Raw genomic sequence first — 46,552 nt, 5'->3', positions numbered from 1 at the left:
GGGCATTCCCCGCCTCTTACACCACATCTCTGCGCGCTACCAAATTAGATGATGTAATTCCTCATAGGTCCAATAAAATAAGCTCTCTATCGATAATAAATATCGTTAGAGAGCCTATTTGACCTAAAATATATGTGACTATCTTGGCAACAGTACTCATATTTGGCATTTTTTGTCCACGGGGTATAGAACTAACCCCTCAAACAGCCCAAAACGCCTATTTCGATGCGCGCTCGGCCGCTTCGATCACGTGTTTGGCGAGGATCGCCGTCGTCACAGCGCCCACGCCGCCCGGCACGGGCGTGATGGCGTTAACGACCGGCTCCGCAGCATCAGAATCGACGTCACCCACCAGCTTGCCAGCGGCCTCGTCCCAATTAATGCCAACATCGATGATCGTCTGGCCCTCGCGAACCGCATCCACGCCAATCGTACGTGCGCGTCCAACGGCGGCAACCACAATGTCGGCAGCACGGCACTCGGCAGCAAGGTCGTGCGTATGCGTATGGCACGTCGTCACGGTCGCATTGCTCGCCGTAAGCATGGCGGCAACGGGACGGCCAATCACCAGAGACCGACCGACCACAGCAACCTTAGCTCCATCCAGCTCAACGCCGTAATGATCCAGCAAAGCAAGCACGGCTTCGGCTGTGCAGGGGGCAAAACCCTCGCCGCGCCCCGAAAGCGTGGTGAGCAGCGAAGCCGGCGTCATGGAGTCAACGTCCTTGGCGGGATCGAGTGCCGAGGCAACCGCGTCCTCGTCAAGGCCGGCGGGCAGCGGGCGGAACATCAGGCAGCCATGAACAGCGGGGTCGGAATTGATGTCCTCGATGGCCGCCAACAGCTCGTCCTGCGAAACATCGGCGGGAAGCAAAACGCGGCGAGCTTCAATGCCAACCTTCTCGCAGCGCCTGAGCGCACCGCGCTCGTAGGATAGGTCGTCCTCGCGTTCACCCACACGCACGATAGCCAACGTCGGAACAACGCCCCGCTCGCGCAGGGCTGCGCAGCGAGCAGCAAGTTCCTCAGTCAAAGCGCGAGCGACGGGAGCACCCTTCAGCAGTTCAGCCATGGCTATCCTCTCTTCCTTGCAGCGTCGGCGGCGCGGCGCGCCAGCGCATCGGCGCGCGGCAACCATGTGTCGAGCAACTCATCACACGCCGTCTCGAGCTCCTCAGCACGAGCGCGATCCTTCATAGATGTGGTGTTCGCAAAGAGCGTCAGGCTCGCGCCCTGCATGGCGGCGCGGCAGAATACGGCACCGCACGCCACGTCGGACAGCAGCTGTCGGGAGCCCTTGTCCGCCATGACCTCGAGCAGCGCCAGCGCGCGCCCGCAGGCGTCCATGATCCGATACGGAGGCATGGCAGCCACGCGCAGCGCATCCTGAATCGCCGCAGGTCGAGCCGGATCATCACGAGGAATACCGTATGCCGCAGATACCTGGCCGTATGCACGAACATCCTCGGCAACCAGGCCCACAAGCTCCTGCACCAACTCGTCTGCCTGGGCAAATGCGCGCGTCAGATCGTCTGCGCGATCGGCAAGCGCGGGATTAGTTGCCCCATAACGAGCGACCATCCCGCAAAGCGAGGCGCCCAGCGCGCCCACAAAAGCGCTCGCGCTGCCACCACCGGGAACCGGCTCGCGCGCGGCCAGCGCCTCGGCAAAACCGCGACAGGTTTTATCCATCATCTCTTGGCTCATACGCACACGCACCTTCAAGTCATATATATCGGTCGGGCGGCCGACGCCGGCCGACCGCATCGATCACGTAATGGTGCTAAGTCTAGCCCATAAGTACGCGAGCGTCAGCGCATCTGGCCATCGCGGATTTCTATGGCACGCGATAGGCGTCGACAACGCAAGCATGGGACACATGGCCCACCTTTCGAGACTTCCGGACGTCACAAACTGGGGCATATCTATAAACAAGGAACCTGTTGGGGCAACGCCCGCGTACACGCGCCCCTTTTAAAACAACGGGCACCCAACCCCGGGGAGGGCCGACAGCATCGGCCCTCCCCTCTTTTGGACCCGCGTATATTGCCACTTGTCGGCGCAATTCCAGCCCCCAGAATGGGACACATGGCCCACCAGAACGAGCCGCTCGCGCGTACAGTAAAGGCAGGTAATCCATGGGCGGTTACAGATCGAGGAGGACACGACCATGAAAAAGAAGGCCTTTGCGATTCTCACCCTCTGCATAAGCCTCTTAGCCGCAGTCTCCCTAGTGGGCTGCGGTGGCAGCGGCGGCGCTACCGGAAGCGGCGGTGGCGGCGGAGCAGAAAAGCCAGCCGTGGATATGAGGACCGATTTCATTTGGTTTAAGGTCGAGGTCCCCGAGGGCGTCGAGATCACCGACGTCGCAGGCGACACGGCCGATAGGGCCCAGTTTAAGTTCACCGAGAGCGAGCACGCCAGCGACCGCTTCATCCCCGTCTTCGATCCTGACAAGAACGCCGACGAGCTGTTCGACTACGAGGCAAAGTGGAAGGCCAACTCCGGATGGACCGAGAGCGATCCCGTTAAGTACAACGGCAAGACCTGGCGCAGTGCCTACTTTACGCACTCGGGCGGCGTGACGACCGAGCACTTCACCGACGTTGACGGTGGCAGTGTGTATGTGCGCATCGACAACGTCGAGGAACACAAGGACGCCGTCGAGACCATGATGAAGTCTCTGGAGTTTGCCGACGACATCGCCGAGGCCAAGACCGAGGCCATGGACGTCAAGCTCGACGATATCGAGATCAAGCGTTAAGCGACTGGCGAGTGCAGCGGGAAACACAGGCGCAGTGCAAACAAGCGACGGTACCCCAGAGCTTCGTACCCAGGGAGGGCCGGTAAACCGACCCTCCCTTTCTTATGCCGGTAGCCAACGAACGCGAGGATGCCGGACGCCGGAACCGCTCCAAATGTAGCAACAGTACGAAAACGACAAGCACCCCAACACGTCCGCCCGCCGATTTATTGCGCCGCGCAGACAATTAAACCAGCATCTTTAAACATCTGAGCAGTATAGTGACCAAAACTATCGCATAACCGCACTCTACGAATGGAGAAGTTATGACCGAACACCGCGCCATCAGCCGCCGAGCATTTACGTTGGGCCTTGGACTCGCGGCGTTGTCGCCACTTGCAAGCCTGCCCGAAACCGCCATGCTGGGCATTAGCCCGCGGGCAGCCTTTGCGGACAGCACGGCCGGGCCAGCAGTCAGCCTCGACAATTTCGTCATTCGCCTTCGCCCCGCGGGCTATTTTCGTACCGCAAGCGTTAACGAAGACGGCAACGTCATCGGCAACGTCTGCCATCTGTTTAATGACGGCACGTCCAGCAAGCTCATCCTTGAGAACGTAACGACCAAGAATGACGATACAAACTGGTATGCTATCCGCACCTTGCTCAATTTCGAAGAGCATAAAAAGACGGGCTACAGCATTTGGTCGGTCGATGGCGACTCGGACAAAGACGGAAAGGTCATCCACGTATGGAGCGGCGAGTATGACAACAAGCCCAGCCGCGCTTTTGCGTTCGAGCGGCAATCAAACGGAACCTATATCATCCGAGACCGCACGGTCGAGAAAGAAACCGAGAAAAAAGACATTAAGTACCTGGCAATAGAATCGAACGGCGAAGACCAGGACAACAATAAGATCTGCCATAAGAGTAAGAGCATTCCGTGGGAGCTCGAACTTATCGGTTACGACATGAAAAAGAACGATGCCACGGTTAGCAGCCTCGACTGGATCACGTACAGCAGCTACGTCGATGGGCCATGTTGGATGAAATACGTCGACGACAACAAGTTCCTCGACGAGCTGAGCATCCCGGGTACGCACGATTCGGGCACCTGTAGCGTGGACAACGACACCGAGCCCCAATCCTCGCAAGTAAAATGCCAGCAGGATTACATTCCCACGCAGTTGCTCGAAGGCATTCGCTATTTTGATATCCGGCTCGGAAAGGGCGACAACCCTGGCATCTGCCACGGGGATTTCTACCTATTCAAAAAAGACGGGGACTATCTGCATCTCTCCGATGTCATCGGGTACTTTAAAACGTTTTTGAACGAAAACCCGACAGAAGCGCTCATCATGCTTGTATCACGAGGCAACGACGAGGCTACCGACGAAAGTGTTACGACGGCTTTCGCCAAGGTTTTGGACGACAACCCCAAACTGTTCTATACGTCGAGCCGAATCCCCACGCTACACGAGGTGCGCGGAAAGATCGTTCTGCTGCGTCGATTTAGGCTCGCCGGCAACAGTGTAAGCGGCCACACGTGGGGCCTCGACCTTACCGAATGGGATGACAAGATCAAGGCTCACTCCGACAGCGCCACTATGTGTCTCGTCCAAGACGCGCGGGGCTTTGAAGCCGCGGGGGAAACAGGCGATAAAGAGCCCTATTGCACCAAGGTATACGCCCAGGACAAGTACAAACTCACGGGAACCGACAAGCTCAGCTGGGTCGATAATGCGCTGAAGGAAACGTCCGGGCGCACGCGCAACGAGGTAGATGTCGAGGACGATAACGGGGCCAAGGAGAAAGTCCTGGAGCGTTGCTGGTCTATCAACTACACCAGCTGCACGGGCTTGTCGCACGGAGGCAATCCTTTTACCTCGGCACGAGTAGTCAACGAGCATCTGTATAAGAGCCCGTACATCAATCCCAGCGGCATCGAGGATACAAAGTCAGATTACCTCAAGCACATTGGCATCATCGCATCCGACTTTGTTGATGCGGCGCTGGCCCGGAGCATCTATCAGCGCAATTACGATACGGAGCACAAGCAGACGGCTTCGTACTATCTCCCGTACTATCTCCCGACCCGCATGCGCATGACGTACGGCGACTCGCTGAGCGATGCCTCATTCCAGGATGGCAAGACCGTTGGCGAGGGTCATTTCCGCCTTGCCGACAGCAGCAACGCGCTCAACGCGACAGCTTCGGGCCATGCGTTTGCCATTGAATACGTGGATGTCGACGCCCTGGGCAACGAGACCGTTACGGGGCTGCAGGGCTCTGTGCCCATCGATATCGATCCGCTCGCGCTGACGCCCCATTTTGAGGGACTCGAAGGCCTTAAGGCCGGCGAAGACGTGCGCGCCAAGATTGCGGCATCACTCGAGGGCAAGCTCGAAACCGACGCCTGCACCGCCCAGCTCGAGTTTGTGCACGACGCGGACGGCGCTCCGGGCACGGCAATGGCCGAGGGCGAGGCATTTGCCGCGGGGACGTATTGGGTGCGTGCGAAAGGTCTGTTGGGCGACGCGGCGCAAAACTACACGCTCGCCAGCGATGGAGCCGCAAGCTTTACCGTAGCGGCCTCGGGCAGTGCAGGCGGCACCGGTAGCGGCACGGGTTCCAACGCAGACGGCGCCGACAAGAACGGCGGCGGCAACAAGAGCAAGGGCTCGACCGGAAAACTCGCCGACACGGGCGACGGCTCTGGCGTTGCCGCCGGGCTCGCTGCCGCCGCCGTGGCGACAACGGTCGCCGGCGCGGCGATGCTTGCCAATGACCGCGAAAACGTTGGGGACGACAGCGAATAGGCAAGCCCGCCTTTTAGACACATCGACTCAATTGGGGGGGCGCAGAATACCGTTCTGCGCCCCGATTTTTACCTTAGCCCGAACACCGTTATCGGCTACATCACCATGTTCAGCGCATTCACGAACTCCTGAGCTTGGGAGCGGCTGCTCAGACTAAAGACACAGGCAGTCAACAGCCTGTTACGTAGGAAAACGTCGCGGCCCTTGATCCTGCTGACCCCCGTAATGTCCTTAAGATAAACAATCTCGGTGTGCTTGCCACCAAAAGTGCCCTTCTTGAGCACCTCGATGCGGTTAAGGTAGATCTTGACGTCTTTAAACCTACCCGAACCTTTGTCCTGGAACAGCAGCGTGTTGTTGTCCATACGCGTCACTCCCGCGGGGTTCGCTAAAACTGCCTCTATGGTCACATTTTAACCACCGCAAGGCCCCATGCGATGATGTCAGACAGCACAGCAATTCGTGTCCGCGCGAGGCTTTAAGATAGGTATGCTCAGCTGCATCGATGCGACCGGAATATTCTAGGAGCACGCCTCGTATTATTCGCCATTAGAGGAGGTCTTACCTGGTTTACGTATGGGAATTCGAGTTCTTTGATTCGGACGGCATTGAACTTCCCGTGCCAGACTTCGGACATGAGCCGCGACACGGCGGCAAGATTATCGCTGTAGCCGTCAACCGCGAACTCGGCGACATTCCCGCCGTCACCGCAGTGGATGCCGCGCGTATGCTCGGTGTTAGCTCAGCACGGGTGTCACAACTGCTAAATGCAGGACTGCTGGATTCATGGAAGGATGGCACCAAGCACATGATGTCCAAAGCCTCCATCGAGGCACGACTCGCCGATGCACCAAGGGTGGGACGCCCCAAAGAGGCCCCCGTTGCCGTGTAAGGCGATGCCGCTGTGGGCTTTCATCACCTGACATGCATGGCAGCCAGGAACGCTCGATTCGGGACTCACTGCGCCCCGAATCGAGCTGGGCCCATTGCTGCAGGCTGATTCGCATCCCCGATCCCAAAAAGACAGAAGCGCCACTTGCTTCGTTGAGCCCCAACATCCGACCCCGGCTCCCCCTCGTATCCCCAGCGGCATTTCAACTCCAGGACATGTCGCGATCATGCCCGGTCATCCATGCAAATGGACACCACTCTAACACTGGGGTCAGATATCCCCCGCTGCGGCGTATAGGGTAAAATCTTGTCTGCCGCGGAATCCGCCTGCGGGCAACGCTCCGATCTCCGATTGGGGTGAAGCCTATGAACTTGTTTCTTGAAATCCTGCGCCTCTCGATGTACGCGACCGGCATTGCCCGGAACCTCTACGCGATCTGGCGGGAATATAAGCAGTAACGGATAGCGAAGGGAGTCATAGAAAAGGGCCGGTTGCAGCCGGCCCTAGACGATAATACCTGCGTTGCCCGCGTCTCCGAAGTTTAAGCGCTGAGGAGCGGGTTCCGCGGCACAACCTGATTTTACCCAGTGAGGCAGCTCTTTTGCAGCCGCTCCACTGTTTATTTACATCTGGCACCCTCAAACAATCAGACAGCAGCCCGCACTCCTGAGAGCCGCCCCGCACCCCCGGCCATCACGTTACGGCAACAACCGGCGCTACTCCCCTACTTCCCAAAGATCGCAGCGAACAAGCCCTTGCGTTTGGGCTTTTCCTCTCGGTAAGAACCCTCGGCAACCGCTGCAACCTGGCGCGGTTGCTCGCCGCCTCCACGGCGCACGATCTGGTACAGGAAGGGCGATTTAACGTATTTGACCTCGACGGGCGTGGCGTGCACGGTGCTCTCACCGGACAGATGCAGGCTCGGGCTGAGCGACGCCACGATATGCGTTTCGCGCTTGTCGCTAAACACCACCGCGGCCGCGCGGCCCGTCTGGCCGTTTACGGCAATGCGCACCTGCTCGCCATCGCGGCCGTCTGTCGCCGGACGATCGACAAAGTAGACCGGCACCATCACCAGGCCGTCCTTATGTTTGCGGGCCTTGCGCGCCCACATGCGAATGCTCTTTTTATTGAGCCCCAGTACAGCCTCGGCGTCGTTGCCCGCAACGTCGAGCGCCAACTTATCAATGACCACCTGGTCCTTGGTAGACGCATCGACTGAGACAACGCGAAAGTCACCTTCCTGCATGGCGGGATCGAACGGACCGACCTTGGCAAAGTCCCACGGCTCCAAAATGCCCATGAGGCGAACGTCCAGGTAGTTTGCCCTGGGGTATGCCCAGTCGAGCACCTCGTAGTACACCAAGGCCTCCTTGCTCAGGCCCTTGCCCGGGAAGCTCGCCATCATGCGCAAGTCCGCCAGCGCCATGGGGAAATAGAAGAGCATCATGTCGTTTTGGATCGCGTCTTCCACGTCGTGCCCGGCAAAGGCATCCGGATACTGGCGCACCAGCTGCAGCGCGTTGGCACGTGCCTGCTGCGGCGAGATTTCGCAGGGAATACCCTGCTCGGGCACATACTCCGCACCAACGCCCATGGTCAGGCGCTTGCTAAACGTCCCCGGCTTGAGCAGGTCCGCAATGCCGATCTTATTGCCGCAGGACGGGCACTCAAACACACGCTGCGCTGACTCGCCCTCAAAGGACGCTCCGCAGAAGGGGCAAGGAATGCTCACATGCGTGGCCTCTTGGAACTCCTGCGCCGTGCCGCGATCCTCCCACAGCAGATGTTCCAGGACCGACTGATTGCGCCAGTGCGCATTGAAGAAATACCAGTCCGGGTCCTGTGGGCGCTCGAGTTGCGACACATGCGTGAGTTTGAGCAGTCCATCCACCACCGTCAACGGCGTATGGCGAATACCCAAAGCGCTCTTGGGCTCTCCGGCGTCCGCCTGCCACGGAACCACCGTGCCGCAATAGGCGCACTCAAAGCTGCGCTTAGCCTGGTGCGAGTACATAGGGCCGCCGCAGTTTTGACATTTAATGGCAAACATCTCGTCCATGGAAACGTCCTCCTTTGCACAGGGGCTGTCGACATTAAGTATGTCGAGCAAGCAGGCACATGCCCATACCCATGTGGCCCAAAATGGACCACCCAGGCAGACGAGAAGGCTCGCTCGTTAGCACCGGCAGACTATTGCTGCATTTTCTGAGCATCGGCGCACGGCGCCCCCGTGCGAGCTACACTATCCCCTTAAACATGATTGTGAGGACGACCGCTATGCTATTTGTAAATCGGCTGGTACATACGCTTGTTCCCGGCAGCGAGAGCGAGCCGGTCGATGCATCTTGCCGCACCAACGCGGGCTTTTCCGCAAGCCTCGTCTGCATTGGCCTCAACATCACCCTGTGCCTGGCCAAGGGCATCGCGGGCCTGCTCGCCGGCTCCGTCTCCCTCATCGCCGACGCTTTCAACAACCTCTCCGATGCCTCGAGCAACATCGTGAGTCTGCTCGGGTTCCGCCTTGCCAGCCGCCCGGCAGACGAAGGCCACCCCTATGGCCACGGTCGCTATGAGTACCTAGCCGGCCTGTTCGTCGCCGTCCTGGTTTGCGCCGTCGGCATCAATCTGATCCTCGAGTCGGTCACCAAGATCATCAAGCCTTCCCCCACCGCTTACACGTTCATTTCCCTTGCGGCACTGGCTACGTCCATGCTCGTAAAGCTCTGGATGGCCGCGTTCAACCGCACGCTGGGTAACCGCATCGATTCCGAAACGCTCATCGCCACGGCGCAGGACTCCAAGAATGACGTCATCACCTCGGGCTCGGTCTTGGCGGCGGCGCTTATTTCGCAAGCGACCGGCTTTGATCTCGACGGCTGGGCAGGCCTGGGCGTGGGCATCTTCATTTGCATCAGCGGCATGGGCCTGGTGCGCGACGCCATCAGCCCGCTGTTGGGGCAAGCGCCCGACCCCAAGCTCGTCCAGGAAATCCGCGACAGGATCATGTCATACCCCCAGGTTCTAGGCACGCACGACCTCATGGTGCATGACTACGGCCCCGGCCGTCAGTTTGCCAGCGCACACGTGGAAATGCCCGGCGAGGGCGATGCCTTTGAGCACCACGAGATTCTGGACACCATCGAACACGACATCAAACGCCAGATGGGCATTGGCATTACGCTGCACTGCGACCCCATTGCAACAACCGGTGACGACCTGCGCGGCTGGGTAAAGCGCGGCGTAGCGCAGATCGACCCTGCGCTTTCCATCCACGACCTGCACGAGCACGACGGCTTTGTTTCGTTTGACCTGGTGCGTCCCGACGGCTTTGACATATCCGACGAAGAGCTACTGGAGCTCGTCACGCGCATCGTGCACGAGCGCCGGCCCGATGCATCATGCGTCGTTACGTTTGACTCGGGCTTTAGCTCGCCCGACCGTCCGGCAGAGCAGCTGTAGCCCGCTTAACAGCTAGTTACCCTGTGCGCCCGAAATGCCGTTTTGCAGAGCGTCCCAGGCATTGGTAGCCATATCGCCCAGATTCTGAGCAGTATCACCCAGGTTTTGTGCCGTATCGCCCAGCTCTTGCGCCTTATCTCCCAACTCCTGCGCCTTGTTGCTCAAGTCCTCCAGCGTATTGGAGCTCGAGCTGTCGGTACCGCTTTGGCCGCCGGACGAGTTGCCATAGCTGTTCTTGTGCGTGAGCTGAATCTCCAGGTTGCCGTTGTCGTTATAGTAGGCATTCGTAACAACCCAGTTGGAATCGATGACGGGCGTTGAGCCATCGTCGGTCAGAATCACGGCGTTCGAAAGGTCGGCTCCGCGCGACTTGAGGAGCTTCTTGGCGTTGGACCAGTACTGTCCCGGGATATCGCTCAGGTCGACGGCAGCAGACTGGGTGGTCTCGGCCTGCTCGGTCGTGGCATCGGTCGTGGCGCCCCGCTTGTTGAGCATGCCCGACACGATGGCGAACACGATCGACAAGGCAAAGAAGATCGCCAGCACAATCAGGATTTTCTTGATCACGCTCGACGAACGCGACGGTGCCTTCTCCTCGTCCTCACCATACTGCGGAATCGATTTGGGATACTCGCGATACGGCTGGCACGCATGCGGATCGCGCGACTCATAACGAGACTGGACCTGCGCCGTACGCGGCATATACGTCGTCTGCTGAGGCTGCGGAATGGGATTATGCGGCAGGTTGTTATAAGCATCTGTCGCCGCATTGCCATACGGGTCCGGCGCCGCATTGCCATACGGGTCCGGCGCCGCATTGTCATACGGGTCCTGCGGTGCATAATCAAACGGATCCCGTGGTGTATCGCCGTAGCCTATAACCCGTGTGGGTTCGGCAGACGTCTGCGTCGCGGCGGGGTCGGTATAACCGGGGTTGGAAACAACGCGAGTCGCATCGGCGCTATCGCCAGCCTGCGCGGAACCGTAGCCGCCCATCACGGTCGTCTTGTCCTGGTCCATGCAACGTTTCCTTTCCGTCGCCTGCAAGCATCAAGTTATCCATGCATTCTACCCGCGCAAAAGCCTATGATGGGCAAAGCCCGCCGGTATCTACAAGACATGCGCGTGCCTAAGGATCAAAAAGCCCCGCCGAGCCTTGGTAGGCGCGACGGGGCGGGCTAGCAGCTATGGACAGCAGGCTTAGAACAGGCCGGTGATGTCGCCGTCGTTGTCGACGTCGATGTTTTCGGCCGCGGGCACCTTGGGCAGACCAGGCATGGTCAGAACACTGCCGGTCAGCGCGACCACAAAGTGGGCGCCGGCAGAAACCTTGAGCTCACGCACGGTGATGCGGAAGTTCTCGGGAGCGCCCAGGGCCTTGGCGTTGTCGCTAAAGCTGTACTGCGTCTTGGCGACGCACACCGGCAGGTTGCCAAAGCCATTCTCGCGCAGCTCGGCGAGCTGGCGCTTGGCGGCCGGCGTAAAGTCAACGCCGTCGGCGCGGTAGACCTTGGTGGCAACGGCCTCGAGGGCATCAGCGACATCAGCGCCGTCCTCATAGGCAAACTTGAGCTCGCTCGGCTGCTCAATCAGACGCATGACCTCATCGGCAAGCTCGAGCGCGCCCTCGCCGCCCTTGGCCCAGACCTCGGAAAGCTTAACGTTGACGCCGAGCTTCTGGCACTCGGACTCGATGAGAGCAAGCTCGGCCTCGGTGTCCGTCGGGAAGCGATTGATGGCGACCACGCAGGGCAGACCATATACGTTCTGGATGTTGTCGACGTGACGCAACAGGTTGGGCATGCCAGCCTTGAGTGCCTCGAGGTTCTCCTCGTTGAGATCGGCCTTGGCGACGCCACCGTTGTACTTAAGCGCACGAGCGGTAGCGACGATCACGACGGCGCTGGGGCGAACGCCCGTCATGCGGCACTTGATATCGAGGAACTTCTCGGCACCCAGGTCGGCGCCAAAGCCGGCCTCGGTAATGGCAACATCGCCAAAGCGCATCGCCATACGCGTGGCCATGATAGAGTTGCAGCCGTGAGCAATGTTGGCGAAGGGACCGCCGTGGACAAACGCGGGCGTGCCCTCGAGCGTTTGCACCAGATTGGGCTTGAGCGCGTCTTTAAGCAACGCGGCCATGGCACCCTGGGCCTTGAGGTCGCGGGCACGGACGGGCTCGCCGGCATAGCTGTAGCCGACAACGATCTCGCCCAAGCGCTCCTTAAGATCGTTGATGCTCGTGGACAGGCACAGGATTGCCATGACCTCGGAGGCGACGGTGATATCGAAGCCGTCCTCGCGCGGCACGCCCTGGGCCTTACCGCCAATGCCGTCGATGACGTGGCGCAGCTGACGGTCGTTCATATCGACGACGCGCTTCCAAGTGATGCGTTTAACGTCAATACCGAGCTGATTGCCCTGCTGGATGTGGTTATCAAGCATGGCGGCCAGCAGGTTATTGGCGGCACCGATAGCGTGGAAGTCGCCGGTAAAGTGCAGGTTGATATCCTCCATGGGGATGACCTGAGCCCAGCCGCCGCCGGCAGCACCGCCCTTAACGCCAAAGACGGGGCCGAGCGAAGGCTCGCGCAGGGCAACGGCACTCTTGACGCCGCGACGACGCAGGCCGTCGGCCAGACCGATGGTCGTGGTGGTCTTGCCCTCGCCCGCGGGCGTTGGGTTGATAGCGGTCACGAGGACGAGCTTGGCCTGGTGATCAGTCGGCTCGTTGAGCAGTGAATAGTCGACCTTAGCCTTGTCGAAGCCGTACGGAATAAGGTGCTTAACGTCGACGCCGGCGTTCTTGGCCACCTCGGTAATAGGCAGTGGCGTGACAGAACGTGCGATTTCGATGTCAGTAGGCATGGGCGGTCCTTTCGTTACCGAATGAGAAAAAGACCAATTCAGCATAGCACGGGCGCGCAATAGTAAAACGCCCATAACCGATGAACGGCGATATGTTTACCCGATGCCCAGCGATAGCCCAACAGCCCGCCAAAACAAAGCGCCCTAAACGGTAGGTTCAATCCCCAGGTGCTCAAAGGTGCGAAGGGTTGCCTGACGGCCCTGCGGCGTACGAATCATCAACCCGCACTGCAGCAAATAGGGCTCATAGACATCCTCGAGCGTGCCCGGGTCCTCGCCCACCGCACTGGCAAGGGTCGTCAGGCCTACAGCACGGCCGGAGAACGTCTTGGCAAGCGTCTCCAAGATACGAATATCCATCCAGTCCAGACCGAGCTCGTCGATCTCGAAGAACTCGAGCGCCTGGCGGCAGATATCGAGCTCGATAGGGCCGCTGCCACGCACCTGTGCGTAATCGCGCACGCGCTTGAGAAGGCGGTTGGCAAGACGTGGCGTGCCGCGCGAACGCGAGCCGATCTCGAGTGCACTGGGATGGTCGATCGTCACGCCCAGGATAGTCGCCGAGCGCGTCACAATCTGCGCGAGCTCCTCGACCGTGTAGTAATCCAGGCGATACGAAATGCCAAAGCGGTCGCGCAACGGGCCGGTCAACATGCCTGAGCGGGTCGTTGCCGCTACCAGCGTAAACTTGGGAATATCCAGGCGAATCGAGCGCGCCGCCGGACCCTTGCCAATCACGATATCGAGGGCAAAGTCCTCCATCGCGGGGTACAGGACCTCCTCGACCGAACGGTTGAGGCGGTGGATCTCGTCGATAAACAGCACATCACCCGGCTGCAAGTTAGTAAGGATGGCCGCCAGGTCGCCCGTGCGCGCGATGGCAGGGCCACTCGTGGTCTTGATCTGAGCGCCCAGCTCGTTGGCGATAACGGTGGCCAGCGTGGTCTTGCCCAGGCCCGGAGGACCCGAGAAGATCACGTGGTCGAGCGTCTCGCCACGGCTCTGCGCCGCTTCGATCAACACGCGCAGGCTCTGCTTGATGTGCTCCTGACCACAGTAATCGTCCAGGCGCTGGGGGCGCAAAGTGCGGTCGACATCGAGGTCCTCGGCCGTCAGCTCCGAGCCCACCATGCGCTCGCCGTGCGCCATGGATGCCGCCGGCGAGTTGCCGGGCGTCGCCCACAGGTCCTGAGAGTCATCGGCTTCCCACATCACGCATCCATTCCGAGTCGCTTAAGCGCCGCGCCGAGCAGATCCTCGACACGCATATTCTGCCCATCATACCCGCTCAGGGCAACATCGGTCTCCTGCAGGCTAAAGCCCATGGAAAGGAGCGCCGCACGGGCATCATCGATCGCCGAAGGAGCGGCGGCGGGAACCGGCATCGCAACCTGGCCGGGAATCACGTCGACCGGCACAAAGCCCTTATCCTTGGCAAAGGTGCTCTTGAGTTCCAGGATCAGGCGCTGAGCTGTCTTTTTGCCCACACCGGGTACCTTGGCCATGCCCTTGTCGTCCTCGGCCATCACCAGCGAATACAGCTGCCCCACGGTATAGGTGGAAAGCACGGCGAGCGCCAGGCGCGGGCCAACGCCCGAAACGGACACGAGCCGGTCGAACATCGTGCGCTCATCCTTTGAGGAAAAACCGAAAAGTGTCATGGCGTCCTCGCGCACCTGCATACGCGTGTAGAGGCGGACCTCGCCGCCGGGCGTCGGCAACGTGGCCGCAGTGCTGCCCGAGATGCCGAGCTCAAAGCCAACGCCCGACACATCGACGACAGCAGAGCTCATCGTGGCCTCGACAAGCGTTCCGTGGAGCTGGGAAATCATCAGTATCCGGTTCCTCTCTGTTGATAGAACTCGCCACCGGTGAGGGCGCGGGTGCGGCTGAGGTTTACGTGGCAGATGGCGCAGGCCAGGGCATCGGCGGCATGGTCGGGATGCGGGTCGTGATCGAGCTGTGTGAGTGTGCGTACCATGTAGGCGACCTGCCGCTTGTCCGCGGCGCCAGTGCCCACCACAGCCTGTTTGATCTGCATGGGCGTGTACTCGCCAATCTCGAGCGCGCATTCCGAAAGTGCGACGAGTGCAGCACCGCGGGCATGCGCCGTGGGGATGGCCGAACGAACGTTGGCGCCAAAGTAGATGCTCTCGACAGCAGCCGTGTCGGGTCGATAACGCTCAACGACATCCTTAAGGTCATGGGCGATATGCGACAGGCGCACCGCGAGCGGACTTCCGGCACTGGTCTCGATGCAGCCATAGGCACGGCAGCGAACCTCGCCACGCCGCTCCTCGATAATCCCCCAACCCGTATGAGCCAAACCGGGGTCAATGCCCAAGATAACCAAGCCGACCTCCCCTCGCCACAAGCACAGCGCAAGACAAGGCCCCGCGCATCATTCACGAACGTCTGTTCTAGAATAACACAACGCTAGCCCTATAAGTCAGCCGAGATCGAATTGTAGGTTGAGTATACGCAAGCGAGCGCCCGCCAGAGCGAGCAAGGTGCCTTGAAAGAGGAGGGCATTGACCTGGCGGTCATGTCCGACGATTGAAAGGCAGATTGCCGCTCTGGCGGGCGCGCAGCGACCTAGTTCTGAGAGAAGAACGGAAATTGTCGGGGATCAACCGGCGGATGCGGCATCGGGCCACCCTGGGGCCCACCCTGCGGGCCACCCTGGCCGCCCATCATCTTATCGATGGCGTCCTGAACCTCGCCCTCGAACTTTTTCATTCCCTCGTGTAAACGACGCTGACCGTCCTCAGAGCGCAGCTCCTCCATTTGCTCGGGCGAAATACCCAGTAGCTCGCCCAGCACGCCCATCATCTCGTTTCGCACGCGCTCGCTCGTATCCTCGTCAGCAAAACGGCGCACCTCGGCGCGCGCCAGCGAATCGACCGTCATACGCTCCTTGCCGTTAAGCCCCAGGTCGGACCACGCGAGCATATACGGCCAGGCACGCTCGGCAAACGAACGGGCCGAGACGATCGGCGCCATCGGCAACATGCGGCGGGCAGCCTCACCCTGTCGAACGAGCATCAGCAGCAGCGAGCAGGCCTCAGGCTTGCCAGCGGCCATCGGGATGTCGTCGAAAGATCGATTGCGGTCCACGTGCGCCTCGAGCGCGCCATCGACCTCACCCGGCTCAAGCCCGCCGAGCAGCTGTGCCGCACGGTCGAGCATATCGACCGGACCGTCGAGCGTCGAGAGCGCCTGCGCCAGCACGCGCTCCATACAATCTTCCACTGCGTTGAGCGTCACGAGCTCTTGGGGCACCACGGCAGACGTGCGGTTGCGCACACGCGCCACAAACTCAAGCGTCGACAGGTACACATCGCCAAAGGGCGCAAAGTCGCCCTGGTAGCCGCCGCAAAGCGCCGGCGCCGCCAGCGCGTACTCGGTTTTGGACAGCGGGCTCAGCGCCATCGCACCCAGCTCGAGCGCCGTATCCTCCAGCATCAGGCCCAGCGTGCGCGAGCGCAGGCGCTCGGCATCGCCCGCCGACACGTCGCGATCGAGCACGCGCGCCGCATCCGGTGCATCGCGCTCGACGGTGCGAATGTGCAGACGCTCGGCGATGGCGCGGACGGCGGCACAGCGGGCAGCCTCGGCTTCTTCCTGCGCCGGCGTAAAGATACGGTTGCGCCCCAGCACCAGGCCAATCACATTGCGCGGGCCCAGAGCGTCGACGGCCAGCGCCGCCAGCAGGGACGACGGCAAGTCACCCTCGAGTGCCACCACAGCACGCGACGCACCGTGGGCTCGGGCGTTGTCGCGCACGGCGAGCACCAGCGCCTGCCACAGCCACTCCTCGGAACGGAACTCGGGCAGTTCGTGATCCTCCAGGGCATCGAGCATCACGCCGCGCTGAATCTCCTGAACCAGCAGGCTCTCCTCAAAGCACGGCGCCTGGGCCACCACGCGACCGCAGTCGTCGAGCACAAACGAACCGCCGGTATACACCGACTCGTCATAGGCACCGACCGGCGCCATGCAGGCAAACCACACGCTGCGCTTGGAGGCGACCTTGCGGTAGGCGCCGCTGCGAACGGCGGCAATGGCAACAGTCTCGCGGTCGGTCATGTCAAACGCGTTGAATTGGAAATACGCAATGAGGTCAACACCGGTCGGCAACATCTCGAGTTCGCGGTCCAAGTCAAAAATTACGGCGATGCGCACGCCGTCCACGTCGAACACCGGCGGCGCCCAACGCGTGTCGTTGTTCTCGCCACGCTGCAAGGCAATGCTCGAACGCGCCGGCACCACATGACCGTCCTTGAGCATCATGTAGTCGAGCAGCGGTTGGCCCTCAAACGAAACCGCCGCGGGCACGATGCAGATCATGTCAAGCTCCTGGATACGCTCGGCGACACCAGTCAAGCCGGCAAGCATGTCGTGCTCAAAGTCGGCAGCGCCCACCAGGCCACCGGGCATGGCGCCCATAAAGAGCGGAGCCGGAACGCACAGCACGCGCGCCCCGCGCTCGTGGGCCAGACGAGCCTGGTCCTCAATGCGGCCGCAAATGCCCTCAATATCACCCAGGCGCATATCGATCTGTGCAAGCGCGAGCTTCATGGCCCAGCCCTTTCCGTCGTAAACCATCGAAATCGTAGTAAAAGCGCCGGCCGCATAATGCAGCCGGCGCTTGCATGTGCATATGCTAGCTATGATACCCCGAGCGGGGGCGCGCTCCTAGAATGTCGCGGACCACAGCCCGTGCAGGTTGCAGTAGGCATAGACGGTACCGGTCTTGGAGCCGCCCGCGAAAAACGTCGCGGGTTTCATGCCGGGCTCAAGGTAATGGACCTCTAAGCGGCCCTCGGCCTCAAGGGCGATCCACTCAATGTAGTGCTCGGGCAGGCTGGGGTGCTCGACCGAGCCAACTCGGGCGCGAATCACGTGACCGTCACGCTCGGTCTCGACAACAGGCACGTGCTTCTCATGCGCCGCGTCCTCAGTGTTTGCGGTCAGCTCCGTGCAACCGGCAGGGGTCGCAACGTCGTCGCCAAGGGCAGCGATGAGCTTGCCGTCGGGGTCCTTAAAGAATTTCGCCATGATGTTCTCCTTTGCTGATGTGCCAATGTTCTTGATGGTTCTTATGCCCAAAGGCAGACAAACCATCCACGGCATTGCAAATGAACACATAACGAGCGGGGACGATGGGACAGCGCGGGCTATCCGCCCTGGCGGCCTCACCCGAGCGGGTTAACGCCCGTCGCCGCCGAGCAGCGCCAGAACATCCTCGCGCGTGAACAGTGCCGACGAGATGCCGTCGCCGCCGAGTACGCTGTTGACCAGGTCGCGCTTAGACTCCTGCATCCGCATAATGCGTTCCTCGATCGTGTCCTTGGCGATGAGCTTGTACACGGTCACGGTATGTTGCTGGCCAATACGGTGTGCACGGTCAGTTGCTTGGTCCTGCGCCGCCACGTTCCACCACGGGTCGTAGTGGATGACCACGTCGGCAGCCGTCAGGTTAAGGCCCACGCCGCCCGCCTTGAGCGAAATCAAAAAGACCGGAACCTCGCCCTCCTGGAACTGCGCGACCATCTTGGCGCGGCTCTCCTTAGACGAAGCGCCCGTGAGCTTAAAGAAGTCGATGTCCTCCTTGGCCAAGCGCTTACCGATGATATCGAGCATACCCGTAAACTGGCTGAACAACAGGATGCGATGCCCGCCGTCGAGTGCGCCGTGCACGAGCTCCATGCACGTATCGAGTTTGGCGCTCCCCGCCTTGTAATCCTCGTAGTGCAGACGCGGGTCGCAGCAGATCTGGCGCAGCTTGGTGAGCTCGGCGAGCACCTTGAGCTTGTCTTTCTTAAACTCGGATGACTCGCGGTGCTGCACCTGTTGGGCGATGCGGTCCTGGTTGGCCAGGTAGAGCTTGCGCTGCTCGCCGGTAAGCTGCGCCATGACCGTATCCTCGATCTTCTCGGGCAGGTCGGCCACCACGTCTTCCTTGACACGGCGCAGCACAAACGGCGACACGAGCGCTTGCAGGCGGGCGGCACTGTCGCCCTCGGCATGCTCGACCGGGCTTTCGAAGCGCTTGGCAAACGACTCGCGCGTGCCAAGTAGGCCCGGCATCAAAAAGTCGAAGATGCTCCAGAGCTCGGATAGGCGGTTTTCGATGGGCGTGCCCGTCAGGGCAAAGCGCACGCCGGCCGGCAGGCGCTTGGTGGCACGCGCCACCTGGGTGAGCGGGTTTTTAATGTACTGGGCCTCATCGAGTACCACGCGGGCAAAGTCCTGCTCGACGTACTCGTCGATATCGCGCCGCATAAGGTCATACGACGTCACGACCACGTTATGCTCGGCCACGCCGGCGATTTGCACGCGACGCTGGGCCTTGGCGCCCACGATGGCGCACACATCGAGCGACGGGGCGAAGCGCTCCAGCTCGGCAGTCCAGTTGTACACGAGCGACGCAGGGCACACCACAAGCGTGGGCTTAATGTCCCCCGCTTCCACGCGCGCCAGGATATGCGCGATCATCTGCAGCGTTTTGCCCAGGCCCATGTCGTCGGCCAAGATGCCGCCAAGGCCCAGGTGTTCGAGCGAGCCGAGCCACTGGTATCCGTCGACCTGGTAGCCGCGCATCGTTGCCTTGAGCGATGCCGGCACCGTAAAGTCCATCTTGCCGAGCGTATCCAAGCGCTCGACGGTGCGGCGGAACGCAGCGTCGCGATCGGCCTCGAGCGCGGGCGTGCGCGCGAGCATGCTATCGACGAACAGGGTGCTCGACGCGGGAAGCGACACGCCGTCGAGCAGGTCAACAGCATCGACCCCCAGATCCTCGGCAAGGCCAAACGCGGCTCGGGCACCCTCGTCCAAACGAATGATGTCGCCGGACGTAAGGCGCGCAAACGTCTGGTGACGCTTGTAGGAGTCGAGGTAGATGGCAAGGTCTGACGCCGAAAGGCCGCTCGCGCCCAGTTCGACGTCGAGCAGATTGCTCTTGACGGTCGCACGAACCGAGAGCTTGGGCGCGGGTCGCACCGAAATCTGGCGCAGACGGTCGCTGAGCATGACCTCACCCAGCTCGGACAGGGCGGACAGGCCCTCGGTCAGCAGGCAGAACAAGCTCTCGTCATCGCGCTCCTCAAACGCCAGACCGCCCTCGTAGAAATCGAAGTACAGGGCCGCCGTGTCCATAACACGAAACTCTGCCACCTCGTCGCGGGGCGGCACGCCGGGGCGTTGCTCTTCGAAGGGGCTGCCCGGAGCGCCCAGGCTAAAGAGATCTGCCGACCAGTCGCCGTAGGCAACCGTAATTTTGCAGGTCACAAGCCCATCGTCGACGCCGATCGCCATAGCAAAGCTCGGCTCGGGCGCCACGGTATCGAGCGCGGCGGGCGCGGTAAGGTCGGTATAGTCGCGCAAAATGGGCAGCGCCATACGACAGAACTCCCCCACCTGGTCGACAGCGATATGGATCGGCGTGCGACAGGGCAGTAAGCGCGATAGGAACGGCGCCGCATGCTGGGCAAACGCTACATCGGCGCGGCGCGCACGGCGGGTGTCGACCAGATAGGCAACGTCGCCCGAAGCAAAGCAGTATGCATCGGCCGGCAGGCGTAGATCGTAGCTGCCACCAGCCGCCGGCGCGATTTTGGCGGCAAGGAGCGGTGGGCGCTCAGACAGCGCCTCGTCCTCCCCTTCCGGAGGCATCTCAACCGCCACGTCATAGGTGCGATGCGTCGTCGTCCCCCGCGACCAGGCGGGCTCAAAAGAGATGGTCTGGCCGCGCAACAGGTCCAGCACATATACGATGCTATGCTCGGACAGCGGCAACTGACGCTCGGCGACAAAACCGCTGCGGGCAAAGTCGTACGACGCCGAACGCGAGCTTGTGATGTCATCGAGATAGGCAACTGTCGTCACGACAAGGTTGAGCAGCTTTGTCGACACGTCTTCGAAGGCTTCGGGCGTATGGACAAACGTGAGCTTCTTGCCGTACGAGAAGGTGCCGCCGCGCACGTAGGCATCGGCCATGCCGTCGATGTCCTTGACCACGTAGGAGACCGATCCACAGCGAATGCGAAGCTCGAGCGCCCAGCTAAAGCGCTCGGCAAACAGTGGATTGTAATACGGCACCAGCGAGGGCTCCAACACCGCCTTGGGGGCATCGGGATCCACACTGCCGGCGAGCTTGCGGCGCATGCTCGCCAGCTCATCCATGCGCGCGTCCGAAAGATCGGAGAGCGCCGCCATGAGGCTGGGACTCGTGGGGACGGGCGCCGGAAAGGGAAAGTTGGGATTGACGGCCGGCGCTTTGGGCGCGTTGCGCGCGGGCTGTTTCGGCTGCGCCGCAAACGTGCGGACCGGCGTGCGCAAACCTTCGACGGGCTCGGCGCCGCTGGCATCCAAATACGCCAGAGCCGTGGCAATAGCGTGCTTGCACATGCCGGGGTAGCGATAGGCAGCGGGGCAATCGCAGTCGTAGTCGATCACCTCGTGCTCGTCCATGTCGAGCGCCACGCGCGTCTTGTACAGGTCGCCACGCGAACCGCGCACCGAGCCCTCAACCGTCACGTTTTTGGAGAAGCGCGAGCCGCTGTCCTCGATCGACAGCACGGCGCCGTTGAGCATGAGCGAACGCCCCTTCATAAAGGTGCCACTCAGCGCCGCCTCTTTCCGGAGCGCCTGCACAAACGTCCCCTGCGCCATCACTTCCTCCAATCTCACCCGGGGTAGCTTAGATAACCGTCACGCGGCCTTGGTTGCCGACGATGGCCTTTGCCTCTGCCAGCAGCGGAATCGAGCGTGCATTGACCTTGGCCGGCACCTCGGCACGCAGCACGCGCCCGTCGACTTGCTCAATAAAGATCTCCACGCGGTCGCCGCCCGGGTTGGTGGTGAGCACCGTGGCCAGGCGCGCCATATTGCCCTGGCTAAATCGGCTGTTGGGCACCATGACCTCAAAGACCTTGGGCTTGTTTTTCTCCTCGCTAAGCTCCAGCGGCACAATCTCCTGCGCAATGATCTGGTCGCCGCGGTCCGAGCGCTCGAGCTTGCCCTTAATGCGCACAAACGCGTCGGACAGCTGCGCGCCGGTCTCGGGATCGACCTCGCCATACAGATACCCCTCGGCCTCCTTGTAGGTCTTGGGGAACACCACGACCGTGGCCTCGCCTTCCATGTCTTCGAGCTGCACGATGCCCATGGGGTCGCCGTTTTTGGTCACGCGCTTGGACACGCTCGAGACCATGCCGGCCCACCACAGCGCCTTGCCCTCGGGAATCTCCTGGTTGATGGTACCGCCCGTAGGATTCTGAACTTCGTAGCCAGTGTCGATCTGCGAGAACGAGAAGTCGCGTGCCTTGGCCAGCGCATACTCAAACGGGCGCAGCGGGTGGTCCGAGACATAGATGCCCAGAACCTCCTTCTCCTGGCTCAACTTAAGGTGGCGGTCCCACTCCTGGCCATCCGGATCGGGCACGCTCACCTCAAAGCCCGAGCCCTCAACATCACCAAACATGTCGAAGAACGACGTCTGGCCGCTCGCACGATCCTTCTGGCGCTTCACCGCGGCATCGATGATGTTCTCAGGGTTGTTCTTATCCACAAAGTGCATCATCTGGCGACGCGGATACCCCGTGGAGTCGAAGGCGCCTGCCTTGATGAGCGATTCGATCACACGGCGGTTGGCCTGGCTCGAGTCCACGCGCTCGACAAAGTCGTGCAGCGTCTTAAACGGACCGCCCGCCTCGCGCTCGGCGATAATCGCCTGCGCCACGCCGGTGCCCACGCCGCGGATGCCGGCCAGACCAAAGCGCACGCCCTCCTTGGTAGCCGTGAACTCAGTACCGGACTCGTTGACATCTGGCGACAGCACGGGGATGCCGTCGTGACGGCACGCCGAGACGTAGTGAACGATCTTGTCGGTCTTGCCCGTATAGGACGTCAGAACGGCCGCCATGTACTCGTGCGGATAGTGCGCCTTGAGCCACGCCGTCTGCATAACCAGGATGGCGTAGCCGGCGGAGTGCGACTTGTTAAAGGCGTAGGACGCGAACTCAAGAACATCGTCCCAAATCTTCTGGGCGACCTCGCGCGTGTAGTTGTTCTTGATAGCGCCGTTCATCCAGTGGTCGTAGGTGGTCTCGTCCGAGCCATCCTCCCAGTGGAGCACCGTCGACGTGAGCAGCTTGATCTTTTTCTTAGCCACGGGCTTACGGATACGCGAGTCCGATTCGCCCTTGGAGAAGCCGCACATCTCGACGGAGATGAGCATAACCTGCTCCTGATAGACCATGGTGCCGTAGGTTTCGCCCAGGATGTCGTCCAGACGGTCGTCGTAGGAGACAGCCGGTTCCTTGCCGTTCATACGGTTGATATAGGACGAAACCATGCCGGCGCCCAGCGGTCCCGGGCGGTACAGAGCGATCAATGCCACGACGTGCTTGTACTCGGTGGGCTTCATGTTCTTGATCGTGGCCGTCATGCCGGCGGACTCGACCTGGAAGACGCCGGCGGTGTGGCCGGAGCCCATGAGCTTAAAGATCTCGGGGTCGTCAAAGGGAATCTCTTCCTCTTTGATGTCGATGCCGAAGTTCTTTTTGATGTTGGCCTTGGCCTTGGAGATAACCGTCAGCGTACGCAGACCCAGGAAGTCCATCTTGAGCAGGCCCATGTCGGCAACGGTATGGCCCTCGTACTGGGTAATCTCGACGCCGCCCTTGGTATCGAGCTTGGTGGGCACGTGCTCGTTGACGGGGTCGCGGCAAATCAGAACGGCGCACGCGTGCACGCCCTCGCCACGGGTAAGGCCCTCGATCGAGAGCGCCGTGTCGATGATGCGGCGGGCGTCGTCGTCCTTTTTATAGGCCTCGGCAAAGTCGGGGTTAAACAGATCCTCTTTGCCGGGTTGCTTTTCGAGCACCTGCTTGAGCTTGACCTTGGGGTCGCTCGAGACCATCTTGGACAGGCGCTGGCCCATGTAGACCGGGTAGTCCAGGACGCGCGCGGCGTCGTTGATGGCCTGCTTGGCCTTAATGGTCGAGTAGGTGATGACGTGGGTAACCTTCTCGGGGCCGTAGAGCTGGCGAACGTGCTCCACGACCTCGAGGCGCCGCTCATCGTCGAAGTCCATATCGATATCGGGCATCTCGGTACGCTGCGGGGACAGGAACCTCTCGAACATCAGGCCGTTCTCGAGCGGGTCGAACGCGGTGATGTTCATGGCGTAGGCGACGATAGCGCCGGCGGCCGAGCCACGGCCGGGGCCGACGCCGATGCCGTTGTCCTTGGCCCATTGCACGTACTCGGCAACGATCAAAAAGTAGGCGGCAAAGCCCTTGTCGCAGATGACCTTGTATTCGTACTCAAAGCGCTCTTTGATGTTGACGCCGCCGATCTCGCGCGTGGCCCAGTCGTCACCGTAGTGCTGGCGCAGGCCCTTCTCGCACTCGCGGCGGAACTGGCTCTCGTGCGTCTCGCCGGGATCGAGCAACGGGAAGCGCGGCAGGATGATGGAGTCCCAGTCCAGCTCAACGTAGCACTTGTCGGCGATCTCGAGCGTGTTGTCGCAGGCCTCGGGGCAATACGGGAACATCGCCCGCATCTCCTCCTCGGTCTTCATGTAAAACTCCGAGCCGGTCATGCGCATGCGGTTAGGGTCGTCGACCTTGGCGTTCATGCCAATGCACATGATGACGTCCTGCACGGGCGCGTCCTCGCGGCGCAGGTAGTGGAAGTCGTTGGTGGCGATGACCTTGACGCCCACCTGCTTGGCGATGTCGATGAGCGTGCGGTCCATCTGCTCGTCGGTCAGGCCGTTGTCGGTGGTGATGCCGTGTTCCTGGATCTCGATGTAGAAGTCGCCGGGCTCGAAGGTGTCACGGAAGGTCTCGGCCCACTTGATGGCGCCCTCCATGTCACCGCGGTCGATGTACTTGGGGATGATGCCCGCGATGCAGGCGCTCGTGCAGATCATGCCCTTGGCGTGGCGGCGCAGGTTGTCGAGCGTCACGCGCGGCTTGTAGTAAAAGCCCTGCACGGCGGCCTCGGAAACCGTCTGCATCAGGTTGACGTAGCCCTCCTGGTCCTTGGCCAGAAGGATCATGTGGTAGAGCTCGGGCTTGTGGTCGCGAGCAAGGGTCTCGTCCGGCGTAAAGTAGACCTCGCAGCCAAAGATGGGCTTGATGACCAGGGGCGGCTTGAGCTCGTCGATGTTGCCCTTCTCGTCCCACATGGCCATGTCCTTCACATACTGGGCATGCTCGCGCGGGTTTTCCTCGGGATCGGGCTCCACCAGCTCGTCGCGGCGGTCCTTTTCCAGGAAGGCCTTGTCGTGGCTCCAGGTTTTGTACTCGGGCGTGTTGTGGTTGACGGCGTCGCAGGCCAGCGCCAGGTCGGGCACGCCATACATGTAGCCGTGGTCGGTAATGGCCACGGCGGGCATGCCCAGCTCAACGGCACGGTTGACCATATCCTGGATACGGGTTGCGCCGTCGAGCATGGAAAAGACAGTGTGGTTGTGCAGATGGACGAATGCCATGTGATGAGCTCCGATGCGGGTTCGTGTTCTGACTGAACGATTTTACCCCACGGCACGGACAGCACCCGAACCTAGCCAAACCCACACGGCTCCTCTTGAGTTGCGGTGAAATAGTTCCCGCTTGGGCCATCTGGGCCGCAATACAGGAACTATTCCACCGCAAGCTATCTGAGGGCTAGAGATTGTAGGTGACTACTTGGGGCTCGGCGGGATTGACGAAGAGAGTCGGATCGGCCTGCTCCACGCGAACGAACTTGACGGTCACAGCCTCAAAGCCCGCCCTGCGCAGAACGTCGGCGTAGACGCGCGCCTGCAGGGCGTGCTTCTCCTGCAGCTGTTCCGGCGTCTCGTCCGGCGCGCCGCCCGTCTTGTAGTCGATGACCAGCGCACATGACGAATCCGCCGGGTTCGTCGCCAAAGCGTCGATGGCGCCCTCGGCATAAGCACCGTAGCGAGCGATGTCCTCGTCCTCGCAGCCCAGTGAAAAGAACGGCACCTCGGCGCGAACGCACGGCCACGCGAGCAAGTCGGCACGAACAGCCGACTTGAGCCAGCGGTCCAGGGCAACGTCGAAGCGCTCACGCTGCTCCGGCGTCAGGCACCACAGGCGCGCCAGCGCATCGGCACGCTCAGCGGGCAGCGCATCGGCACCCATCTCGATCAGCCACTGGCAGGCGGCATGGAACGCCGAGCCCAGCGCCATGGGGTTGCCGGCGGGCTCAACGGCAGCCACGTCTGCATCCGTCATCTCCGAGCCATCCGACTCCGCATCATCGCCGGCCTCGTCCATGGGCACGTGTGCCTCGGCGGCACGATCTTCCGTCTCGGCATGGAGCGCCGCGGCGATTGACGAGTAGCTATACGAATCACGCATCGGATACGGACAGATGCCCATGCGCACGCCCACTGCCTGGGAATACACAAGCTCAAACGAATCGGGCTTGGGGTCGGCAGGACCGGGGACGGTTGAGCGCGCAGCATTATCGGCGGCATCGGCATCGCCACGAACAAGCCTGCCCTCGGCATCCAGCGAAGCGTTGGCCTCAAACGCCTGCTCGCCAAAGGTAAAGTCCGAAAGCGAAATGAGCTCGTAGTCGCCCGGCTGGGAGTTGTCGAACACCAGGCGGTCGGCATCGAGCTGCGGCATGTCCAGAGCGTCGGTCGGCAAAATACGGCGCAGCACGTCGTAGGTCAGATCGGTCTCGACATCGAAGGTCGGCGCGCACAGCTTGCCACGGCTCACGCCAGCATCCATCGCCAAGATCACCAGCTCGCGCGCACGCGTCATGGCAACGTAGAGCAAGCGGGCCCGCTCCTCGAGCGAAAGCCGCAGGTCGTCGTTGCGCAGGCGGGCAAATGCCTCGGCGGGAGAGCCCGTCGCACAGACGTCCTCCATGAGCTCCGGCGGCAGCCACAGCGACGTGCCCTTGCCCTTAAACGCATGCTCAAACTGCTTTTTGACGTCGTCGCCCTTCACAAAGGTACCGTCGGCGAGCTTAACGCCGTCGAAACGTGCCGGCAGTGCCACGACCTGTGCTCCGCCCTCGACGCGACCCATCTGTGCCGCACCCGAGGACTTACGCACGCCAAAGCACTCGGCGACCGCCACGACCGGATATTCCAGACCCTTGGAGGCATGCACCGTCATGATGCGCACCGCGCCGTCGCCCCCCTCGTTGAGGGCACCCGGGGCTTCCTTGCCCGCCAAGAAGCGGTCGAAGGCCAGCGCGATGGAACGCGGCGAGTTGCCGAACTCGGCCTCCGCCTCGGCCACGGCATCGAGCGCCTTGAGCACGTTGGCGGCAATGGCCTTGCCCTCGGGACCACGCTGTGCCAGACGTACAAACCAGCCGGAGGCGTTGACCACGTCGCGCGCGATGGCGGCGAACGAATCGCGGCCAACGCGACGAAGCGCATACCGCAGCACCTCGCGGGCGCGCGTCACGAGCGGCAAGTCTTGCAAACCCGGCACATCGGAATCGCTCATGATGCCCGCATCGATGTTGCGGCGCGACGTCTCGCCCGTCTGATCGTCGAGTTTGGTCGCCAGCGCCAGGAACTCCTGGGCGCCGAGTGCAAACATCGGCGAGGCGAGCAGCGGCATAAGGCCCTGCGCCGTATCGGCCGGATTGGCGAGCGCACAAACCAGGGCGCGCACCGTCTGCACCTCGGCTGCTTGGGCAAAGACCGAGCCGCCCGCGATGACGCAGTCGAGCCCCTGGTCGCGGAAGGCCTGGGCGTAGACGTCGGCGTTGGTCATGCGGCCCAGCAGCAGCACCATGCCGCCCTGGGGCTGGCCGGCATCGGCAAGCGCGCGGAAGCGCTCGGCGATCGCACGGGCCTTGGCCTGTGTGCGCTCCTGCGTACTGCCGCCGGCAACAAAGAGGGCCTGGCGACGCGAGGCGTCTGCCACCAGCGTGTCCTTGCGGCCGTCGCTCGCCTCAAGATCCAAAAAGCCCTGCATCAGGCCGCCGTCATCGCCATCGAAGACGCGCGCCACGTAACGCAGCACCTCGTCATGGCTGCGGAAGTTGCGCACGAGCTTGACGAGTTCACCGGCCGGTGCCCCGGACGAGGCCGACACCTCGGACGAAGCGAGGACGGCGCCCGGGGTGCTGGCAGCTGCCGCCGCGCCCGAAGCGCCTACCTTGCGCTCCTGGCGACGGAACACCTCGACCTCGGCGCCGCGGAAGCGATAGATCGACTGCTGTGCATCGCCCACGGTGCACAGCGCGCGCTCCCCCGCACCCGTCAGGTAGCAGATCAGATCGACCTGCATCTGGTCGGTATCCTGGAACTCGTCGATCATGACCATCTTAAAGCGGCTCTCGTATGCCACTCGGATGGCCGGGTAATCGCGCAGGGCCTCGTAGGCCATGCGCAGCAGGTCGTTGTTGTCGAGGGCAGACTGGGCAGCCTTCAGCGCGCGGTACTCAGCCTCTACAGAGCGGGCCAAGCCCACCAGCGCATCGAGCGCCGGGCCACCGCAGGCAAGCACGATATTGATAAATGCATCGGCAGCCTCCGCCTTGAGCAGCTCGACCTGCTCCTTGGGGAACGCCTTGCTCGCGCGCGGCATGGTGCACGACATCATGAGTCGCGCCGCATCGGCCATGGTCTTGCCGCTCGCCTCGAACGCGTCGATGGCATCGAGCGCCGTCTGCGCCTTCTCGGTCGCGGCCTTGCTTGCGCCCAGCGCCGCACGATAGGCATCGGCAAGTGCCGAGGTATCGGCCTGGCCGCGCGCCACGCACACGTCGTCCATACCGCCCGGCAACTGGCTCGACAGCTCCAGCAGGTCGCGCACCAGGCCCTTGATGGTCGTGCCGGTGCCAAAGGGGCCGCCCTCGCCCGCCATGGGATACCAGGCATAGAGGGCCTTGAGCGATGCCGCGAGCTCGGGGGCGGCATCGGGCGCCGTCGCGCGGGCCAACACATGCTCAACAGCTTGGTCCATAAGTTCGTCGGTATCGGTGAGCACCGTGAACTCGGGGTCGATACCCAGCTCCAGCGCATGCGCGCGCAGGATACGCGAGCACATGCCGTGAATGGTCGAGATCCACGCGTCGTCGACGGTCAGTGCTTCCTCGTCCATGCCCTCGTCGATAAGCGCACGGCGCACGCGGTCGCGAATCTCGGCCGCGGCATCTTTGGTAAAGGTAATGGCGAGCACCTGGTCCAGATGCTCAACGAACGGACCTGATTCGGGCGAGAGCGCGTAGACGATGCGGCGCGTGAGGGTAAAGGTCTTGCCCGAACCGGCGCCCGCCGAGACAAACAGCGGACGGTCGAGCGTTTTGACAATCTGCAGCTGTTGCGGCATCAAAGTCGAAAGATCCATGGTCTACACGTCCCTCCTTACAAACGTTCCTTCGTGGTTATACGAGCAGCGCGCATGCGCGGCCTGAGCCGACGTCGGGTCGATGGCGGCAACGTTGCCTGCCTCGAGCTCGCGCAGGCGCTCGGCGATGCCAGCCTCAACGCGATCGAGCAGGGCGTCGAAGTCCATGCTGCCACCCTCGCCGGGGAAACCTTTCTTAAGGCCCGGGATGCGACCGTCGCCGCGCTCTTCCTCGAGCAGCTCGGCGCTCGCAGCACCGCGCAACGCCGGCTTGCCACCCTTGGTCGAAAAGTAGAGCGCCGCGCGGGTGTCCAAATCCAGCGCCCGGCGCATGGCCTGGGCGTAGATGAGCGTTTGGGTATGTGGTGGCAACCAGCGTGGATCGTCGATGGGCGCCGTGCCCGATTCCTCGTCGCGCACCGTAGGGTCGGCGAGCTTAAACTCCTCAACGCCCGTGCGATGCTTGTAGTCGATCACCACGGCACGATTCTCGGCGTCCACGTCCACGCGATCGATGCGCCCGCCAAGCGGCCAACCGGCATACTCGACCTTGAGCTCGTTGAAGGCGAACTCCAGGTAGCGCGGGGCAAAGGGGGCAAGTGCCTCGGACTCGTAGGCAAGCACACCCTCCAGCTGCGGCAAGATCTCGGCCACCTGGCGCTCCTCCACCGCAGAGAGCGGCACCAGCGGGCCCTCGTTGCCACGCTTGGAGGCATGCTCGGCCAAGGTCTCGTCAAAGACCTCGCGCAGCAGCTCCTGAGCACGTGGCAGGTTCTCGGGCGTCACGCGCTCCATGCCCTCCTGGGGCAGACGGGCGTGCAGGTGTTCCAGCACGTCGTGGACAAAGTTGCCCTTCTCCATATTGCCAAAGCCTGCGTCGATCGACTGGGGCTTCACGCGGTACGAGACGAACCAGCATAGCGGGCAGGTCGAATAGGCCTCGATCTGCGAGGCAGACGTCAGGCGCGGCACGAGCGGCGCGTCCTCACCCTCGCCATCGCGACGGCGCAGGACCAGATACGGAATGGCTTCATCGCTCAGATGCTGAGGAGCATCGCAGGTCACGCGCTCGCGCCTAAGACCTTCGCCTGCAGCGGGATCAAAGTCGGCGATGATATCGCCCTCGCCCACGCGCATGGGCTTGGCAGCGCCAGCGGCCTCGGCATGTGCCCACAGCTCGGTCCATACGGCTGCCGGGTAGCACTCGCGTGCCTGGCGATCGTGCGTCACACGGGCGAGCGCGACCGGACCGCTCGCCGCCTGCATCGCACGGCCAAAGCGCACGCGCAGCAGGGCAGCGGGCTCCAAAGACACGCCGTCGCGGCGCAGCTCGGCTGTCAACGTGGCAAGCGGGCCCTCTTCGTGCGAAAGCGGATAGCTGTCCAGGTCGACATCGGCAAACAGCACGGCATCGTAGCTGCCAGGGCGAAGAACCGACGCATCGGCAAGCGACGCGAAGCGCACTTGTGCTCGTGGTGTGCGATCGACCTCATAGGTCTCGTAATCGTAGGCGGTACTGCGCTTGTCCACCTTGGTTCGAACGCCGTCGAGAACCGGCACGGTCGCGGCCTGCGACACGTCGAGCGCGCGAGCATCGTTCATAAGGATGTCGATGGCATGGCGCAGCAAAGCCGTCTCTGCCTGGCGACGGGCCTGGCCGTCAAGGCCGCCTAGAGCGCGATCGGGCAACGCCTCGGCAACGGCAAGCATGGCCTTAAGCGCCGTCACGGGCTTGTCACGCCACAGCGCCTGGAACACGTCCGAGACCACACACGGTACGTTCTTAAACCAGTTATCGTCGCTCGTCGCCTTGCGCGCGCCCCTCACCTGGCCCTGAACGCTCTGCAGCAGGCTCTTGACGCCCGCGGTAGTCTTGCTGCGCGAGAGACGCATATTCTTATCGAAGGTACGGGCATTGACGGCATCAGCGCCCGAAAGCGGACTGTAGATCCAGTCGGTAAGCTCCGGCGCGGGCCACCACTCAGTCTTGGAAGCGGTGCCCTCGTCGGCGGCTTTCATACGCTCGATCAGGTTGGCGAGCGCCGTAAACTGCCTGCCCGCGATGGACTGGGAAAACGCCGTGAACTCAGTCGTCTCGGCCGCAATGTGACGTGCCGCCAAACGGGCGGCGAGCTCGCCGAACAGCTGGGGTGCCCGGGCAGAAACGACGAGCACGCGCACGGGGTCGGCGGGCGTTGCAGTAGCTTTATCGGCCTTGGACTCCTTGTGCGCTTTCACCAACTTATCGATGGCGTCCGCATAGACATGAGCACGGGCATGGGGGCCGGCGACCTCAATAAAGGCAGGCTGAGCGGCGGCCCCGCAAGCGACATCAGACGCGACGGCGTCCTCCCCCAGCGGCGCGATCTCAAACAGCACACCGCGGGCATCAAATGCCGTGGCAAGCTCCTCGCGCATCGCCGCCTGCTCGCAGGCAAGCAGCACGACGACCTCTCCCCCATTGTTCGCCACGGCAGACAGCAGCTCGAGTAGACCGTGCGTAAACGACGTGGTACCGCGCACGCATACGGCGCGGGCGCACGCCGGCAGGCTATCGGCCAGGGCACCGGCCATAATGTCGGCTGCCTCGCAGGGCTCGACCATATCTCGACGGTCCAAACCGCCCGCGTAGGCACGCAAAAGCTCAAACACACGAGCCTCGGCATCGCTTTTTGGCTCAGGCTGGCAATTGTTGCCACCGCATCGCTCGGCCGTCGTCCCCGCCACACCCGGCAGCACATCGCGGGCCATGCGCGCGAGCATGCGCACCGTGCCCTGGCTACGCGAAAGCGGCTGCAGGTCGGCATCGTCGCGGCGGGCAATCATATCCGAAAACAGCATCTGACGTTGCAGGTTGTCGACGAAACCGCGCCCGTCGCCCAAAAGCTCCCAAAGCGAGCGAAGCCACGATGCGGGTGTCTTGTAGTCGATACCCAGCGAAATGCCGGCTTCCGCCGCATCATGACGGCACAGATCGAGCTCGGCAAACGTTGGTGCCAGCAACACGGCACGCCCGTGACGGGCAATAAGGTCGGCAAGCAGCGCCGACTCGGCATCGCTCAAATCCGTGCCGGCATTGGTGGTATAGATTCGAACAGGCATGGTCCTCCGCTCAAACCGTTCGCAATAATCAATGCATCCATCCTACCCGCCCAAGCGGACACATTGCCACCGCAGTTCCATCTTTTGGTACAAAGCAACCTGAACCCAACGCACCAGCCGATTGCAGGCATATAAAAACCGCCCCCGGAGGGACGGTTCTTCGTAATTCAATGTTGTCGCTGGCCTACTCGCCATCCTCCAACTTAATGAGGATCTTGCGGTAGCCACCGTACTCGCCGTTCAGCGCCTTTGAAACGCGGCTCACCGTGGTGGACGAAGCGCCGGTACGGGCCTGAACCTCAACATAAGGCTCGCCCTCGTCCAAATAGCGCGCAACCTGCAAACGCTGAGAAAGGTCGCAAATCTCGCGCGGCGTGCAGATATCGGTCAAAAACGCTTGGATATCCTTCTCGTCGTCCAAAAGGCTAAATGCGTGGACCAGCTGCTTGACATCAGGCTTGTCAAACATGTTCTCGATATTCATCGATCACCGCCAAACCCGCCAAAAGGCATCGAAGTTGATACTGACATCGGGCATCGTTCACCCGTTCTATGCAATAGGGCAACGCCTGTGGCTTTTGCCCGTAGCAGTGTAGCACACCACCAAACTAAAGCGACAAGACTCTCTGCCAGCGGCGCGTTTTTCAGGACGAACGCCGTTTAGAAACCGTATGCGCACGTAAGCTCCACGAATATTTGAGACAATGGGCGCCCAAACACCGCGGCGCGCCCGCGCAACCATCCAGGTCGCCGCCGCAAGCCGCTTCACGCGACGCCAGCAACCCCGGCGCAAGAAAGGATTCACGCCATGCGCTTTATGCTTAACTGGCTCTTCACCTCGATCGCCATCGCGATCGCCACGTTCCTCGTCCCCGGTATCCAACCCTTCGGCTTTGCCGAGACCTGGGTCTGCTTTGCCTTTGTGGGACTGTTCCTGAACATTGTCGATTCGCTCGTCAAGCCGTTCCTGACCGTCATCTCACTGCCGCTCACTATTATTACGCTTGGTGTTTTTCAGCTCGTAGTCAACAGCTTTATGCTTGAGCTCGCGAGTTACCTGTCGGTCAACCTGCTGGGCGTCGGCATCTCCATCGCCAGCTTTGGATCGGCCTTTATGGGCAGCATCCTGGTGTCCATCACGCGCAGCATCCTCGACAGCATCGCCGAGGACTAAAACGGCCATTCCGGCCGTGTCCGTCTCAACAGCCCAAAACGAAGGCCGCCCATCGCAAAAATGGGCGGCCTTCTTATTTGCCAAGTCTCAAAGGGCGAGAAAATCTACCATTTCCACCCCGTCCCCAAATGCAGGTGTGGGTTAGATGACGTAGTCGTAGCCATGGTTGGGAGCGACAAGTTGATCGAGCGTCACACCGTCGAGGTAGTCGTTGATGAGCTTGTCCAGGTTCTTCCACACGTCGAGCGTGGGGCACTCATCCGAACGCGAGCAGCCCTTGCAGTCGCCATCCAGGCAGGCGACCGGCGCCAGACTGCCCTCGGTCAGGCGCAAGATCTCGCCCACCGTGTATTGCTCGGGCGGGCGCGTGAGCACATAGCCGCCGCCCTTGCCGCGCATGCCCGAGAGCATGTTGGCGCGCACGAGCGTAGCCAAAATGTTCTCGAGATATTTCTCGGAAATCCCCTGTCGCGCCGCGATCTCTTTGAGTGGGATGCGACCGGCTGCCTGGTGCTCGGCCAGATCGACCATAACGCGCAGGGCATATCTGCCCTTAGTAGAAACCAACATGTATAGTGCTGCCTTTCGGTCATTTAGTCCGTAGAAATTCTAGCCGAAATATTGGTTTTGAAAATACCCGTTCCGGTCAAGATGGTTAATCGACTCGTAATAATCTTCTATTTCCTATTGCGTTACTAGGCTTTACTGTCTACTATGCTTGCCAACAGCAAAACGAACAACCCATAAGGTTTGTGGGTTTCGCTGCTACACACACCGTAAAACCACACGGTATCCAGTCATTTGAACACTTTGGAGGTTCACCATGAGCAAGGTTTACACGTCCATCGATCAGCTTATCGGCCACACCCCGCTTCTGGAGCTCACCCACTTTGAGGGCGACGAGGACCTCAAGGCTCGCGTGCTCGTCAAACTGGAATACTTCAACCCCGCCGGATCCGTTAAAGACCGCGTCGCCAAGAACATGATTGACGAGGCCGAGAAGGCAGGCAAGCTCGTGCGCGGCGGCGACTACACCATCATCGAGCCCACGAGCGGCAACACCGGCGTCGGCATCGCCTCGGTGGCGGCGGCTCGCGGCTACAAGGTGATCATCACCATGCCCGAGACCATGTCCGTCGAGCGCCGCAAGCTGATGCAGGCATACGGTGCGCAGCTCGTGCTCACCGACGGCTCCAAGGGCATGAAGGGCGCTATCGCCAAGGCCGAGGAGCTGCAGAAGGAGACTCCCAACAGCATCATCGCCGGCCAGTTTGTGAATCCCGCCAACCCGGCCATTCACAAGACCACGACCGGCCCCGAGATCTGGGACGACACCGACGGTCAGGTCGACATCTTCGTCGCCGGCGTTGGCACCGGTGGTACCGTGACCGGCGTGGGCGAGTTCCTCAAGGAGCAGAACCCCGAGATTAAGGTCGTCGCCGTCGAGCCCGCCACCTCCCCGGTGCTCTCTAAGGGCCAGGCTGGTCCGCACAAGATCCAGGGCATCGGCGCCGGCTTTGTGCCCGACGTCCTCGACACCCAGGTCTACGACGAGATCATCCCCGTCGAGAACGACGACGCCTTTGCCACCGGCCGCGCCGTGGGCCACAAGGAGGGCGTGCTCGTGGGCATTTCGTCCGGTGCCGCCGTGTGGGCCGCACTGCAACTGGCCAAGCGTCCCGAGAACGAGGGTAAGACCATCGTGGCCCTGCTTGCCGACACCGGCGAGCGCTACCTGTCCACGGCACTGTTCCAGGACTAAGGGCCCGTCACTTGTCGATAGGCCCAAGGCACGCCGGTCTACCCTCTCTTCTGGCGGCCTGAGCTCATCTCGTTAGGGTGTCCCACGAGACGTCCGAACTTGCTACAATGTCTGCGGCGCGGAACCAGCCTCCCGCGCCGCTTTTCTTTTTTGGCCACATGCCACCAAGGAGAACCTCCCCATGCACAACAAGCGCGTGCTCGTCGCCATGAGCGGCGGCGTCGATTCCAGCGTGACCGCGTACCTGCTCAAAAGCCAGGGCTACGAATGCGTCGGCGCCACCATGCGCCTCACCTGCCCCGCACCCGATCCCATCACGGGCATGAGTAAGGTCGACCGCGACATCGCCGACGCAAAGGCCGTCGCCGAGCGTCTGGGGATCCCCCATCATGTGCTCGACCTGCAGCAGACGTTCGACCGCAACGTTATCGAGCGCTTTGTGAACGCCTACCAGGAGGGACTGACGCCCAACCCGTGCATTATCTGCAACCGCCACATTAAGTTTGGCGCGCTGCTCGATGCGGCGCTGGACATGGGCTGCGACTACATCGCAACGGGACATTACGCCAAAACAAGCCAGGCGGCAGACGGCACCTGGCAGCTACATCGCGGCGAAGATTCCAAAAAGGACCAGAGCTACTTTTTGTATTCGCTTACGCAGGAGCGCCTGGCGCACACGATCTTTCCGCTGGCGGGCCTAGACAAAGAGCGCAACGTGCGCCGCATAGCCGCCGAGCAGGGCTTTACCAACGCCCAAAAGGCCGAAAGCGAGGACATCTGCTTTATTCCAGACGGCGACTACGCGGGCTATATCGAGCGCCGCTGCGGACATCCCGCTGCACCGGGCGACATTGTGTGGCGCGACGGCAGCGTGGTCGGACGCCATAACGGCGCGTTGCGCTATACCATCGGCCAGCGCAAGGGCTTGGGCGTCGCGATGGCGCATCCCGTGTATGTGACGGGCGTCGATGCCGCCAACAACACCGTGCATCTGGGCGAGGCCGAGGACCTAACGGCCACAGCACTCACGGCCGACGACTGGATCTGGAGCGCCCCTGCCGACCGCATGGAGGCAGAACTCGATGCCGGCGGCATTCGCGTGGGCGCCAAGTACCGTTACCGTCAGAAAGACCAAGCAGCGACCCTTACGCGCGGCGAAGACGGGCAAATGCTGCTGACTTTTGACGAGCCGCAGCGAGCCATCGCCCCCGGCCAGGCCGTTGTAGTCTACCACGGCGACATCGTCCTCGGCGGCGGCACGGTGACCGGCGCACTTAAGTAGCCCCATCCCCTTCATAAATTGCGGTGAAATAGGGACTGTTTAAGCGTTTAAAACCGCCAAACAGTCCCTATTTCACCGCGACTTAGAGAGGACGGCCTCGGTCGGTACTGCCGTATCAGCCGAGGCCGCTGCATCGTTAGCGCTGTACGTAGGCGCGGACGAGCTCGTAGGTGTTGCGCACGCCGTCCATGTGGCTGCGCTCGTAGTTGTGGCTCGCGTACACGCCGGGGCCGATCAGGCCGTGACGGATGTCGTAGCCGGCGGAAAGCGTGGCCTCAACGTCCGAGCCGTAATGCGGGTACACGTCGATAGCGTAATCGAGCTCAAGCTCGCGCGCGATATTGGACAGCGTGGTCACCAGGTCGTAGTTGTACGGACCGCCCGAATCCTTGGCGCAGATCGACACCATGTGCTCGGTGCAGCCTAGGTCGTCGCCCACGCAGCCCATGTCAACGCTGATCATCTCGCGCGTGTCGGCCGGCACGAAGGCGCCGCCGTGGCCCACCTCCTCGTACACGGTAAAGAGCAGCGAAACCTTACGCGAAAGCGTCACCTCACCAGCGGCGACGGCACGCGCCAAGCCCAGCAAAATGGCGGCCGAAAGCTTGTCATCCAGGAAGCGGCTCTTAATGTAGCCGCTCTCCGTCACCGTGGTACGCGGATCCATAGCGATGATGTCGCCGGTCTGAATACCCAGCTCGAGCACATCGTCCTTGCTGTCGACGTTCTCGTCGAGCAGGATCTCCATGTTCTTCTCGACGGTCTTGACCGGCTCGTCGGCAACGTGCGCCGAAGGCTCGGTATTGAGAACCACGCCCGTGTACACATTGCCGTCACGCGTGTAGACAGTGCAGTTCTCGCCATCGGCCGTAGACCACTGGTGCCCACCAAGCGTCGTGGGACGCAGGCGGCCATTGTCCTTAATGGAGCGCACCATGGCGCCCAGGGTATCGACATGGCTCGCCAGTACGAGCGGCTCACCCTCGCCACCAAGTTCAACGAGCACGTTACCCTTATTAGAACGCTCAGGCCCAAACCCCATATCGCGCAGCGTCTCCATCAGATAATCAGTCGCCGCACGGGTATAGCCCGTCGGCGAAGCAATAGAAGTCAGCGTCTTAAGCTGTCCCGCGATATAGGAGAGCGTCTCCTCTAGAGAAGCATCGATTACAGAAGCCATGTGCATCCTTCCAAGCAAAACTAAGACCGAGTCCCGATTTTAACCGTTCTGCACGCGCAAGGCTCTGGGAGCCGAGCCACCTCCAGACGTCCTCGCGCCGATTTTGCGCACGAGCACGGCTTACGATCCCAATCTTGCATAAATCCTATCGGTATCTGCATAGAAATGAGGAATCTTTTTGCTTCGTCTCAGGGTACCCCACCTTGGGCCGTGCAAAAAACGGAGTATTCAGCATCGTGGGCCCCAACGACCCCATCGCGAACGACAAAACGACGCGGTTACAGCAGTGTTGCGGGTCGTCGCAAAGCAGAAACTCAGTAACAACCCCCTCCACTCATCGATAGCCCACCCGCAATGGCTGTCGATGGGCGCCTGCGGGCCACTACGGGCCATTCAAAACGTTATGCATTTTTAAGAGCTTGCTGAATACTCCCAAAAATGCACGCTGGGAAGTGCACCACCTATCCGTAGCGGGCAGTACACCTTGGTTTTGCCCGTCTCAGGGCATCGACGCAGCACAAAAAGCCCCGCCATGCGTAGCACGGCGGGGCCAGCGGCAAGTCAAAAGACCATACGCCTACGGGCGAAGGACCACCAAACTGGGTTAGGCAACCGGGCAGATCTTCTTGAAGAGCTCGATGACGTCGTCGAGCGTCGCCTCGCGCGGGTTACCCGGGAAACAAGCGTCGGCCATGGCGTCCTTGGCCAGGACCTCGATCTCGTCAGCCTTCATGGCCTCGCAGACGTGCGGGATATTCACGTCGGCGGAAAGCTGCTTGACGGCGGCGATAGCGGCGTCGGCAGCCTCGTCGGTGCTCATGCCCGTGGTGTCAACGCCCATGGCGACGGCAACCTTGGCCAGACGCTCGGCGCAAACCGGCTTGTTGAACTCCATGGCGATCGGCAGCAGCATGGCGCAAGCGACGCCGTGCGGGGTGTCGTAGTGAGCGGACAGGGTGTGAGCCATGGCGTGGTCGATGCCCAGGCCAACATTGGAGAAGCCCATGCCGGCGACATACTGGCCAAGGGCCATGCCCTCGCGGCCGGAGCCGGGCTGGCCGGACTTGGCCTCGGCAACGGAGTCGCGTAGGTTCTCGCTGATCAGCTTGATGGCCTCAAAGTGGAACATGTCGGAGAGCTCCCAAGCGCCCTTGGTGGTATAGCCCTCGATGGCGTGGGTCAGAGCGTCCATGCCGGTGGAGGCGGTCAGGCCGGCGGGCATGGAAGCCATCATGTCGGGGTCGACGACGGCGACCTCGGGGGCGTCGTTGGTGTCGACGCACACGAACTTGCGGACCTTCTCGGGGTCGGTGATGACGTAGTTGATGGTCACCTCGGCAGCGGTACCGGCGGTCGTCGGCACGGCGATGGTGAACACGGCGTGGTTCTTAGTGGGAGCAACGCCCTCGAGGCTGCGGACATCGGCGAACTCGGGGTTGTTGATGATGATGCCGATGGCCTTGGCGGTGTCCATGGAGGAGCCGCCACCGATGGTCACGATAGCGTCAGCCTCGGCGGCCTTGAAGGCCTCGACGCCGTCCTTGACGTTCTGAATCGTGGGGTTGGGCTTGATCTCGGAGTAGAGGCTCCAAGCGATGCCGGCGGCGTCGAGCTCGTCGGTCACCTTAGCGGTAACGCCAAACTTGACCAGATCGGGGTCGGAGCAGACGAAGATCTTCTTGTAGCCGCGACGCTGGAGCTCGCCGGGGATCTCCTTGATGGCGCCGGAACCATGATAAGAGATGGTATTGAGAACGAAACGATTAGCCATTGATAGCCTCCCATCGTGTGCGGGGCATCCATTACGCCCCACACTATGAGTCCCATCCTAACGCTTTTGAAACAAAAAACGCGTGAGAACGTCAAACTATTTAAAGCGTTTCAACAGATGATGAAAAATAATGCGGCGAAGGGACAGCCCCTTTGCCGCATTCGGTTACTTTCGGCAGCCCTCTTTCCAAGCCTCGGCCGCAACCTTCCAGCGTAAGCGCAAGTCGCGCTCGCGGTCGATGAACATGATGGCAAACGCGACAAACAGCAGCAAGCTCGCCACGACGATGGCGTGCAGGCCCATGCGCTCAATACACCAGTTGCCCAACACGGCGCCAAACACAAAGGTAAAGATCACGCCAAAGTACAGCAGGCCGTTTTCCAAAAAGCCGCGCCTGTGGGTGATGATGTAATCGTCCACGTTTTGCAGCGCGTTGCGCAAGTTGCCGATGCACATGGTCGTAGCGATGCCGTGACCGTGGATCTTGCGGAAGCTCTCGACCTGCATGCCGCAGGCAAACGAGGTAAGGCAGTTGGCGAGCAGGTTGTAACCGCCACCGGGGATAAAGCTCACGCCCAGCAAGATGACGGCTTCAAAGAACACCGTCACCTGACGCCAGTGGATCACGCTGCCAAACCGCTCGTGCACCAGGTCGGCAAGCATAATGCCCACGGCAAACGACACCACGGGGAAGAAATAGCGTCCCGCCAGCACCCAATTGCCCTCCGAAATGCTCACGCCCACAAGCAGGATGTTGCCCGTCTGCGCGTTGGCGAAAACATGGTCGCGCCCAATGTACGAATACACATCCATAAAGCCACCGGCGAGCGCCAGGATAATGCCCAGTTCGATGGACTCCGATATCTGTTTGGCACGCTGCATCGTCGTGCATCCTCCTTGTTGACGACCCTCTCGTGCGTTGGCGGAAACATAACCGCCGTTCATACTGTAACCCATTGACAACATGGCGTGCGCGCGAGACGGGTTCTCCAACGCGCAGATACACAGTCTGGAAACAAACGACTGGCTCAGCGACGCTCTCACTCACCAGCTCATGTACTCCCCCAGTCTTTTTAGCCCCGCCCCAAAAAGACTGGTTACAATTACGTGCAGCATACAAACACCGGGAGGGATCGTGGCAAAAAAGCCTCAGCACGCTCAGAACAACCAGCGCAGTCAGCAGGGCAAACAGGGCCAGCAGCAAAAGCGTGGCGGCAAGGCCCAGGGCGGCCACGCCGCTCATACCCCGGCAGCGCCCGCCCGCCCCTGGCGCCCGGGCCGCGATAAATTCCTCCCCGTCAGTCGAGCCGACATGGATGCACGCGGCTGGGACCAGTGCGACTTTGTCTACATCTGCGGCGACGCCTACGTGGACCATCCCAGCTTTGGCATGGCCATCATCAGCCGCGTCCTCGACGCGCACGGCTACAAAGTGGGCATCATCTGCCAACCCGACTGGACCGACCCCGCCAGCATCACCGTGCTCGGCGAGCCGCGCCTAGGCTTTCTCGTCAGTGCCGGCAACATGGACTCTATGGTCAACCACTATTCGGTGACCAAGCATCGCCGCCACACCGACGCCTATACCCCCGGTGGCGAAGAGGGGCGCCGTCCCAATCGCGCCGTCACGGTCTACGGCAACCTCATCCGCCAGACGTTTAAGGACGCCCCCATCATTATCGGTGGCATCGAGGCAAGCCTGCGTCGCCTGGCCCACTACGACTACTGGCAGGACAAGCTCAAGCGCTCGGTGCTGCTCGACTCGGGCGCCGACATCCTCATCTACGGCATGGGCGAGCACGCGATTGTCGAGATCGCCGACGCGCTCGACGCGGGACTGCCCGTCGACCAGATTACCTATATCAACGGCACCGTCTACCGCACCAACTCGCTCGACGAGGTCTACGACTACGACCTGCTGCCCAGCTGGGACGATCTTGCCGCCGACAAGCTCAACTACGCGCGCAGCTTTAACGTGCAGCAGCAGAATATGGACCCCATCACCGGCCATCGCCTGGTAGAGCCCTATCCCAACAGCGTCTATGTGGTGCAAAACCCGCCGTCGACGACACTCACCACCGACGAGATGGACGAGGTGGCAGAGCTCCCCTACGCACGCGATTGGCATCCCGACTACGACGCGGCAGGCGGCGTGCCGGCCTTTGCCGAGATCAAGTTTTCAATCAGCTCTAACCGCGGGTGCTTTGGCGAGTGCTCGTTTTGCGCCCTCACCTTCCACCAGGGTCGCGTGCTGCAGATGCGCAGCCACGACTCGATCATGCGCGAGGCCGAGCTGCTCACGCACGACCCCGAGTTTAAGGGATACATCAACGACGTGGGCGGACCGACGGCCAACTTTAGCCGCCCTGCCTGCGACAAGCAGCTCAAGCACGGTGTGTGCAAGAACAAGCGCTGCCTGTGGCCGAGCGTATGCAAGAACATGGTGGTCGACGAGAGCGGCTACACGCAGTTGCTGCGCGACCTGCGCCAGCTACCGGGCGTCAAGAAGGTCTTCGTCCGCAGCGGCATCCGTTTTGACTACACCATGGCCGATGCCTCGGACGAGTTTTTGCGCGAGCTGCTGGAGCATCACGTCTCGGGCCAGCTGCGCGTAGCGCCCGAGCACGTGAGCGACGCCGTGCTGTCTGTGATGGGCAAGCCGAGCCGCGCCGTCTACGACGCATTCTGCCGTAAATTTGAACGCTTGAACCGCGAATACGGACTCAAGCAGTACGTAGTGCCGTACCTAATCTCGAGCCATCCCGGCTCAACGATGAAGGAAGCTGTGGACCTTGCCGAGGCCGTGAGAGACATGGGCTACATGCCCGAGCAGGTGCAGGACTTCTACCCCACGCCGTCCACCATGTCGACGTGCATGTACTACACCGGCGTGGATCCGCGCACCATGGAGCCGATCTATGTGGCGCGCGACCCGCACGAGAAAGCCATGCAGCGCGCGCTCATCCAGTATCGCAAGCCCGAGAACTACAAGCTGGTGCGCGAGGCGCTGGAAAAGGCCGGCCGCCGCGATTTGATCGGCTACACCAAGCATTGCCTGATTCGTCCCGTGCCCCCGCGTCCGGGCGAGACGTCTGCTGGCGGTGGCCATGGCACCGGCAAGAAGGGCGGCAAGGCCCACGGTGGCGCCGCCGGCAAGGGACCCAAAGGCAGCAAGGGCCACGGTGGCATGTCGCGCGCGCAGAACACTGCCGGACGCAACCGCGCGGCCCAGGGACGTCAGGGCGCCAACGGCGGCGGACGCCACAACTAGCGTGGCGAGGGCCGGCCGGTGCCTCTTGGCCAGTCGGCGTCTCCTCATCGCCCAAGCGTGTTTTCCCTAGGGGAAACACGCTTGGGCTGTCTCCAGTCGTGATTTCCCTAGGGGGAACACGCTCAGACACGCCTAGCCGTGTTTTCCTTAGGGGAATCACGCTTGCTGGCAGGGACGATCCGTCTGGCACGTCAGTTTGAGCGACCGCATCGCCTCTACCAGCACAAAGCCGGCGATGCCAACCGTGACCACAACGTCGAGCGGCGTATTCACAAACCACGGCAGCCCCATGAGATACGACCCGGCATTAAAGGCAAAGTGCAGCAGGATCGTGTAGCGGAGCTTTCCGGTGGTCACGAGCACCCAACCGAAGATGAGGCCGGCGGCACCCGCGTAGCAACCCTGTACCCAATTCATGTGCATAAAACCGAAGATTGCCGCCTGCAGTACAATCGCCGCTGCGATACCCCACGTGCTTGGGGCCGCCCAGGGCACCATGGCGCCGCCCTGCGCGCTCGCACGACGCCGGCGCTTCCAGAGCGGACGGCACTGCGGGTTAAATGCTCGGAGCGAAAACTCAAAAATGATACCGCGCACCAGCAGCTCCTCGCAAAACGGAGCGCCGATCACCGTGGTCAGGACGGCCAGATAGCTCGTTTCGCCCATGCCCGTCTCCTCGACAAGTTCGCTGTAATCGGCCGCCGCCTCGGGCAACAGCGACAGCACAGCGTCGGTCACGTAGCCAACGACCACCTGCAGGGCAAGGCCGATCACGATAACGCAGGCGATGCGCCTCCATGCTTTGCCTGCTCCCCCGCCAAGCGGGCGCTCGCCCTGCCAGCGCGCCATAAACGAGCGCGGCCACAGATAACGCCACCACAGCAGTGCCATCAAAAACGACGCCATCTGCGCGGCAGCCTGAAGCAATTGAATATCGAGGTCGTCAATCGAAAAGCCCATGAACACCGACGCGACACCAAGGGCGGAAAACAAAACGACGCTCAGGGCAATATCGGCAGCGACGACGCCAAAACAGGCAAGCGCCCAAATCATCGCATTGAGCATGCCAACCTCCTCCCGACGACTAGTCATTGGGGACGTTCTTCAACGACTAGCTGTTGGGGACACTCTTTACCAAAAGCCCCGCTCGGCGAGATGTCGAACGGGAAGGTGCCGCAGCGATTGAAGGCGGCGATAAACATGCGGATGGCGTTGGACGGCGTAGTGCCCACGAGCTGGGTTGCCGCCGCGAAGGCCGCCTTTTCCTCGGGCAAGACCTTCGCGACAACCGGGGTCATGTGTTCTGCCATGGCGCTTCCTTTTTGAAACGACGGTGGTGCGGATGGATGCGGGCCACGCGGCTGGGCGACGGGCTGTGAAGGCAACCCGATTGGCCCGCATCTTGAGTTTGTTCTACGGCGTTGGTATTACTTGGTATTCCTAAGTATTACCCCGTAGATAGAATACCATACCCGACCCCATGGGGACGGAGAAAAAACGGATCAATTTGTTGCTGAGTAAGTCTTTAGAGCGTGATGATGTCCGAGATATTGAGGGCCCGAGCGTCAGCGGAATCGTGCGTGGCAAGCAACAGCATACGGCCGTCGAGCAAGTCGAGCACGACCTCGGTGCATGCGTCGCGCGCAGCGATGTCTAGACCGGTAAAGGGCTCGTCCAGAATCACTGCGCCGCCCGGACACAGCAGGGCTCGGGCAATCTCGACACGACGGCGCTGCCCGCCCGAGAGCTCGGCCACGCGGGCATGCACATCGATCCCCGGTACCAGCAGGCGCAACAAGGCAGCGGCACTCGAGGTATTCACGCGTGCATCGGCGCACACCAGCACGTTATCCAAAGCAGAGGCGTCCTCGACCAGGCGCACATCCTGAAACACCATGGAGCACGGTGCGCACTCCCCCGCCACCAGCGCAAGCAACGTCGACTTGCCCACGCCCGAAGCGCCCATCACACAGGTGCGTCCACCGGCGGGCACATGAAGCACCAGTCCGTCGAGCGCCGGCGACCAGGGCGCCCGGTCGCCCACGGCGAGCGCAAGCTCCGCAGCAGCCCCGCCGCCAGCAGAGCCGCACGCACGCCCGCGGCCACCGCGCCCATGCGCCCGCACGGCAGTACGCCACGCCACGGGCCCCGAAGCCCGCAGCAACCACACCAGCACGCGCTCGCATGCCCACGATGCCGCCACGACCAGCACGGTCCACGCCAGCAGGTCCGCCGTCTCGATCAAAAGCTTCGCCTGATAGATGCGTTCGCCCACGGTGCCCGTCGCCATGCCGATGAGCTCCGCCGCCACGCCGGCCTTCCAGCTCATGCCGATCACGGCACGCGCACACGAAAGCACAAACGGCAGGACCTCGCGCCAGGTATGGGCGCAAAACAGACGCCAACCCTGCACGCCATGCAGACGAAACATCTGCTCCAGCGGCTGATCAACCTGTGCCAAACCCTCGACCAGCGAAAAATACACTCCCGGCAGCGCCATCAAAAAGACCGCCGCAATGCTTACGCGCGCCGACCCCAGCCAAATGAGCAGCAGGACCACCACGCAGGCAACCGGCGTCGCCTTAACAAACGAAAGCGCCGGAGCCACCAAGCGGGCAAACGCCCGCGAGCGCGACGAAATTCCGGCCAGCAAACCACCGCACACCGCGGCAAGCGCCAAACCGCCTAGAATCCGCGCACCCGAGCCCGCCAGAATCGCCCACGTGCCGGCATCGCATACCAGCCGCAGCAACGCCACCACAACAGCACCCGGACCCGGCAAAATCAGCGGCTGTGCCACCAGCGCCGCCACGAAGACCCACACGGCAAGCCAAAAGGCGGCAACGGCACCTGCTGCCGCCACCGCCTTCATACGCTCTATCATTTGTCGAGCAAACGCACGCACGGGTTACTCCATGTAGTAGAAATCATCAGCCGGGAGCTTGCTGCCCACGGCGCTCGCGTCCGCATCGGCCAGCACCTTCAGGTACCCACCGAGCGCGGCCTTCATATCCTTCCCTGTCTGGCAGACAAGCATGCACCCGGGAATCGCCTTTTCGGCAATCGTGGCGTTATCCACGATGCCCGCATCGACCACGGCCTGCGCCCAGTCCGCCGGCGCCGCGTTCACGGCCTCAACGCTCGCAACATGGCAGCTCAGGAATTCCGCCACGGCCTCGGGATGCTCCTCGGCAAAGGCACGGCGCACCACGGTCACACCCGTCAGCAAGCGCGAGCCCGTGTCTCCTGCCAGCTCGTCCCACACATCGGTCAGGCTCACCGGTGCCGACAGCTTGCCCTCGCTCTTGGCGATGGCCGCCGTCTTGAACGGCTCGGGTAGCACGCCCACGGCAGTCGGGTCGGCAAGCAGAGCCGAGAGCACCTCGGTAGGCTCGCTCTTAAACTCGAGCGCCACCTGACCGGCCAAGCCCGCGCGCTCCAGCAGGTAGTTCATGACGTACTCCGGCGTGGTGCCCTTGCCCGTCATATAGACGGTATGGCCCGCCAGATCGCCAAACGAGGCCACACTCGCGTCGCCCGTCACCACGTTCAGCACGCCCAGCGTGTTGATGTCGATGACCTGCACCGCGCCCTCGGTCTTGTTGTAGAGCACGCTCGCCACGTTGGCGGGCACCAGGGCGATATCGATATCGCCCTGAATGACCTTGGGCACAATCTCGTCGGCGGCAGTGTTGATCGCAAAGTCGAACTCATTGTCCGTCTCGCCATCGGCTGCCTGGTCCATAAACTGCACCAGACCGATCGACGTCGGACCCTTGAGCGAGGCGACGTGCACCTCGACCGGCTCTGCGGCAGCACCGGCGCCGTCCGTGGCAACCGAGCCCGCGGCGGACCCGGCACCGGCAGCCCCGCCGCCACA

At 61.8% G+C, this 46,552-nt stretch carries 31 protein-coding genes and 1 pseudogene; 8 read left to right on the top strand and 24 right to left on the bottom strand.

Going from position 1 to position 46,552, the window contains the following annotated elements:
• Positions 1–217 precede the first annotated feature (217 nt).
• Both DWY51_RS01170 and DWY51_RS01165 read right to left on the bottom strand, forming a co-directional pair.
• Entirely contained in the window at positions 218–1,072 is an 855-nt protein-coding gene (locus DWY51_RS01170; protein ID WP_117769551.1) for a bifunctional 5,10-methylenetetrahydrofolate dehydrogenase/5,10-methenyltetrahydrofolate cyclohydrolase, read from the bottom strand.
• Between the two features lie 2 nt (positions 1,073–1,074).
• The gene (locus DWY51_RS01165) at positions 1,075–1,707 is read right to left on the bottom strand and encodes a cyclodeaminase/cyclohydrolase family protein (RefSeq protein ID WP_158556881.1); all 633 of its coding nucleotides are present in this window, start codon (positions 1,705–1,707) and stop codon (positions 1,075–1,077) included.
• Positions 1,708–2,170: 463 nt separating this feature from the next.
• Between DWY51_RS01165 and DWY51_RS01160 the strand changes: the two genes are divergently transcribed.
• Complete coding sequence (locus DWY51_RS01160) at positions 2,171–2,764, top strand: hypothetical protein (RefSeq protein WP_117769547.1); 594 nt, start codon at positions 2,171–2,173, stop codon at positions 2,762–2,764.
• 305 nt (positions 2,765–3,069) lie between these two features.
• Positions 3,070–5,559, top strand: coding sequence for a phosphatidylinositol-specific phospholipase C (locus tag DWY51_RS01155; RefSeq protein WP_117769545.1), 2,490 nt, complete (start codon positions 3,070–3,072; stop codon positions 5,557–5,559).
• A 95-nt stretch (positions 5,560–5,654) separates the two neighbouring features.
• Here DWY51_RS01155 and DWY51_RS01150 read toward each other — a convergent pair whose 3' ends face one another.
• A complete protein-coding gene (locus DWY51_RS01150; RefSeq protein WP_117769543.1) occupies positions 5,655–5,924 on the bottom strand; it encodes a hypothetical protein in 270 nt (89 codons plus the stop codon).
• 254 nt (positions 5,925–6,178) lie between these two features.
• Here DWY51_RS01150 and DWY51_RS09430 point away from each other — a divergent pair, with 254 nt between their 5' ends.
• The gene (locus DWY51_RS09430) at positions 6,179–6,451 is read left to right on the top strand and encodes a helix-turn-helix domain-containing protein (protein ID WP_117848843.1); all 273 of its coding nucleotides are present in this window, start codon (positions 6,179–6,181) and stop codon (positions 6,449–6,451) included.
• 724 nt (positions 6,452–7,175) lie between these two features.
• Here the strand turns inward: DWY51_RS09430 and DWY51_RS01145 are convergent.
• Positions 7,176–8,513 (bottom strand): hypothetical protein, encoded by a 1,338-nt coding sequence (locus DWY51_RS01145; protein ID WP_117769541.1) that lies wholly within the window; start codon positions 8,511–8,513, stop codon positions 7,176–7,178.
• A 218-nt stretch (positions 8,514–8,731) separates the two neighbouring features.
• Here DWY51_RS01145 and DWY51_RS01140 point away from each other — a divergent pair, with 218 nt between their 5' ends.
• Positions 8,732–9,913, top strand: coding sequence for a cation diffusion facilitator family transporter (locus tag DWY51_RS01140; RefSeq protein ID WP_117769539.1), 1,182 nt, complete (start codon positions 8,732–8,734; stop codon positions 9,911–9,913).
• 12 nt (positions 9,914–9,925) lie between these two features.
• On the opposite strand, the gene DWY51_RS01135 is transcribed toward DWY51_RS01140, so the two are convergent.
• From DWY51_RS01135 to DWY51_RS01080, 12 genes are all read right to left on the bottom strand, one after another.
• A complete protein-coding gene (locus tag DWY51_RS01135) occupies positions 9,926–10,933 on the bottom strand; it encodes a hypothetical protein (protein ID WP_117769537.1) in 1,008 nt (335 codons plus the stop codon).
• A gap of 180 nt (positions 10,934–11,113) precedes the next feature.
• Positions 11,114–12,781 (bottom strand): formate--tetrahydrofolate ligase, encoded by a 1,668-nt coding sequence (locus tag DWY51_RS01130; protein ID WP_117769535.1) that lies wholly within the window; start codon positions 12,779–12,781, stop codon positions 11,114–11,116.
• Between the two features lie 144 nt (positions 12,782–12,925).
• The gene (ruvB, locus tag DWY51_RS01125; protein WP_117769533.1) at positions 12,926–13,993 is read right to left on the bottom strand and encodes a Holliday junction branch migration DNA helicase RuvB; all 1,068 of its coding nucleotides are present in this window, start codon (positions 13,991–13,993) and stop codon (positions 12,926–12,928) included.
• Positions 13,993–14,613 (bottom strand): Holliday junction branch migration protein RuvA, encoded by a 621-nt coding sequence (gene ruvA, locus DWY51_RS01120; protein WP_117769531.1) that lies wholly within the window; start codon positions 14,611–14,613, stop codon positions 13,993–13,995. The genes ruvB and ruvA overlap by 1 nt, the downstream gene beginning before the upstream one ends.
• Positions 14,613–15,134, bottom strand: a complete 522-nt coding sequence (gene ruvC / locus DWY51_RS01115; RefSeq protein ID WP_022095142.1) for a crossover junction endodeoxyribonuclease RuvC — start codon at positions 15,132–15,134, stop codon at positions 14,613–14,615. Before ruvC ends, ruvA begins: the two co-directional genes overlap by 1 nt.
• 242 nt (positions 15,135–15,376) lie before the next feature.
• Entirely contained in the window at positions 15,377–17,362 is a 1,986-nt protein-coding gene (locus DWY51_RS01110) for a hypothetical protein (protein ID WP_158556880.1), read from the bottom strand.
• 117 nt (positions 17,363–17,479) lie between these two features.
• A complete protein-coding gene (locus tag DWY51_RS01105) occupies positions 17,480–17,842 on the bottom strand; it encodes a desulfoferrodoxin family protein (protein ID WP_055285739.1) in 363 nt (120 codons plus the stop codon).
• Positions 17,843–17,992: 150 nt separating this feature from the next.
• Positions 17,993–21,457 carry an SNF2-related protein gene (locus DWY51_RS01100; RefSeq protein WP_117769527.1) on the bottom strand — a complete coding sequence of 1,155 codons (3,465 nt, stop codon included), beginning with the start codon at positions 21,455–21,457 and terminating at the stop codon, positions 17,993–17,995.
• 28 nt (positions 21,458–21,485) lie between these two features.
• A complete protein-coding gene (gene dnaE, locus DWY51_RS01095; protein ID WP_117769525.1) occupies positions 21,486–25,289 on the bottom strand; it encodes a DNA polymerase III subunit alpha in 3,804 nt (1,267 codons plus the stop codon).
• Between the two features lie 175 nt (positions 25,290–25,464).
• The gene (locus tag DWY51_RS01090) at positions 25,465–29,130 is read right to left on the bottom strand and encodes a UvrD-helicase domain-containing protein (protein ID WP_117769523.1); all 3,666 of its coding nucleotides are present in this window, start codon (positions 29,128–29,130) and stop codon (positions 25,465–25,467) included.
• Positions 29,131–29,133: 3 nt separating this feature from the next.
• Positions 29,134–32,232, bottom strand: a complete 3,099-nt coding sequence (locus DWY51_RS01085) for a PD-(D/E)XK nuclease family protein (protein ID WP_117769521.1) — start codon at positions 32,230–32,232, stop codon at positions 29,134–29,136.
• A 184-nt stretch (positions 32,233–32,416) separates the two neighbouring features.
• A complete protein-coding gene (locus DWY51_RS01080; RefSeq protein WP_022094855.1) occupies positions 32,417–32,716 on the bottom strand; it encodes a YerC/YecD family TrpR-related protein in 300 nt (99 codons plus the stop codon).
• Positions 32,717–33,040: 324 nt separating this feature from the next.
• Here DWY51_RS01080 and DWY51_RS01075 point away from each other — a divergent pair, with 324 nt between their 5' ends.
• On the top strand, positions 33,041–33,406 hold the full coding sequence (locus tag DWY51_RS01075) for a phage holin family protein (RefSeq protein ID WP_117769519.1): 366 nt from the start codon (positions 33,041–33,043) through the stop codon (positions 33,404–33,406).
• A gap of 141 nt (positions 33,407–33,547) precedes the next feature.
• On the opposite strand, the gene DWY51_RS01070 is transcribed toward DWY51_RS01075, so the two are convergent.
• The gene (locus DWY51_RS01070) at positions 33,548–33,976 is read right to left on the bottom strand and encodes an Rrf2 family transcriptional regulator (RefSeq protein WP_022094857.1); all 429 of its coding nucleotides are present in this window, start codon (positions 33,974–33,976) and stop codon (positions 33,548–33,550) included.
• Positions 33,977–34,229: 253 nt separating this feature from the next.
• Here DWY51_RS01070 and cysK point away from each other — a divergent pair, with 253 nt between their 5' ends.
• Positions 34,230–35,168, top strand: coding sequence for a cysteine synthase A (gene cysK / locus DWY51_RS01065; protein ID WP_117769517.1), 939 nt, complete (start codon positions 34,230–34,232; stop codon positions 35,166–35,168).
• A 178-nt stretch (positions 35,169–35,346) separates the two neighbouring features.
• Positions 35,347–36,450, top strand: a pseudogene (mnmA, locus tag DWY51_RS01060) (tRNA 2-thiouridine(34) synthase MnmA); the annotation flags it as partial.
• Between the two features lie 136 nt (positions 36,451–36,586).
• Here mnmA and DWY51_RS01055 read toward each other — a convergent pair.
• The 3 genes from DWY51_RS01055 to DWY51_RS01045 all read right to left on the bottom strand — a co-directional run bounded on the left by DWY51_RS01055 (position 36,587) and on the right by DWY51_RS01045 (position 40,283).
• A complete protein-coding gene (locus tag DWY51_RS01055) occupies positions 36,587–37,630 on the bottom strand; it encodes a M42 family metallopeptidase (protein WP_117769513.1) in 1,044 nt (347 codons plus the stop codon).
• 604 nt (positions 37,631–38,234) lie between these two features.
• On the bottom strand, positions 38,235–39,401 hold the full coding sequence (gene fucO, locus DWY51_RS01050) for a lactaldehyde reductase (protein WP_117769511.1): 1,167 nt from the start codon (positions 39,399–39,401) through the stop codon (positions 38,235–38,237).
• Positions 39,402–39,566: 165 nt separating this feature from the next.
• Entirely contained in the window at positions 39,567–40,283 is a 717-nt protein-coding gene (locus DWY51_RS01045) for a YoaK family protein (protein WP_117769509.1), read from the bottom strand.
• 253 nt (positions 40,284–40,536) lie between these two features.
• On the opposite strand from DWY51_RS01045, the gene DWY51_RS01040 reads away from it, so the two are divergent.
• Positions 40,537–42,672, top strand: coding sequence for a YgiQ family radical SAM protein (locus tag DWY51_RS01040; RefSeq protein WP_233504580.1), 2,136 nt, complete (start codon positions 40,537–40,539; stop codon positions 42,670–42,672).
• A gap of 156 nt (positions 42,673–42,828) precedes the next feature.
• Here the strand turns inward: DWY51_RS01040 and DWY51_RS01035 are convergent, their stop codons facing one another.
• The 4 genes from DWY51_RS01035 to DWY51_RS01020 form a co-directional block, all read right to left on the bottom strand.
• Complete coding sequence (locus DWY51_RS01035) at positions 42,829–43,737, bottom strand: CPBP family intramembrane glutamic endopeptidase (protein ID WP_158556879.1); 909 nt, start codon at positions 43,735–43,737, stop codon at positions 42,829–42,831.
• Between the two features lie 23 nt (positions 43,738–43,760).
• The gene (locus DWY51_RS01030; protein WP_022093947.1) at positions 43,761–43,982 is read right to left on the bottom strand and encodes a hypothetical protein; all 222 of its coding nucleotides are present in this window, start codon (positions 43,980–43,982) and stop codon (positions 43,761–43,763) included.
• Positions 43,983–44,197: 215 nt separating this feature from the next.
• On the bottom strand, positions 44,198–45,577 hold the full coding sequence (locus tag DWY51_RS01025) for an ATP-binding cassette domain-containing protein (protein ID WP_147332633.1): 1,380 nt from the start codon (positions 45,575–45,577) through the stop codon (positions 44,198–44,200).
• A 3-nt stretch (positions 45,578–45,580) separates the two neighbouring features.
• The coding region (locus DWY51_RS01020; RefSeq protein ID WP_233504579.1) for an ABC transporter substrate-binding protein at positions 45,581–46,552 on the bottom strand (972 nt) is incomplete at its 5' end.

The sequence above is a fragment of the Collinsella sp. AF25-2LB genome (genome assembly GCF_003458415.1).
Lineage (GTDB): Bacteria > Actinomycetota > Coriobacteriia > Coriobacteriales > Coriobacteriaceae > Collinsella.
The sequence above is the reverse complement of the archived record's forward strand: the minus strand, read 5'-3'. Positions and strand labels throughout refer to the sequence as shown.

Coding starts and splice junctions, on each gene's coding strand:
- DWY51_RS01155 (WP_117769545.1), top strand. CDS start 3,070: ATGACCGAACACCGCGCCATCAGCCGCCGAGCATTTACGTTGGGCCTT.
- DWY51_RS01055 (WP_117769513.1), bottom strand. CDS start 37,630: ATGGCTTCTGTAATCGATGCTTCTCTAGAGGAGACGCTCTCCTATATC.
- DWY51_RS01140 (WP_117769539.1), top strand. CDS start 8,732: ATGCTATTTGTAAATCGGCTGGTACATACGCTTGTTCCCGGCAGCGAG.
- DWY51_RS01145 (WP_117769541.1), bottom strand. CDS start 8,513: ATGGACGAGATGTTTGCCATTAAATGTCAAAACTGCGGCGGCCCTATG.
- fucO (WP_117769511.1), bottom strand. CDS start 39,401: ATGGCTAATCGTTTCGTTCTCAATACCATCTCTTATCATGGTTCCGGC.
- DWY51_RS01165 (WP_158556881.1), bottom strand. CDS start 1,707: ATGAGCCAAGAGATGATGGATAAAACCTGTCGCGGTTTTGCCGAGGCG.
- DWY51_RS01105 (WP_055285739.1), bottom strand. CDS start 17,842: ATGGCGAAATTCTTTAAGGACCCCGACGGCAAGCTCATCGCTGCCCTT.
- DWY51_RS01080 (WP_022094855.1), bottom strand. CDS start 32,716: ATGAATATCGAGAACATGTTTGACAAGCCTGATGTCAAGCAGCTGGTC.
- DWY51_RS01160 (WP_117769547.1), top strand. CDS start 2,171: ATGAAAAAGAAGGCCTTTGCGATTCTCACCCTCTGCATAAGCCTCTTA.
- ruvB (WP_117769533.1), bottom strand. CDS start 13,993: ATGTGGGAAGCCGATGACTCTCAGGACCTGTGGGCGACGCCCGGCAAC.
- DWY51_RS01100 (WP_117769527.1), bottom strand. CDS start 21,457: ATGGCGCAGGGGACGTTTGTGCAGGCGCTCCGGAAAGAGGCGGCGCTG.
- DWY51_RS01110 (WP_158556880.1), bottom strand. CDS start 17,362: ATGAAGCTCGCGCTTGCACAGATCGATATGCGCCTGGGTGATATTGAG.
- DWY51_RS01075 (WP_117769519.1), top strand. CDS start 33,041: ATGCGCTTTATGCTTAACTGGCTCTTCACCTCGATCGCCATCGCGATC.
- DWY51_RS01130 (WP_117769535.1), bottom strand. CDS start 12,781: ATGCCTACTGACATCGAAATCGCACGTTCTGTCACGCCACTGCCTATT.
- DWY51_RS01135 (WP_117769537.1), bottom strand. CDS start 10,933: ATGGACCAGGACAAGACGACCGTGATGGGCGGCTACGGTTCCGCGCAG.
- dnaE (WP_117769525.1), bottom strand. CDS start 25,289: ATGGCATTCGTCCATCTGCACAACCACACTGTCTTTTCCATGCTCGAC.
- DWY51_RS01035 (WP_158556879.1), bottom strand. CDS start 43,737: ATGCTCAATGCGATGATTTGGGCGCTTGCCTGTTTTGGCGTCGTCGCT.
- DWY51_RS01170 (WP_117769551.1), bottom strand. CDS start 1,072: ATGGCTGAACTGCTGAAGGGTGCTCCCGTCGCTCGCGCTTTGACTGAG.
- ruvA (WP_117769531.1), bottom strand. CDS start 14,613: ATGATTTCCCAGCTCCACGGAACGCTTGTCGAGGCCACGATGAGCTCT.
- DWY51_RS01150 (WP_117769543.1), bottom strand. CDS start 5,924: ATGGACAACAACACGCTGCTGTTCCAGGACAAAGGTTCGGGTAGGTTT.
- DWY51_RS01045 (WP_117769509.1), bottom strand. CDS start 40,283: ATGCAGCGTGCCAAACAGATATCGGAGTCCATCGAACTGGGCATTATC.
- DWY51_RS01090 (WP_117769523.1), bottom strand. CDS start 29,130: ATGGATCTTTCGACTTTGATGCCGCAACAGCTGCAGATTGTCAAAACG.
- DWY51_RS01030 (WP_022093947.1), bottom strand. CDS start 43,982: ATGGCAGAACACATGACCCCGGTTGTCGCGAAGGTCTTGCCCGAGGAA.
- DWY51_RS01085 (WP_117769521.1), bottom strand. CDS start 32,232: ATGCCTGTTCGAATCTATACCACCAATGCCGGCACGGATTTGAGCGAT.
- cysK (WP_117769517.1), top strand. CDS start 34,230: ATGAGCAAGGTTTACACGTCCATCGATCAGCTTATCGGCCACACCCCG.
- DWY51_RS01070 (WP_022094857.1), bottom strand. CDS start 33,976: ATGTTGGTTTCTACTAAGGGCAGATATGCCCTGCGCGTTATGGTCGAT.